Here is a 57671-nt window from a genome sequence, read left to right as displayed (position 1 = left end):
CGAACGGGCCGGCTCCGACAGTGGCGAAGCGGCCGCCGCCCACTGGCGGACCCGGATGCGCGGGCTGCCTCCCGTGCACACCGTGCCGCTGGACCGGTCGCGACCACCCGCCCGCACCTTCCGAGGGGCCGAGGTGCGCACCGCCCTGCCGGTCGGTGTCACCGCAACGCTGACCGACGCCGCCCGGCACCACGGCACCCGCCCCGTCCTGCTGCTCCTCGCCGCGTGGAGCGCGCTGCTCCACCACCACTCCGGCGCCGACGACCTCGCCGTCGGCCTGCCCGTCGCCGGGCGCGACGACCCCGCGACCCGCGCGATGGTCGGCACCTTCGTCAACATGCGCGTCCTGCGGGCCGACCTCTCCGGCGATCCCGACGGCACCGAGGTCATCCGCCGCACCGCCGCCGCCGTCCGCGCGGGCGAACGGTTCGACATCCCCTTCCAGCGCCTCGTCGCACTCCTCGGAGCGCCCCGGCTGCCCGGCGTGCCGCCCCTCTACCAGCTCGCCTTCAACCACACCCCGGCCGACGGTCTCGGCCCGCCCGTCGTCTCCTGCGAGGAGGACCTCCTCCTCGACATCGCGGGCACCGGCGTCCGGCTCATCTACGACGCCGCCCTCTTCGACCGCTCCACCGCCGACGCCCTGCTCGCCGACTACATGCGGCTGCTCGCCCCCCTCCTCGACGCGCCCGGCCCCCGCCTCTCCGCGCTGCTCCCCGGCACCGCTCCCCGGCGCGCCCACCCTCCCGCCCCCGCCCCGCCGCCCGCACGGACGGCACCGCGCGACGCGACCGAAGAGCGGGTGGCGGCCGTCTGGCGGACCGTCCTGGGCACCGACGCCGTCGACGTCCACGAGGACTTCTTCGCCGCGGGCGGCCACTCGCTCCAGGCCCTGCGCCTGCTCGCCCGCCTCGCCCCGGGGCGGGAGGACGGCCCCACGCTGCGGACCTTCTTCGCCGACCCGACGGTGGCCGGACTCGCCACCGCCCTGAAAAGCACTCTTGACGGGAGGACGCCATGGCGGTGACCGGCCGGATCGACGGCACACCGAGCGACGTGTGGCACGAGGAGGTGCTCGCTCCGCAATTCGCTTACGAGGCCGAACACCTGCTGCCCCACTACGTGGCCATCGAACGGGCCCTCCTGCGCGAGTATCTGCGGATGGGGCTGGTCGACGCGGCGGGCGCCGCGGCCCTCGACGCCCGCCTCGGCTCGCTCGACGTCGAGGCTATACGCGCCGATCCGCAGCGGAACATGTCCGACATCTCTTTCGCGCTCGAACACCACGTGCAGTCCGGTCCCACGCCGCCGTTCGCCGCCTGGCACGTCGACCGCAGCCGCAACGACGCCCAGGTATGCGCCCAACTCATGTCCGCGCGCACCCACTTCACCGCGATCGCCGCGGACCTCGTCGACCTCGGCCGGGCCGTCACCGCGCTCGCCGCCCGCCACACCGACACCCCCATGCCCGGCTACACCCACGGCCAGGCCGCACAGATCATCACCCCCGGCTACCACCTCGCCGCCCTCGCCGCCGAGACCAACGCCGCCCTGCGGCGCATGCTCCACACGTACGACGAGACGGACGCCTGCCCGCTGGGTTCCGGCGCCATGGCGGGCCAGGAACTGCCCTGGGACCGGGTGCGGCTCGCCGCCGACCTCGGCTTCGCCCGCCCCCAGCCGCACGCGCTCGTCGGTGTCGCCTCCCGCACCTGGACCACCACGATGGGCGCGGACCTCGCCGGTTACGCCGCCGTCCTGAGCCGCTTCACCACCGACTTCATGACCTGGGGCGGCAGCGGCTTCGGCTTCCTCGACCTGCCCGACGAGCTCGCGGGCATCTCCGCGGCCATGCCGCAGAAGCGCAACTTCCCCGTACTGGAACGCATCCGAGGACGCTGCGCCCATGTCGTCGGCCGGGCCTCCGACCTCGTCGCCGGACAGCGCAACACCCCGTACAGCAACACCGTCGAGGTGTCCAAGGAGACCGGCGCCCACCTCTACACCCAAGTACGGGCCATGCGCTCCCTGCTGCGTCTGACCCATGCCGTCGTCACCGGCATCACCTACCGCACCGACCGGATGCGCGCCGCCTGCGCCGAGGACCACCTCGGCGGCTTCACTCTCGCCAATCGCCTCACCCTGGACTGCGGGATCCCGTGGCGCACCGCCCAGATCGTCGCCGGGCGCTACATCAAGCGCGCCGTCGAACGTGGCCTGGACGCCGCCGCTCCGGACGCGGACCTGCTGCGGGCCTGTGCCGCCGAATCCGGTCACGAGGCCGAGCCCGCCGCGGAACTGCTCGCCGAGTCCGTCGACATCGACGCCGGACTGCACGCCAAGCACTCGGCGGGCTCCGCCCACCCCGATCAGGTGGCACGACTCCTCAAGGACGAGGAGAGCGAACTCGACCGGCTCGATGCCGAATGGTCGCGCAGGACCGCACACAGGACGGCCGCGGCCCGGCACCTCGACGAGCCGGTCGCTTCGCAGGACCCCGTATGAGCGGGTTGCCGGCGCCCGCACGCAGGGTCGCCGTGGACATCGCCGAGGGCACGGGCGCGGCTCACGGCACCTTCGGGGAACTGCTCCAGGGCGTCCTGCCCGACGGCACCGCCTTCCTCGTCACCCTTCCCATCAGCCTGGGCAGCCGCGCGCGGTTCCGCTACGACCCCCACGGGCCGCTGCACGTCTATCCCGCGCACAAGACCAAGTCGCTGACGCTGGCGAGAACCATGCTCGACACCCACGGCGACGGGGGCGGGGGAACGCTCGTGCTCGACAGCGACCTGCTCGTCGGCAAGGGCCTCGCCAGCTCCTCCGCCGACCTCGTCGCCACGGCCCGCGGCGTCGGCGCCGTACTCGGCCTCGACACCTCACCGGCCGCCGTGGAGGACTGGCTGCGCCCAGTCGAGCCGACCGACGGGGTCATGTATCCCGGCGTCGTCGTCTTCGAGCACCGCGCCGTGCGGCTCCGCGCCGAACTGGGCGCGCTGTCGCCCCTGACCGTCGTCGCCGTCGACGAGGGCGGGCATCTCGACACGGTCGCCCACAACCGGCGTCCCCGGCACGTGCCGCCCGACTTGCGGCGCGAGTACGCGCGCCTCGTCGACGACCTCGCCGACGCCGTCCGTGCCGCCGACCTGAGCGCCCTCGGCGCGGTCACGACACGGAGCGCGGTCCTCAACCAGCGCTGGCTGCCCAAGCGCAACCTCGACGCGATGACCGGTATCGCCCAGCGCGTCGGCGCTCTCGGAGTGGTGTGCACGCACAGCGGCACCATGCTCGGGCTCCTGCTCGACACCACCGCTGACGGGCACCAGGAGAGGCTCAAAGCGGCGCGCGCCGCCTGCTCGGCGCTCCCCGGGACCCTCTCCGTCTACCGCTCGGCCGCGACGGACCGGTAGACGGAGAGGGCCGCGGGCTCATACCGCGGCGGACTCCTGGCTCTTCGCCCAGTGCATGCCGTCCTGCGCGACCGTCAGCCCGCCCTCGACGACCGGGACGTCGTCGTCCGCCTCGCCGAAGGCCGCCTGCATCTGGATGCGGTGCCCCTCCCAGTGGATGTCGCGGGACTGCCGGCTCAGATCCTTCTTGCGCTGGTCGCGGTAGGTCTCCGAGGTCAGCGCCGTGTCGCCCGAGGCACCGCCGCCGACCAGGCCGACGAACGCCCCGGCGCCGGGGGAGGAGTCATGGGTGACGCGCCGGGCGTCGTCGAAGTACTGCTGTTCGTCCCGGGTCACGTCGTAGAAGCTGACGAGGAAGTCGTGGAAGGTCTGGTACTCCCTGCGGTACCGGGTCGCGTACTCCGCGAAGCACTCCTCTTCCGCCAGGTCCCCGCGGAGCACGCTGTTGAGGGAGCGCGCGGCCAGCAGCGCGCTGAACGTGGCCATGTGCACGCCGGAGGAGAACAGCGGATCGATGAAGCCCACCGCGTCGCCCACCAGCGTCAGGCCCGGGGACCAGAAGTTGTCGCTGAGGTAGGAGTAGTCCTTGCGGACCCGGACCTCGCCGTAGGGGCCACTGGTCACCCGCTTCGCCCCTGACAGATAGTCCCCGACGAGCGGGCAGTCGGCGATCAGCGCGGCCAGGGCCTCGTCGCGGTCGCCCCGTATCCGGTCCGCGCACTCCTTGCGCACCACCGCGCCGACCGAGGTGAGGGTGTCGGACAGCGGGATGTACCAGAACCAGCCCGCGTCGAAGGCGACGCAAGTGATGTTCCCGCTGTTCGGCGCGGCAGGCCGCTTGCCGCCCTCGAAGTAGCCGTAGAGCGCGATGTTCCGGAAGAAGTCCGAGTAGCGGCGGCGCCCGCCGACGCGCCCGTACAGGCGGCTCTGGTTGCCGGAGGCGTCGACGACGAACCGGGAACGCACCTCTCGCGCGGTGCCGTTCTCGTCCCTGAAGCTCACCCCGCACACCCGGCCGTCGTCCTCCAGGACATCACGGACCGCGCAGCGCTCACGGACCACAACGCCCTTGCGCCGGGCGTTGTCCAGCAGGAGCTGGTCGAACTTCATGCGCTCGACCTGGTAGGCGAACGAGGTGGGGCCCGCGAACTTCTCGGAGAGCGCGAAGTCGAAGCTCCACGGTTCGGTGTTGGAGCCCCAGCGGAAGGTGCCGCCCCGCTTCTTGACGAACCCCGCTGCGTGCAGTTCCTGGTCCACGCCGAGGAGGGCACATATCCCGTGCACCGTGGAGGGCAGCAGGGACTCGCCGATCTGGTGGCGGGGGAAGCTCTCCTTCTCCAGCAGCAGGGCGCGATGGCCCTGCATGGCCACGAACGTCGCGGCCGACGACCCGGCGGGGCCGCCTCCGACGACGATGACGTCGAACGACTCCGCGGATGCCGCATCGCCGGGACTGGTCATGGGGACCCTTTCGACCGAGGGGAGGCCGGCCGACGGGTACGGCCGCGGCGACCAGACGCGGCCGTCCAAGCCTGATCCTCGCAAGCCGTGACGGGCGCGGCATCGGCGTCAGCCACCGTTACGCGCGGTGGCACCCCGCACACCACCACGCGCGGTGGCATCCCGCGCATCACGCGCGGTGGCATCCCGCATTCAGACCATCGGCGCGAAGAAATACGTAGTGCGGACCACGAAGAGCAGGTCGTCGTCGAAGCGGAAGAAGTCGGCGAACCGCAGGTCCACCTCGCTGCCGTCCTTGAGCGTCCCGCGGAACCGGCCCTCCACGGCGGCCTCGCTCGCGCCGACCACGAGCGCGACCACCGTGTGGCTCCCGGAGTCGATGACGCGCCGGCCCCGGTAAAAAGCGTCGAGGCCGTCCCGTCCGACGATGGGGTCGTAGCCGGGACGCTCGTACACCGCGCTGTCGGCGAAGAGGCCGACGACTCCCTGGACATCGCCGTCGTCCACCAACGTGTAGTAGCGGCGGACTCGTTCGGTGATCTGGTCCACCTCGAAAGCGGTCATGCCGTGTCCTTCCGGTCATGGTGGCGCTCGGCGCTCCGCGCCAGGGGGAGCCGGCCGACGCCGGCGAAGGGGGAAGCGGGGCCCGGCCCGCGGGGTGCGCGAGCGGAGCCGGCAGTCAACAGGCGAACGGCCCGGCTGCGTGAGTGCCGCAAGACTAGACATACTCCGGCCCGTTCCGGCAGCCCTGCGAGCGAAGAAGACCGCACCGCGGGCCCACGACAAAATCCGCTTCCGCCCACCGCGCCGTAACGGTGGGTCCCACCGAGGACCGGCCCCGGACCCGCCGTGAGAATGAGGGCCTGACGGTGGAAGGACCACCGTGCCACGACACCAAAAAGGACGGTGGGACAGGTGAACCCGTTCGACGACCCGGACGCCACCTTCCAGGTCCTCGTCAACGACGAGGGCCAGCACTCGCTGTGGCCCGCGTTCGCGGACGTCCCGGACGGCTGGACCGTCGCACACGACAAGGACAGCCGCGAGGCGTGCCTGGCCTACATCGAGAAGAACTGGACCGACCTGCGGCCCAAGAGCCTGATCGAGGCCATGGACGGCTGAGCCCGGGCCCCTCTCTCCCGGCCATCGCCAGAAGATGCCCCGGCCCACCGGCGTCCGGCCCGCACTCCCACCGAGGCACCTTCCCCGAGGAGCGCGCATGCGACACGACACCCTCGTCGACGCCATCGGCAACACCCCGGCCGTCCGGCTGAGGGTGGACGCCGCAGACGGAGTCGAGGTCTACGCCAAACTCGAACTGCTCAACCCCTACGCCATGAAGGACCGCGTCGCCCGCCGCGTCATCCTGGAGGCCCGCCGCACCGGCGCCCTGCGCGAGGGCGCCCCCATCGTGGAGAGTTCCTCCGGCACCATGGCCCTCGGTGTTGCCCTGGTCGGTACCTATCTCGGGCACCCCGTCCACATCGTCACCGACCCTCGCATCGACCCCGTCACCCTGGCCAAGCTCCGGGCGATGGGGTGCAGCGTGCACGTCGTGGAGGCGATGACGGCCCAGGGCTGGCAGAGCGCCCGCCTCGAACGCCTCGCCGCCCTGATGCGCGACCTGCCGGGTGCCTGGTGGCCGCGGCAGTACAGCAACCCGGACAACCCGGCCGCCTACCGCACCCTCGCCGACGAACTCCGGGACGACCTCGGCACCGTGGACGTCCTGGTCGGCTCCGTCGGCAGTGGCGGCTCGCTCTGCGGTACGTCCGCCGCACTTCTGGAACACTTGCCCGACCTGAAGGTGGTCGGCGTCGACTGCGTCGGCAGCGTGCTGTTCGGCCAGCCCGACCTCGCCACCCGCAAACAGAGCGGACTCGGCAACAGCCTCTACCCCGACAACATCGACTACCGGCTCATCGACGAGGTCCACTGGCTCTCCGACGACGAGGCGTTCGACGCCACCCAGAGCCTCGCGAGTGAACAGAAGATCTTCGCCGGCAACACGTCCGGCTCCGTCTACCGGGTCCTCACCCACCTCGCGGCCCACGCCCGGCCCGGAACCCGGCTCGTCGGCATCATGCCGGACCGCGGGGACCGCTACGCCGAGACCGTCTACCGCCACGAGGCGACCGGCCCCCTCGCCACCTCCCCCTCGGAGGTGGCCTTCGGCACGACCGTGCACCACTGGTCCTACGCGGCGATCCCGCGCGAGAACCGCCCCGTACTCGTCTTCGTCGAGTCCAACACCACCGGCACCGGCATGCTGGCCCTGCGCACGGCGACCCGCCTCGGCCTCGCCCCGGTCCTCCTGACCAAGGACCCCGCCCGCTACGCGGGACTGGAGGACACCGGCTGCCCCACGGTCCTCTGCGACACCGAGGACGAGGCGGCCCTGCGCGCCGCCGTCGAGGAGGCCGCCGCGGGACGCACCCTCGCGGGCGCCACCACCACAAGCGACTTCTACCTCGCCCAGGCGGCGGCGTTGGCCCGGTCGTTCGAGCGCCCCGGACATGCCGCCGAGACCGCCGCACTCTGCCGCGACAAGGCCCTGAGCCGCGCCGCCCTCGACGACGCGGGCGTGCCGCAGCCCGCCTACGCCGTCGCCGAATCGGCCGCAGCCGTGGCCGACGCCCTCGCCCGCGTCGGACTGCCCTGCGTGGTCAAACCGGCCGACGGTTCCGGCTCGCAGGACGTGCGCTGGTGCTCCGACGAGGCGAGCGCCCTCGCCCACGCCGCGCACATCCTCGCCGCCACCGAGAACGTCCGGGGCCAGCAACGGGCGGGCAAGGTGCTCGTCGAGGAGTTCGCGCAGGGGCCCGAGTACAGCGTGGAGATGTTCTGCGCCGAGGGCGAGGCAGCGTGCGTGGGAGTGACCCAGCGGACCACCACCGCACTGCCGTACTTCGTCGAGACCGGGCACCTGTTCCCCGCCGTCCTGTCCCCGGTGGCCGAGGCGGAGCTCGCGGAGTGCGCGCGGCAGGCACTGAAGGCGATCGGCTTCGCGCTCGGCCCCGCTCACGTCGAGCTCCGGTTGACACCGGACGGCCCCGTCGTCATCGAGGTCAACGGACGTCTGGCCGGGGGCATGATCCCCGAACTCGTCCGCGCCGCGACCGGCATCGACCTCCTCGACCAGCAACTCCGCGCCGCTACAGGCCGCCCCCTCGTACGGACCGCGGAGGGTGCCCGCCACGCAGGCATACGGTTCCTGACGGCGACGCGGACCGGACGGCTGACCGGCGTCACCGGTACCGCCGAGGCCGCCAGCGTGCCCGGCGTCGAATCCGTCGTCGTCACCGGAGCCCCCGGCCGGGCGGTCCGCCCGCCCCAGGACGCCTACGACCGACTGGGCCATGTGCTCGCCGTCGGAGCGACCCCGCAGGAGGTCGAGACCGCCCTGGACAGGGCGACGGCGCTGATCAGGGTGGAAACCACCCCGCTGCCGTGACGATCGCGCACCGTCGAGGGACCGGTCGGCGGCGCGGCCTGCGAAGACCGCACCGACCCTCTGGCCACGGGCCGCCGGACCCGGGGACGCGCCGCGCCTTCGCACAGACCACCGTGCCGCCGCTCACCTTCGTACGAGCGGCGGCACGGTGGTCGGGGTATCAGTCCCTCCCCCGGACGCCGTGAGGCTGCCCTGCGGACGACCTCGGGGAGGGCCGGTGATCTCTAAGCGCCCCTCAACTGGGGCGTGACAGACCCGCCACCGACGGACGGCCCTCGCAGCACCTGCCGGGGATCGAGCAGCCGCCGCAGCGCCACCGTCGCTGTCGGCACGGACGCCTCGGAGACGTCCGTCCGCCGCTGTGCGGCCCACGCCGCGATGTGGGCCCGGGACCGCAACCCCAGCGTGGTGCGGATGTGCCGGATGTGCGTCTCCACCGTGCGCACGGACACGTGGATGCGCGCCGCGATCTGGCGGTTGGTCAGCCCCTCCACGACGAGCGCGGCCACGTCCCGCTCCCGCCTGCTCAGGGGATGGGAAGCCGCCTCGTCCTGCGGTTCGGCCGAGTCCTTTCCGAGCGCCAGGCACAGCGCCTGCCGCCACGGCATCGCCCGGCCGGCCTTCAGCCAGGACTCGGCCCGGCCCACCGGCACCGCCCGCAGCGCGGTCTCACGCGCCTGCCCGACTTGCCACCGCCACCAGCCGCTCTCCGGGCACGCCCCCTCGCGTACGCGCTCCGCCACGCCCAGGAGCCGCAGGGCCCGCTCGAACCGGTGTCCGCGGATGGCGACGATCGTCAGTCCCTCCAGCGCTCGGGCCGCGTCACGATGGTGATGCGCGCGGCAGCGCAGCGCCTCGGTGAAGTGCTCCTCCGCCCGCTTCAGGTCGCCCTTCTCCAGGGCCAGTGACCCGGCGGTGGACAAGAGGGCGCTCAGTAACTGCGGGGCCACCCCGTCGCGCAGCACGGTGAAGGCCAGTCCGAGTTCGCGTTCGGCGGTGGACGGGTCGCCGTCCTCCAGGCGGTGCCGGGCGAGAGCGCCCCGGCTCAACGCCACGAGGGTGTCGTGCCGGGACCGCAACCCGATCACCAGGGACTCCTCCAGGTCGTCGACCGACGCCCGGCGCTGGTCCAGAGCCTGGCGCAGAGTCCCTCGCACGAACAGCAACCGCCCCAGCAAGGACGAGGGGCCACGCCGTCGTTCCTCCCGCACGGCCGCGTCGAGCCGCCGCGCCGCCGCGTCGGGCTCGGAGCCCTGAGCGGCAAGGGCCGTCGCCTCCAGCGCCACGCTGCGGTACGCGGAGTCCGGCGTAGCCACCTCCAGGGCATGCTCCACGAGCCCGGCCACCTCGGCGTTCCGTCCCCGTGCCCCCTCCACCGCGGCCAGCGCACCGGTCAGCAGCAGTTGGCGCTCGTCGGAGCCCTCGCCGAGGCGTCGTACGGCGTGCAGCAGATTGACGCGCTCCCCGGCCAGCCGCTCCAGCGTGGCGAACGGCACCACGGCCTCGCTCCGCAGAGGAAGGGACATCGTTGTCAGCCAGCTCGTCAGCCGCTCGTACGTCGCTGCCTCCTCACCCTCGGCGACAAGCAGTTCCCGCCCGAAACACTGGAGGGACTCCAGCATGTGGAATCGGGGCTCCCCCCCGCTCGTGCCCGTATGCGGGACGATGACGGACTTCGCCTCAAGGGCGATGAAAAGTTCCGGCAGCGCGGCCGCTGTCCCCGGCAGGTCAGCGGTGACCGCCGTGGCCGCCTCAAGGCCGAAACCGCCCGGCAGGATCGACAGCCTGCGCAGCAGAACCTGTTCCGCGGGCCGCAGCAGTGTGTACCCCCACTCCAGCGCGGCGCGCAGACTCTGATGACGTTCCTCGGCGAGTCGCCAGCCGTTCGTCAGGAGCGCCAGCCGGTCGTGCAGCCTGGAGCGGAGTTCGGCCGGAGGGAAGACCCGGACCAGCCGGGCGGCCATCTCGATGGGCAGCGGCAGCCCGTCGAGTCGCGCGCAGATCTCGGCCACGTCGTCGGCGTTCTCCCGGCTGAGCCGAAAGTCCGGGGCGACCGCGCGGGCGCGGTCCATGAAGAGGGAGACCGCGTCCGAACGCAGATTGTCGGTGAACGAGGTGACGGCTTCGGGTGCGCCGAGCGCCAGACCGTGCACCGAGAACACCGCCTCGCCGGGAAGTCGCAGCGGCTCCCTGCTCGTGGCCAGGACACTCAGCCTCGGTCGCCCGGGAAGCAACTCCGTCAGTACGGTTCCGCAGGCGTACAGCACGTGGTCGCAGTCGTCCAGGACGAGCAGCCGGTCCGGTGCCGAGGCTGCCGCGGTTCCCCCGTCCGGTTCGTCGCCGAGGGCGTTGAGTATCCGTCGGCGCGCCTCGTCGGCGTCGGTGACCGCTCCCAGCCTCACCACGGAGACCTCGCTCCGGCGGCGGCGTGCCTCCTGGCCGGCGACCTCCAGGGCCAGCCGCGACTTACCCACCCCGGCGGGCCCGGTCAGCGTCAGCAGCCGCACCTCGTGCAACAGCCGGATCAGCTCCACCAGTTCGTCGGTGCGGCCGACGAAGCTGCTGAGCTGGGTCAGGAGTTCGCCGTTCAGCCCGGTGTCCATGGCACCTGACCTCTGCCGCAGCCGGTAGGAGCGTTGACGGCAGGCGTTGGAGCAGTAGCGGGCGCGGGCCTGCGAGGTACGGGTCTGCTTGGTGGGCGGCAGGGGGGTTTCGCAGGTGTCGCACGTGACAGTCGTGGGGGTGGACATGGCACACGCCTTTCATGAGGGTCGGCGGCCGCAGGGGGGTGCGGTGCTTCGCAGGACGGAGCCGCCTCTGGTCAGACAGGGCGCAACTCGCTTTTGAAGCACGGATGGTGTGCGGCAGGGCGCCGGGACGGCACGGGGGAGGGGGGAGGGCACCTGCCCGGGGATCAGGGGAGGGCGTCCAGTGCGCGGGCGTACGGTTCGGGCGCGACCGGTCGGTCGCGAAGGTGAACGGACGGTCGTGAAGGTGGATGGACGGAGTGCCGTCCGAGACGGCTGCGATCCGTGGGTTGGCGCGTGCGGCCGGGTCAGGTCACCCTGATCGAGCCGGAGCTGCGCGCGCTGCGGTGAGGATGCGAGGCATATGTGGGGCGGGTGATCACCAGCGGATACCGTTCTTCTCCACTGCACACCGCCGGGGGGAATGGGAACGAACGCCAATGCGTGGGGTAGTCGCTTCGCTCCGATTGGTTACCTTCGAAGCCTAGGAATGGTGCGCGCTGGGGTCAAGCAATGCTGTGCTTATGCCCAAAATCCTGGGGATGGACGGCCGAGGTGGCGGCGTCCGTTTGCCCTTCTGCGCTGCCCGGTTCGTGCCCGTTCTGAAATCCGTTCACGCGCTGCTCGGGGCGTTGGGGCGCCGACGAGGATGCCGAGAGAGCCCGTTTCCCCGTACCGAGCGAGCCGGAATGTCTCCGTTTCTCTGTCAAACGCGGAATGATTCTAGGGTTTTTCCCAAATGTGACCGGTCGGCTGTTGTCCTCAGATGAGTGAGATGCCGGACTGGGCTGTCCGGCGTTCGACGCCCGCTGGGCGCCTAGGAGTCCCGAAGTCCCGGACACGTGAGGGCCGTTGGCGTCACGCCCCAGTGCGATGCGCGGTAGCGCGGACTCGGCGTGGACGCGTGCGGAGCCCCTCACCCCTTACCGCTGCCTGACCTCGCTGGTGGGGGCCCGCTGGCCCGACTCGGGGCCGAGACTCGTCGGTGATCTCGCACCCCTGGACGACCCCTGGTCGCCGCAAGCGGCTTCTGACCGGACTGGCTACGGCGACGGACTCACCCCTTCTCGTCCACGGCGTAGACCATCCAATGACGCAACACGTCCGGGATGTTGCCCGCGCGCTCGGTCACGACCGTGAAACCTCGGGCGCCGAGCATGCTGACGATGGTTTCCAGTCGACCGTCGAGGTCCTGTACTTCGATCACGCACTGCCGGATCCGTCGCCAGTCCGAGTCGTCGAGGCCTTCCAGGACCTCCAGTTCCGAACCCTCGACGTCGATCTTGAGCAGGTCGATGGGCCCCTCGGGCTCCCACTCGCGCAGCACGTCGGACAAGCGGAGCACGTCCGCCTCCACCTCGACGGCGCCCAGGACACGTTCCACCGCTTCCGGGCCGAACTGCTCCTCGACCAACCTCTTGTTGAGCTCCTTCTCCTCCGGATGCCGTGTGGAGTTTCCGGGCAAGGCCGGGAAGTAGGTGAACGAAACCCGCTCCTCTCGGCGCCGGCCCAGTGCTGCCCTCACCACGCTCACATCAGCCGATCCGCACCCGCTGAGGTTCCGCAGGAGCGCCTGGTGGATGTCGGGGATGGGCTCGAGCGCCAGGACGCGCGCATCCGGGCATTCCTCGACGACGAAGAGCGAGAACATGCCCACGTTCGCCCCGACATCCACGACGCGCGCGGATCCGGGAAGGTGAATGCCGTGCTGGAGGTAGTCGCGTTCAACGAACACCTCGTTGTAGATGAAGTGCATCTCGGAGAAGAGCGCACCTTCCGCGTAGGGCGCGAAGACTTGAACCCCTTCGGCGACCTGGACGGGGCGAATGTCGGCCATTGCTGCTCCCTGGGTCGTGGTTCACGGCGTCCGTAGCACCTACCCCACTTCGTGCGTCAAATCGCCTTTGGTGTAACCCTTGTTGTCGGCACACCTCGTCGCCAGTACCGTCCGGAGCATGAGCCACGTCGCCATGGTCAGCATCGCCCACCACGGGCATGTGAATCCGAGCCTGGGAATCGTGCGGGAGCTGGTCCACCGAGGCCATCGAGTGAGCTACGCCATTCCCGACGAGGGGGACTTCGTCGAGAGAGTGCGCTCCACCGGCGCCGAGCCGCGCATCTGGAGGTCGACGCTGCCGGCGGCCGGGGACGACCCCGCGAAGTGGGGCGAAACCCGGCTCGACGTCGCCGAGTTGTTCCTCCGCGACGCCATCCAGGCCCTCCCGCAGCTCGAGACGCTCCATCAGGACGCTCCGGACCTCGTGCTCAGCGACTTCTCCGGCTGGGCGGCACAGGTCCTGGCGCACCGCAGGTCCATCCCCTACGTACAGCTCTGCCCGCAGCTGGTGCCGTGGGAGGGGTACGAGGACGAGGTCGGCGCGGCGCTGGCCCGGGAACTGAAGTCCTCCGAGCGCGGACGCGACTACTACGCGCGGTGGCGTTCCTGGCTCGACGCGAACGGTCTCGAAGGCGTCGACCCCGACACCTTCATGAGCCGCCCACCGCGCGCGCTCGTCCTGATCCATCCCGCTCTCCAGCCGCACGCCGACCGTGTGGACACCCGCCGTTACAGCTTCGTCGGGCCCTGCCAGGGCGACCGGGCGGAGCACGACACCTGGAGGCGCCCCGACGAAGCGGTGGGCAGGCGCATCGCGTTGGTCTCACTCGGCTCCAACTTCACGAAACGACCCGCCTTCTACCGGGCCTGCGCCAGGGCCTTCGCCGCTCTGCCCGACTGGTACCTCGTGCTGCAGGTGGGGAGGCAGGTGACCGCGGAGGACCTCGGTCCCCTGCCGGCCAACGTCGAAGTCAGCCACTGGGTCCCGCAACTCGGGGTGTTGCGGGAGGCCCATGTCTTCGTCACCCACGCCGGTGCCGGCGGTGCTCAGGAGGGGCTGGCCACCGGCACCCCGATGCTCTGCGTACCGCAGGCCGGCGACCAGTTCGACAATGCCGCCATGCTGGTCGACCTCGGCGTCGCCGAACGTCTCGACACGGACGACGCTAGCCCCACGGCGCTGCGCACCGCCGTCCAGCGCCTCGCCGACGACCCGTCCGTCGCCGCCCGCTGCGCCGACCAGCAGAAGCGGGCAGCGACGGACGGGTCCCAGCGGGCGGCGGATCTTGTGGAAGCCGAACTGGCGCGCCCCTCGTAAGGATCGAGGCGCGCGGGATCGGCGAACGGGGGAGAGGGGGAGAGCTGTGGCCGGGACCGCGTGGGCGTCTTCGCCGCCCGCGTGCTGCGCGTAGGGTCCCCGTTCCAGTCGCGCGGCGGACGGGTTCTCTCAGGCCCGGCGGGTGAGTGCCGTTCCGGGATCCTGGGTCCCGCCGGTCTCGTGTGCCCTGGCGGGCTCGCCCGCCTCGGTGCCGGCGTCGGCCGGTACGGTCCGGTCCTGGCTCCCCTGCCCGGGGAGCGCGGCGACCACCTTTACCTCCAGGAGGAACGCCGGTGCGCAGAGCGCGGACACGCCCACCAGCGTGCTCGCGGGTGCTTGCCCGACACCGGCCCGCAGCGGCCCGAAGATCGCGGGCAGCAGCTCCGGGGCGCAGTCGACGACGTAGATGGTCTCGTCAATGATGTCGTCACGGGTGGCGCCGACTGCGGCGAGCGCGGCGTCGAGGTTGCGGGCGATCTGTGCCGCCTGGGCCCCGTGGTCGCCGAGCCCCACGGGCCGTCCCCGCTCATCCCAGGAGACCTGTCCGGAGAGATGCGCGAGCCGCCTTCCGTCGACGGTGACGACCGGCGAGATCTGGTCGGACGGGTTGTGCACGGACCGCGGACTGACGCGGGTCACCGACATGATCAGCTCCTTGAGGAGGGCGTACCCGCCCAGGCGGTCAGCGCCTGGAGACGTTCGTTGCGGCGCGTGGCGTGGTCGGCGGCACGGGTGGCCCACGCGACGTGGCCGTCGGGGCGTACGAGCACCTCGGTGACCCCGTCGAGGTCGGCGTGCTCGTCGTACTTGTCGACGGATACGGCCGTGACCCTGGACGCCCGGTCCGTGGCGACGGCCTCCCGCAGGGAGGGGGAGGGGTCCTCCGCCAGAGCGAGCAGAACGAAGCGGCCCCGGGCGAGGAGTTCGTACACCCGTGTCGCCGCCGAACCGGCGGCGGTCAGTCCCACATCAGGCATACGCCGCCCCACCAGAGGGTGGGCGCCCAGGTCCGCCGGTGGGTAGTGGGTGCCGAGCGCGGAGACCTGATCGGCGAGCCGGCGGTTGACCTCCGCGATGCCCAGCAGCTGGTCGAGGAGCGACCGCAGGGCCGCGGCCGGGCGCCGGTACCCCGACATCAGCGTCAGCTCCGCCAGCAGCGTCTGGACCTCGGTGTTCTCGGTCACCGACCGGCCGACCGGCCGGCGCTCCGCGTCGTAACTGTCCAGCAGCCCGGGCGGGGCCCAGCCGTGCACCGAGCCGGCCAGTTTCCACCCCAGGTTCATGGCGTCCTGGAGCCCGGTGTTGAGCCCCTGGCCTGCCGCGGGGAAGTGGATGTGGGCGGCGTCGCCCGCCAGCAGGACCCGCCCCGAGCGGTAGCTCTCCGCGAGCCGCGTGGCATTGCCGAAACGCGACAGCCAGTCGGGCTCGGCGACCCCGCAGTCGGAACCGGTGATCCGGATGAGCGAGGTACGGAACTCCTCCAGGGTCACGGGCTCCCGGGACGGGACCCGCATCCGCTCCGGATCCAGGCAGACGAAGCGGGTGAGCCCGCCCTCCAGCGGCGCGATGATCACGCCACGGGCCCGTGCCGCGTCGAGCGCGCCGGGCCGCGGGTCGACGACCGCGAAGTCCCCGAGTATGCCGGTCAGGGTCTCGTCCGTGCCGGGGAAACCGATCCCCGCGGACCGCCGTACGAGGCTGCGCCCGCCGTCGCACCCGACCGCGTACAGGGCACGTACGGTCTCGGTGCCGCCGCCGGGGACGCGGGTCTCCACCTCGACCCCGTCGCCGTGCTGGCTCACGCCGAGGATCTCGTGGCCCCGGCTGATCTCCACCCCCAGCTCGTGTGCCCGCTCTTCGAGGATCGCCTCGGTGCGCGCCTGGGCCAGGAAGAGGGTGTAGCGGTGCCGGGAGTCGAGGGGACGGAAGTCCAGCTGGGTGGGCAACCCCGCGAAGTGCCAGCCCGGCACGGTCCGGCCGAGCGGGAGGAAACGGTCGAGCAGCCCCCGCTGGTCCATCAGTTCCACGCTGCGCGGGTGCAGGCTCAGCGCACGCGAATGGCGCTGCGGTTCGGTGCGGCGCTCCAGGACCCGGGTCCGTACGCCCGCCAGTGCCAGCTCGCAGGCGAGCATCAGCCCGGTCGGCCCGGCGCCTACGACGATCACGTCAGTTTTCATCGGAGATGGCCTCCTCTATTTAGTGAACGCTGTTCACGTGAACGGTGTTCAATATAGTGGGGTCCATGAGCGCACCGTCAAGCCCGGCCAGGGGGCGGCCTGCCCGCCTCAACCAGGCCCGCACTGTCCAAACCGCCCTCGACCTGCTGAACGAGTCCGGGCTCGACGCGCTGACCATGCGCAGGCTCGCCGATGCGATGGGTGTCCAGGCTGGTGCGCTGTACCGCTACTTCGCGACCAAACAGGACCTGCTCACCGCCATGGCCGAGCACATGCTCGGCGGTGTCGCCGACGCCACCGGCCCGGCCGAAGACGGCGACTGGAGCGAGGCAACGGCGCGCCTGGCCCGCGCACTACGCACGGCCCTGCTCGCCCATCGCGACGGCGCCCGCGTCTACGCCGGTACGCACTCGACCGGCCCCAACACCCTGGGCTTCGCCGACGGCCTCATCGGGGTGCTGCGTGCGGCGGGCTTCAGCGATGGTGAAGCGGCGCGGGCGCTCTACGCGGTGTCCCACTTCACCGTCGGCCACACCCTGGAGGAACAAGCCGCCCTCCGGACCGAGGACGGGGGGCCCGCCAACGCGGAGGTCCTGCACGAGGCGGTGGTGGAGGCGGGGAGGTATCCGCACCTCGCCGCCACCCTGCCGGTGCTCACCAGTACGGACTTCACGGCACACTTCGAGTTCGGGCTGCGGCTGCTCCTGGACGGACTGCGTGCCGTCCGCCGGTGAGCCCGGTGGCCGTTCCCCCGGCGGTCTCCGCAGGCGCGTTCGTGCTGGGAGGCGTCCACGGCGGTGACCCGCGCGCCGAGGGCGATGAAGGCGGGCGCACAGGACGTGGGCCTGCCGATGCACGGCCCGCGCCACTCGCCGTCGGTCAGTGTGAATGCCGGCGCCGGGGTGCCCGGCGCTGCGGTGCGCGGCCCCGACCAACGGCGGGAATGACGTGGCGGTAGGCCCGGGCCTCGCAGGTGAAGAACACCACCGAGGGCGAGGGCGAGGGCGAGACTTTCACGTACCAGCGGCCCCGCCCCCTTCCAGTTCCCACGCGGGAGCGTTCCCCGTAGTGAGAGGCGTCGCGGACGTCCGTGACGGGTCCGCGGCGCTCCTCTGCCCAGCGACGCCGCACCGCCGCGGGCGGGGGTTTCGCCTTCCTCATACCGCGTACCTCGCGTTCGGGTGCGCGGCGGGTGCCTGGTGGCTGCGGCGGTCGGCGGGGCTCGGGGACGGGGCCCAGTCTGCTCCTGGAGCGCGTGTGGTCAGCGGTCTTGTGAGAGGCGAAGGAGTTCGGCGAAGGTCCCGCCGGCGTGCACGAGGTCGTCGTACCGGCCCTGTTCGGTGATCCGGCCGTGTTCCATCACGATGATGTGGTCGGCGATCCTGGTGTTCTCCAAGCGGTGGGTGACCACGATGGTGATGCGGTCGGCGGCGATGGCCTTGATCTGCTCGAAGATCTGGTGCTCACCACGCGGGTCCATCTGGGAGGTCGGCTCGTCCAGGACCAGCAGACCCGGGCGGCGGTACAGGGCCCGGGAGCACGCGATGCGCTGCCACTGTCCGCCGGACAGCTCCGAGCCGCCGAAGACCTCACGGGACAGCAGGGTGTCCAGGCCCGCGGGGAGGTCGTCGACGGCTTCGCGCAGGCCGACCGCGTCGATCGCCTCCCAGACCGGAGCGTCGTCGTAGGTGCGGGGCTGGCCAAGAGTGACGTTCTCACGGAGCGGCATCGGCCACTGGGCGAAGATCTGCGGTACCAGACCGGTCTGCGCCCACACGCTTGCCGGGTCCACCTCGGCCAGGTCGGCGCCGTTCCAGAGGACCTTGCCCTTGTCGGCCACGTAGATGCCGGTGAGCAGACGGGTGAGCGTGGACTTGCCCGAGCCGTTCGCTCCGACGATCGCGAGGATCTGGCCGCGCTCCAGCGTGAGGGAGACGCCGTCGACTGCGGGCTTGTCCTTGCCCGGGTACTGGTAGACGGCCTCCTCGAGCCGGATCTGCTCGACGCGGTCGCCGGGCCCGCCCGAGCCGCGCCGGGGGGAGCGGGCGGCGGTGTCGTCGAGGAAGGCCTGCATGTCGCTCAGGTAGAGGCTGGTGTGGAAGACCGCGGCGCCGTTGATGACGACCTGGGAGAGTGCGGCGAGCGTGGTCTGTACGGCGATGACGGCCGTGGCCGCGACGGCCAGTTCGATCCGGCCCGAGATGGCCAGCCACGCCAGCGTTCCCCAGGCCGCCATCAAGAACACCCCGCCGGTGAGCGCGGAGAGCAGGGCGATGCGCAGGGTCCGCGGGGCAGCGGCCAGGGTGCGCCGGTCGCACCGGTCGGACAGGGCCCGGTACCAGTAGACGAGGTAGTCGGTCATCGAGTTGGCGCGGACCTCGTCCCCGTACTTCGACGTGGTCGCCCACCAGCGCATCATGCCGCGCACGTTGCGGTCAGCGATATTGGCGTAGTGGATCTCGTAGTCGACCCGAGCTGTCAGGACCGCTCCCGCTCCGGCCGGCAGCACGGCGAGCAGGAGCAGTGGCAGCATCAGCGGGTTCAGCACCGACAGCACTCCGGCGGCGGTGACCATCCGGATCAAGGCGGAAAGGAACCGCTGGGCATCAGTGACCATCACCTGAGTGCGGATCACCCCCATCTCGGCCGCCTCGTGCCGGTCGGAGAACCCCTCCTCCGCGTACGCGGACGCTTCCACCCGGCACACCGCCTCGACCAGTGCGCTGTCCGTCTCCGTGGTCAGCCGCGGAGTGATCCGCCGCTCCGCGTACGTGGCCACCGCCGCCGCGCCACGGCCCAGGGCGGCCGCGAGCGCGACCACCACCAGCGCGGGCACGGCTCCGTGCAGCCGGTCGCCGGCCGACCCGTCGCCGAGAAGGGGCTTCATGGCCCGGGCGGTGGCCGTCAGCAGCACGGCGGCCGACACGCCGGTGACCACTTGGGAGCCCAGCAGCAGTTGCACGGCACGCCGGTCGGTCCGCCATGACAGCCGGGCGATCCGGCTCAGCACGGCGGGGATCTGCCCGCACATTCTCCGGAAGGAGACCTCCGCAAGCGGGTTGACGGAGTACTGCCCGCTGTAGGTGATCTCCGCCGGCGGTGGCGGGGGAGGCGCGGTGGCCTGCTGTTCGTTCGTATCGGCCGAGGTCAACGTGGGTCCCCCTTGACGTTCGTCCAGCGTGGTCATGAGGCTCAACGACGCAACGGGGATATCGAACACATGTGTTTCGGTCGGCCCTGAAAGCCCGGAATAGAGCGGGCGGCGGCGCGTGGAGGGTGCACCGACCCAGCTCCCGCAACAGGAGCGCGAAGGCGGGTGGTTGGCCGAATCGCCGAGGAGGCTATGCGCAGATGCGGGATAGGCGCGCTGGCCCCCCGGCTCGCGCCCGGCTTGGAGAGTGCGAGCCTCCCCGTGCGCCACGACCACCCATCGGGGACTTCCGTTCGACGCGCATCTCTCGAGATCGGCAAGACAACAGTTTCCACCACCGACGTGGAGGGTCTGGATTGGCGGCGGTGAGGGCGGCGGGTCCATGACCGGTGGGCGTGGTTCGGTATCAGAGGGTTCGGGCCGCAGCGGCATTGCGAAGGAGTTCGGCGAAGGTCAGGGCGGCGGGGGTGGGGGAGTGGTCGGCCATGCGGACCAGGAGGATGCGGCGGATGGGGGCCGGTGGCTGGAGGGGCAGGACGTTGACGCCGGGGCGGGTGCCCTCCAGGGCCAGGGTGGGGGCGAGGGCGACGCCGATGCCGGCGGCGACCATGGCCTGGGCTTCCTGGTAGTCGTGGGCCTCGTAGGCGATGTGGGGCTCGAAGCCGACGGCACGGCACCCTCGGACGAGGGCCTCGGCCACCGGGTGATGGTCGGCGCGGGTGATCCAGGGGTCGTCCGCGAAGTCGGCGAGTGAGGCGGCGTCACGGCCGGCGAGGGGATGGTGGTCGCTGACGAGAAGGGCCGGCGGGTCGTCGAGGAGCGGGGTGACGACGGTGTCCTCCCGGTCGATTCGGCTCCAGTCGTAGTCCCACATCAGCGACATTTCGATCTCCCGGTTCTCCAGCATGGTCCAGAGTCCGGCGATACGGGCGCTGCGTACGGTCAGCCGTACGTCGGGGTGGGCGTCCCGGAAGGCGATCACGGCCTGCGGGAGGAGCGAGGCGCCAACGGTGGGGAAGGTGCCGATGCGCAGTGTGCCCGCGCGCAGTCCCGCGTAGTCGGCGAGTTCGTTTTCCGCGGCCCGCAGTTCGCGTTCGATCCGGTGTCCTCGTTCGGCCAGCGCCCGTCCGGCGTCGGTGAGGGTGACGCCCCGGGCGTGCCGTTCCAGGAGGGGCTGTCCTGCATCCGTTTCCAGGCGGCTGATCTGCTGCGACACCGCTGACGGTGTGTAGTTGAGGGCGCGGGCTGTCGCGGTCACCGAGCCGTGCCGGGCGACCTCCGTGAACAGCAGGATGCGCCGCGCGTCGAGCATGCCACCACCTCCAGCGTTCACTTGATCTTAAGGGCCATGCAGATTTCCGAGATTGTACTTCACGCTGCTGTAACCCACCGTGGAGGACACCACGCACGGCGAGACCGCCGGTGGGCTTCCCTTCCCTGTCTGTGAGGAGTCGGTTGTGCTGCGTCTGCAGGGCGAGATGATCCGCGGAGGAACCAGCAAGTGCTGGATCTTCGACCACCGGGACGTGGCCGCCACCGGCGTGGATGTCGACGCCCTCCTGCTCGCCGCCTTCAACGCCGCCGACCCCCGCCAGATCGACGGCGTGGGCGGCGCCTCCTCCACCACCTCCAAGGCCGCCGTCGTCCAGGCGTCGAGCCGACCCGGGGTGGACGTCGAGTACGCCTTCGCCCAGGTCGGCATCGGCGACGAGCGCGTGGAGTGGGCCAGCAACTGTGGCAACTGCGCCACCGCCGTGGCCCTCTACGCCGTCCACCACGACCTCGTGCCGATCACCTCGGAGACCACCACCGTCCGCATGCTCAACGTCAACACCGGGGCCCGCCTCACCGGCGCCATCCCCACCCCCGCGGGCGTGGCCCCGGAGGAGGGCACGGCCGTGGTGCCGGGTACCTCGGCGCCGGGTGTGCCGGTCCTGCTGGGGTTTCAGGACCCTGCGGGCTCGACGACCGGCCGCGCGCTGCCGACCGGCCGGGCGCTGGACGAGCTGACCGGTCCGGACGGTCACGTCGAGGCGTCCCTGGTGGATGCGGGCGCGCCGGCCGCGCTGTTCGAGGCCAAAGCGTTCGGCCTTGACGGCACGGAATCTCTCACCGCGTTCGCCGCCGCAGTGCCCGTGCTGACCTTGCTGCGCCGCCAGGCAGCACTGGCCATGGGCCTGGCCCATGAGGGCGATCCGGTCAGCCACGCGGTGCCGAAGGTGGGCATCGTCGCCCGGCCTGCTCCCTATCGCACCACACAGGGCACCCTCGTCAACCAGGACGAGTATGACCTGGCCGTACGCATGGTCTCCATGCACGCGCCGCACCCGGCGATCGGCCTGACCTCCGCCGTGGCCCTGGCCACGGCCGCCGCCACCCCCGGCACCCTCGCCCACCGCGTGGCCCGGCAGACCGCCGACGGCACGTTGCGCCTGGGCACTCCCGCCGGCGTGATCACCACCCGAGCCGTCCCCGCCGCGGGTGGCGCGTCCCCCACGGTGCTCCTGCACCGCGCCGCCCGGCGTATCGCCCGAGCCGAACTCCTCGTTCCCGTCCTGGAAGGACGCCCCGCATGAGCCGCAACGACGCCGCCCCGGGTACCGTCACCGCACCACCTGGCCGCATCCGCCGTATGCTGTCCCACCTCTACATCCAGTGCCTGATCGGCGTTCTCCTCGGCGCCGCAGTGGGCTGGCTGTGGCCCTCCGTGGGCGCTGACCTGAAGCCGCTCGGCGATGGCTTCATCGCGTTGGTGAAGATGTTCATCGCGCCGGTCATCTTCTGTACGGTCGTCCACGGCATCGCCTCCATGGGCGACGCCCGGGCGGTCGGCCGCGTGGGCCTGAAAGCTCTGGTCTACTTCGAGGTGCTGACCACGGTCGCCATGGTGATCGGCCTGGTCGTCGTCAACGTCGTCAAGCCGGGCAGCGGGCTGCACGTCGATGTCTCGACCCTGTCCGCCAAGGGCCTGCCGCCGGAGGCGACCGGGGCCCACGAAGGCTTCGCCGAGTTCGTCCTCGCCATCATCCCGGCCACCCTGGTCGGCGCCCTGACCGGCAACGAGATCCTGCCGGTACTGCTGGTGTCGGTGCTGTTCGGCTTCGGGCTGCACGCCAGTGGAGAGGCCGGCCTGGGCATCGCCCGGGGCATCGAGAAGTTCTCCACGGTGCTGTTCACGCTCATCCGGTGGATCATGCGGCTTGCCCCGATCGGCGCGTTCGGGTCGATGGCCTTCACCATCGGCAACTACGGCCTGGGCACTCTGCGCCATCTCGCCCTGCTGGTCGGCTCGTTCTGGCTGACCGCGCTGCTCTTCGTCCTGGTGGTCCTCGGGGGCGTGATGCGTCTGAACGGCCTGCGGCTGCTGCCCTTTCTGCGCTACATCAAGGAAGAGCTGCTGATCGTCCTCGGCACGTCCTCCACCGAATCGGTCCTGCCGCGCATGATGGCCAAGCTCCAGCACGCGGGCGCCTCGAAACCGGTTGTCGGCATCACGCTGCCCGCCGGGTACTCCTTCAACCTCGACGGCACCGCCATCTACCTGACCATGAGTTCGGTCTTCCTCGCCCAGGCCCTCGGCATCGACCTCAGCCTCACCCAGCAGCTGACCATGCTCGCCGTCATGCTGCTCACCTCGAAGGGCGCCGCGGGCGTCACCGGCTCCGGCTTCATCGCCCTGGCCGCCACGCTCAGCGCCGTACCGCACGTCCCGGTCGCCGCCCTCGCGCTGATCTTCGGCATCGACCGGTTCATGTCCGAAGCCCGCGCCCTCACCAGCCTGGTCGGCAACGGCGTCGCCACCCTGGCCGTCGCCCGGTGGGAGGGTGAGCTGGACGAGGATCGGGCCAGGGCCGTCCTGCGCGGAGAGATCTCCTACGCTCCCACCCCCGCTCCCTCCGCGGTGACAGCCGAGCCCGATCCGAAGGAGACACCCGCACCGACCCACGCCCCCGTCCCCGCAGCAAACTGAGAGCGCGTGGGTGGGGCCGGCCCGGAGCAGATCTTCCGGGCCGGCCCCACCCACGTCTCCACAGGACGTCGTACTCGACGCCCGGGCTGATCAGGAACGTCTGACCCTCCGCTACGCCCGGTGGGGCTCGGGCGCAGTGGCACCTGCGGTGCCGACCAGCTCACGGCGCTCCCACCAGGGATTACGGGGCAGCCCTCAGGCGGGAGCCGAATCCCCCCTGCCGGACAGCCGCAGCAGCACTTTGCTGCTCCCGGCGGCCGGGTCGGCGGCGACCGACAGGGCCTCGGCCGCCCGGTCCAGTGGGAAGCGGTGGGTGATCAGCGGTGTGACGTCCACGCCGTCGCGCAGGGCGAGCAGCGCGTCGTCGATCTCCTCCACGAAGCGGTACGACCCCGTCCAGGTGATCTCGCGGGTGACCAGGTCGCCGAGGACGGCGGTGACCGCGCTGCCGGGCAGGTTGCCGACCTGGACGAGGGTGCCGCCGCGGGCGGTGGCCCGCAGTACCGCACCGAGCGCCGCCGGGGCGCCCGACGCCTCGAAGACCACCTCTACGTCCTCCGGCAGCGTCTCGCCGCGCGCGAGGTCGCGGGTCTCGTCGGCTCCCATCGCCCGGGCGACGGCGAGCGCGTCCGCCGACAGGTCGGCGGCGATCACGGTGCCCGCGCCGCGGTGTTTGGCGGCGGCCACCACCAGGGAGCCGATCGGTCCGGCACCGTTGACCAGGACGGTCCGGCCGTGCAGGGAAGGGGCTCGGCCGACGGCGTGCAGGGCCACGGCCAGCGGCTCCGCCAGCGCGCCCCGCTCGGTGTCCACCCCGTCCGGCAGCGGCCGTACCTGGTCGGCGTCGACCGTGCGGTATTCGCTGAACCCGCCGTCGGTGTGGGGGGTGAAGGCTGCCGAGCCGAAGTAGCGGACGTGGGGGTAGAGGTTGGTGCGGCCCGCGATCCGTTGGGGCAGCACGCCGTCGCCGACCGGCCGGGCCGGGTGGACGGTCGCCGGCTGGCCTTCGGCGAGCCCGGTGACGCCGGGGCCGAGCGCGGCGATGTGGCCCGCCACCTCGTGTCCGAGGACCAGCGGATGGCTCAGCGCGGCCGTACCGGACGCGCCGTGCCTCCAGTAGGCGATGTCGGATCCGCAGATGCCGCCCCACTCCAGGGCCAGCAGGACCTCGCCGGGTCCGGGTACCGGCAGCGGCCGTTCGTCCACGCGGACGTCGCCGGGGCCGTGCACCACCAGGGCACGCATGGTGCGCTTGCCGGCGGCTGTGGCTCCGTGTTCCTCGGCGGCGGTGGTCATACGGCGTCCTCCAGGCGGACCAGGTCGCGTCCGCGGGTTTCGGGCGCCAGGTACGCGCCGACGAACGTGATCAGTGAGTAGACGATGAGCATGGCGGCGATGGGCCACCAGCTCCCGGTGACGGCCGTGAGGGTGGCGGCGAGGACGGGGCCTATCGCGGTGGCGAGGATGCCGCCGATCTCCTTGGCGAGGGCGAGCTGGGTGAACCGGGTGCGGGCGCCGAAGAGTTCGGCCATCGTCACGCTCTCCAGCGAGAACAGCCCGAGCACGCCGACGTTGAGGCCGAGCACCATGCCGATCATCACGCCCGGCGTGGTGCCGGAGGTGATCAGCAGCATCACCGGGAAGGCGAGGACCATGGTCAGCGCCGAGACGACCAGGTAGAGCACGCGGCGGCCGACGCGGTCGCCGAGCAGGCCGATGAACGGCACGGTGGCGAATCCCACGAGCGAGCCGTACACGATCGCGTCCGTGGGTACGGACCGGTCGACCGCGAGATTGGTGGCGATGTAGCCGACGAGGAAGGTCTGGATCAGTCCGGAGTTGCCGGCCTGGCCGAAGCGGAGCGCCAGGGCGAGGAAGAACGCCTTGCCCTTGCGCTGCCGCACGCCGGCTGCCAGTACGCTGCCCTGCTGCTCAGCGGAGTCGGTGATGACCGACTCCACCTCCTCGCGGTCCAGCGCCACACCGTCCACGACGTCGGCGCGTTCCTCGAAGACGGGGCTCTCCTTCAGGCCGCGACGCAGCCAGACGGCGAACAGCATCATGGCGAAGCTGAGCAGGAACGGCAGCCGCCAGCCCCAGGACAGGAGTTGGTCCTCGCTGAGCACGGCGAGCAGGACGGCCCACAAGCCGGAGGCGGCGAGGGTTCCGGAGTTGGTGCCGAGCGACACCAGCGAAGAGATCAGGCCCCGGCGCTTGGCGGGCGCGTACTCGGCGAGGAGCACCGTCGCGCCGGCGATCTCGGCGCCCGCGCCGAACCCCTGGGCCAGCCGCAGCGCGACCAGCAGGATCGGTGCCATGATGCCGATCGTGCCGTAGGTGGGCAGGACGCCGATCAGGGTGGTCGAGGCGCCCATCAGGAGCACGGTGATGTAGAGGACCTTCTTGCGGCCGAGCCTGTCGCCCATGCGCCCGAAGTACACCGCGCCGCCGAGCCGGGCGACATAGCCGACGCCGTAGGTGGCCATCGCGGCGATCAGCCCGATCGCGGGGCTCACGTCGGGGAAGAAGAGCTTGTTGAAGACGATGGCGGCGGCCAGCGAGTAGAGCTGGAAGTCCATGAATTCCATGGCCGTGCCCAGCCAGCCCGAGACGGCGGCTCTGGCCAGATCGCCCGTGGTGCGCTTCGCGGGACGCGTTTGCTCCGCGGCGACGGCGCTGTCCTTCATCGTGAACTCCGTTGTTCGGGGACGGAACGGGTGGGTGCAGGGGGGTGCATGGGGGCGGGAAGGTGGAGTGTTGCGGGAGGGGTCAGATCTCGACGCGGCCCGCGCGCAGGGCGGGCAACCGGTCGGCGACGGCCGCGGTGAGAGCCGTGTCGTCGGCGAGATCCGCGGCGCCGACGGTGCGCAGCAGCGCGCTCACCGTCCCGGCCGCGGGGTCGCCCGCGTTCCAGCAGGAGGCGAGGGCCTCGGTCGCGGGGTCCGACCGGTCATGGACACCGGGCCGGGTGCCGTGCGCCCAAGCGGCGAGGGCGAGGGCCAGGACCGGCGTGTGCGTGCCGCTCGCGCGCAGCTCGCGCAGGGCGGGCAGCCAGCGCTCGGTGATCTTCAGGGAAGCGTCGGAGTCGATCTGCCGCAGCGTGTGGTGCATCGTGGGGTTGCGGAAGCGGACGACGAGTTCACCGGCGTACGCCGCGGGGTCGGGTCCTCCGGCCGGCAGGGTGGGCGCGACCTCGGCGCACAGTGCGCGGACGAGCCGTTCGCCCCAATCCGTCGCCATGGCGTCGGCGACGGTGGCGTGTCCAGTGGCGAGGCCCAGGTGGGCCAGGGCCGAGTGGGAGCCGTTGAGCAGCCGCAACTTGGTGAGCTGGTACGGGCCGACGTCCGGCACGAAGAGGGCGCCGTCATGCTCCCAGGGCGGCCGGGCCGCGGCGAAGGAATCCTCCAGGACCCAACTGCGGTAGGGCTCACTGGCGACGGTCAGGCTGTCGTCGAGGCCCAGCGCGGTGCGGGCGGCCGACCGGTCGTCGTCGCTGGTCGCGGGCACGATCCGGTCGACGACGGTCGAGGGGAAGGTCACCGCCTCGTCCATCCGTGCCAGCACGGTCTCCCGGTCCGGCCAGGTCGAGGCGTCGACGAAGTCGCGCACGACGCGGGCCAGTACGGTGCCGTTGCCCGCCATGTTGTCGCAGGAGACGACGGCGACGGGGGCCGCGCCCGACCGCATCCGGAGGGCCAGACCCGAAGCGAGGCGTCCCACCACGGTGGTGAGCGGCGCGCCGGGCGGGGCGGCCAGGTCCGCGGCGACGGGCGCCGCCGCCGTGTCCAGACCGCCCGTCGCGACAGACCGGTGGTAACCCTTCTCGGTCACCGTGAGGGTCACCACGCTCACCTCGGGATCGGCGAGCAGCGCGTCGACGGCCGCGGCGTCAGCGCCCATCGCCAGGGCGCCGACCACGGACCCGACGACCTGGCAGGCGTGGCCGTCGGGGCGGCGCTCGACGACCGAGTACAGACAGTCCTGTTCCCGCAGGGCGCGCACGGTGGCGGTCGAGCGGGGCGCGACGGCCGTGATGCCCCAGGGCTCGCCCGAGACGGCGGCGGCGTTCTGCGTGTAGAGGGCCTGATGGGCCCGGTGGAAGGCGCCGAGCCCGAAGTGCACGACGCGTGGGCGCAGTCCGGCCGGGTCGACGGCGGGCAGGAGGCCGGGCGCCAGTCGCGACAGCGCGCGGCGGTCCAGGCGGGGAAGGGCGGGTGCGGTGCTCACCAGTCGTGCACCGAACCGTCGAGACGGCGCGCCACAGGGAGATAGCGGCGTTGGTAAGGGAAGCGCTCGGCGGCCCTGTCGTCGTACTCCACGCCGAGGCCGGGCTCGTCGGAGGGGTTGAGGTACCCGTCGGCGAAGGTGACGCCGGAGCGGAACACCTCGAAGGTCTCCTCCGCGTGGCCCATGTACTCCTGGATGCCGAAATTCGGCACGGTGACGTCGAGGTGCACGGCGGCGGCCATGCTGACGGGTGAGAGATCGGTGGCGCCGTGCGAGCCGGTGCGGATGTGGTACAGCGCCGCCAGGTCGAAGATCCGCCGCAGGTGGGTGATGCCGCCCGCGTGTGCGACGGTGGTGCGTACGTAGTCGATGAGCTGCCCGGTGATGAGGTGCTGCACGTCCCAGATGGAGTTCATCACCTCGCCGACCGCGATCGGTGTGGTGGTGTGTTCGCGGATGAGCCGGAACGCCTCCTGGTTCTCCGCAGGGGTCGGGTCCTCCATCCAGAACAGCCGGCAGTCCTCGACGCTCCGCCCGAAGCGGGCGGCCTCCATCGGCGTCAGCCGGTGGTGCACGTCGTGCAGCAGGTGGAAGCCGAACCCGAACCGCTCCCGGACCGCCTCCAGGTATCCCGGCGCGAAGCCGAGGTAGGCGTCGGTGTCCCAGGGTTGCTCCTCGGGCAGGTCGGTCGCGGCCGGCTCGTAGATCTTGCCCTTGCGCACCCCGTAGGTGCCACCGACGTCGGGAACCGCGGCCTGTGCCCGCACCGCCCGGTAGCCCAGTTCCAGGTGGCGTTCGACATCGTCGAGGAGGGAGGGCACGTCGGTGCCGCTCGCGTGCGAGTAGACCAGCACGCCGTCGCGGGATCGGCCGCCGAGGAGCTGGTACACGGGCAGGCCCGCGACTTTGCCCTTGATGTCCCACAGCGCGGTGTCCACGGCCGAGACCGCGGTCATCGTCACCGGGCCGCGGCGCCAGTAGGCGCCCTTGTAGAGGTACTGCCACATGTCCTCGATGCGGGCGGGGTCGCGGCCGATGAGCAGAGGGGCCACGTGGTCCCGGAGGTAACTGGCGACGGCCAGCTCCCTCCCGTTGAGCGTGGCGTCCCCGAGTCCGGTGACTCCGTCGCTGGTGGTGATGCGCAGCGTGACGAACGTGCGACCGGGAGAGGAGACGAGCACCTCGGCCCGCGCGATCTTGCTCACTTACGGCTCCATCCTGTCGTGCAGTACTTGTATACAAGCATCTGTCGCACAGAGGAGCAAGACCCTTCGTCCGGTACGTAGGATGTGCGCATGGCTCAATCGAACGGGCGGCGGACCAGTCGGCGCGACATCTACCTCAAGCTGCGCCAGATGGTCCTGACCCTGGAACTCGCCCCGGGCGCCGCCCTGTCGGAGAACGAACTGGCCGCCTCACTGGGCGTCAGCCGCACCCCCGTGCGGGAGAGCCTGATCCTCCTCGCCCAGGAGGGATTGGTGCAGGTCTTCCCGAAGATCGGGTCGTTCGTCTCGCGCGTCGACGCTGCCCAGGTCGCCGACGCGCAGTTCCTGCGCGAAGCGGTGGAACTCGCCTCCCTGGAGGACCTTCCCGAACAGCTCGACACCGAGACGGTCGAGGAGCTGCGGAACAACCTGGAGTGCCAGCGGCGCACCGGTCTCGACCGCGAGGAGTTCTTCGTCCTGGACGAGGCCTTCCACCACGATCTGATGCGGCTGAGCGGTCACGGCAACGCCTGGGCCACCGTCGCCGCCGCCAAGGGCCACCTCGACCGGGCCCGTCGGCTCGGCCTGCACGGCCATGAGTCCCCCACCGTCTTCGCCGACCAGCATCACGAGATCTTCGCCGCGATCACCGCGGGCGACATCCCCGGGGCCCGCAGTCGCATGCGCGATCACCTTCGCGCCGTCTTCGACGACATCGAGCGCATCCGCAGCCGCTCCCCGGAGCTCTTCGCCTCCGGCCCTGCGACAGTGCCCGTACGGCGCAGCGTGGTCGTGTGGGAGTGAGGCCCAGCCGGCCGACCTTCACCGCGTCGCATGGAGACGCACCCTCATGACGGCTCCGGCCGTACCCGCGGACCCTCGGCAGCGGCCGTTGCCTTGTCGAGGGAGGCGGCGAAGAAGCTCATCGCCATCAAGCTCCGTCATGGAACGCCGCTGGTCGCCTGCGGAGCGGCCGTGAGCGCGTCCCACTCCGGGGCGGGCGGAACGCTGGTTCGTCTTCCGGGGGGTTCCCCTGTGTGTCAGGGGGCGGGTGGGGTGGTGCGGAGCGAGAGGAGTCGTGTGACGGCGGCGGCGGTGGCGGCCAGGTGTGCCGCGAGGCCGGTGGGGTCGAGCTGGTCGGCTCGGTGGCGGGGGACGGTGGCGGTGATGGAGCCGGCGATTCCGTGGTCGGTGAAGTAGGGGACGGCGATGCCGTAGGCGTCGGGGATGCGTTCGCGGTCGCCGGTGGCCCAGCCCCGGGCGCGGATGCCGAGCAGGTCGGTGGCGATGCGCGGGCGGTCGAGGGGGGTGTGGTCGGTGTAGGGGACGAGTTCGAGGTCGTCGAGGGTGCGGTCGGGCAGGAAGGCGAGGATGGCCTTGCCCGCGGCGCCGGCGGTGAGGGGGACGTCGGCGTCGGTGGAGAGGCTGTAGTGGATGGGCTTGCTGCCGGGGACGACGGTGGTCATCCGGGCGGTGCCGGTGGTCTGGTCGTATTCGGTCAGCGCGATGGTTTCGCCGGTCTCCTGGGCCAGGGCGTGCAGGGCCGGGGCCACGAGGGCGCCGGTGGACTCCAGGGGGCCGAGGATGGCCGCCCATCGCATGAGGAGGGGGCCGGCGAGGGCGTGTTCCTCGCGGAGGACGGCCAGGCCGCTGGTCAGGGCGGTGTCGAGGAGCCGGGCGGTGGTGGCGGGGTTGCCGTGCAGGACGCGCGCGAGGGCGCGGCCGCCGGTGGGCAGGGGAGCGGCCGTGCACAGGGCGGTGATCAGGTTTTCGACGCGTGCCGCGGCGGAGCCGCCGCTGTCGTCGGCTGCGGGGGACGGCGGGGTGTGTCCCTGGGGGAGGGGCGGGTGCTCGCGGGGCGTCAGGCGGCTCGCCCGGTCGGCGGCTTCGCGGACAAGGGGGGCGAGGCGGGCGATGTCCTCCGGGTCGGTCTCGTGGCGCAGGCGGGTGGCGGACAGGGCGCCTGTGAGGCCGGCTGCGTGCAGCGGGGCGGCGACACCGGCGGCGAGGGCGATGTGCTGACCGACGCTGACGGTGACGCCCTGGGCGCGGCCCTGTTCGAGGAGGTCCTTGAGCTCGGCGGGGTCGGTCACGGTCTCATCGGTGTGGGCGGTGAGGTCGAGCCGGGCGAGGACGTCCGGGGGGAGTTCGGCGAGGATGGCGCGGCCCGCGGCGCCGGCGTGGAGGGGGAGCGGGCGGCCGGGGTCGAGACGGTACCGGACGGGACCGTCCGGTACGGCGGTGAGAGCGACGAAGGCGTCGGCGCGGGCGGGGTCGTAGAGGGACAGCAGGATGGTGGCGTCGCAAGCCGCCGCCAGGTCCTGTGCGAGGGGCCGGGCCTGGCCGAGGAGCGGATGGCTGCGGTGGAGGCGGTCCACCAGGACGCGCAGGCGGGGGCCTGAGGTGTAGGTGGCGTGCGCGGTCTGCGTCGCGAGGTCGCGTTCGGTGAGTGCCTGGAGCACGCGATGGACGGTGCTGCGGCTCAGGCCGGTGTCCTCGGCGAGTTCGCGCACGCCCCAGGGCTGGTCGGTGGGCCGGCGGACGAGCGCGTCGAGGGTGGCGAGGATGCGGTCGTTGACGGCCGGACCGGCGCTCATGACCGGCACCGTTTGCGGCCGGTGCCGCGTTCCGGGGTCCGCGAGGCCCGTTGCAGCCGCTCCACTTCGACGCCCCCTGTCGTGTTCCGCCTGATCGGCCAACTCTACGCGGCACCGGCCGCCAGGATCGCCGGTGCGCCGCCGTCGGCGGGTGCGTGTGAACGCCGTGTTGCCCTGGTGTTTCGCGTCATCCCGGTTGAAGGGTTGACACCAGGCGGATCCCGACCAGACACTCACCGAACAGTTTACAGGACGCCGTCCCAGTTTTTGCACAGCGAGGTGCGAGATGTCAGTCCCCACGGACACTGCAGAGGTGACCCCCGTCGCCGACGAACGGCGCCGCAAGGCGAAGAAGGCCACCGCCGTGGCCGCCTTCGGCACCTTCATCGAGTACTACGACTTCAGCGTCTACGGCTACGTCGCCGCGACGCTCGCGATCGTCTTCTTCCCCAGTGACAACCCGACCGTCGGCCTCCTCAACACGTTTCTGGTCTTCGGCTCGGCCTTCGCCGTCCGCCCCCTCGGAGCCCTCTTCTTCGGCCGCCTCGGCGACCGCGTCGGCCGCCGCGTCAGCCTCATCGCCAGCATCGGCCTCATGAGCCTGGCCGCCGCCCTCACCGGCCTGCTCCCCGGCTACGCCTCCATCGGCGTCGCCGCCCCGTTCCTGCTCATCGTCCTGCGCATGCTCCAGGGCTTCTCCAGTGGCGGCGAGATCGGCGGCGCCGCCAGCTACATCCGCGAGTGGGCCCCGAAGGAACGCCGCTCGCTGTACATCTCCTTCATCCCCGGCGTCGCCGTGTTCGGCAAGGCCTGCGCCGCGGGCATGGCAGCCCTCGCCGCGACCTTCGTCCCCGAAGGCGCCATGGAGTCCTGGGGCTGGCGCATCCCGTTCCTCCTCGCCGTCCCCCTCGGCCTGCTCTGCCTCTACCTGCGCCTGAAGATCGAGGACACCCCCGAGTTCCGCAGCGCCGAGCCCGCCGACCGCTCCGACCGCAAGCCGCTCAAGGAGCTCATGGCCGACTACCGCGGCCCGCTCGGCAAGGTCATGGCCATCTCCACCGTCCAGAACGTCGGCACGTACGTCGGCACCGTGTTCGTCGCCTCCTACCTGAGCACCGTGCTGCACTTCAGCGAAGGCGAAGCCGCCACCATCGTCCTGCTCGCCGTCCTGGCCGCCGCCGTCTTCATCCCCCTGTGCGGCCAGCTCGGCACCCGACTCGGCGGCAAGCACGTCCTGGTCGTCTCCTACACCGCCTACATCGCGATCACCATCCCGTCCTTCTGGCTCATGGGACGCGGATCGGTCGGCCTGGCCATCGCCGGCCTGCTCCTCGGCATGATCCCCTACGCCCTCTGCCAAGCCGGCACCTACGCCGTCATGCCCGAGTTCTTCCCCGTCCAGGTCCGCAACACCGGTGTCGCCTTCGGCCACAGCGTCGGCGCCGTCATCGGCGGCGGCGCGGGCCCCTACCTCTCCACCTGGCTCATCGACACCACCGGCAGCACCCTCGTGCCCGCCTACATTCTCGTCTTCTTCGGCCTGTTCGGACTCGCGGTCGCCTTCGGCCTCATGCGTCCCAGCACCTCCGACGACCACCTCTACGCCTGATCCCCGACGGCCGCCCCGCGCACGAACGGACCCCACACGTGACGTCTCTCTACGTCTCGGACGCCATCCACCCCCACGTCCTCGCCCAGCTCCGCGAACTCGGCGACGTCCACCTCGGCTACGGCCCCCACGCCACCCCCTACACCGCCGTCCAGCACCAGGTCGACGCCGTCATGCTGCGCGCCGAGCAGTTCACCGCCGACAAGATCCAGGCCTCTCCACAGCTGAAGATCATCGCCCGGCACGGCGTGGGCACCGACAACGTCGACCTCGCCGCCGCCACCCGCGCCGGCGTCTGGGTCACCGTCACCCCCGGCAGCAACGCCCGCTCCGTCGCCGAACACGTCTTCGCCCTCGCCCTCGCCCTGGCCCGCCGCATCCCCGCCGCGGCCGCCGGCACCGCGGCCGGTCAGTGGGGCGCGATCAAGCCCCACCTGACCGGCTTCGAGCTCCACGGCCGCACCCTGGGCCTGTTCGGCTTCGGCCGCATCGCCTCGCTGACCGCCGGCATCGCCCGCGCCTTCGGCATGACCGTCCTCGTCAGCGACCCCTACGTCGCCCCCGAGTTCGTCCGCCAGCACGGCGCCGAACTCGTCCCCTTCGACGACCTCATCGCCCGCGCGGACATCCTCAGCCTCCACGCGCCCCTCACCACCGCCACCAAGCGGATCATCGACGCCGCCGCCATCGCCCGCATGCGCCCCGGCACCGTCCTCATCAACACCGCCCGCGGCGCCCTCGTCGACGAGACGGCCGTTCTCCTCGCCCTGGAATCCGGGCACCTCGGCGGCGCGGCCCTCGACGTCATCGAGGGCGAGTCGACCGACATGCAGGACCCCCTGCCGCACAGCCGTGAGATCGCCGCCCGCAACGGCCACCTCGACAACCTCATCGTGACTCCGCACGTCGCCGGACAGACCACCCAGTCCCTGCTCGCCGCCGGCACCCAGGCCCTGCAGTGCATCCGCCAGGTCCTCGGCGGCACCACGCCGCAGCACGCCGTCAACCACCCCGCCGCAACGGCCTGACCCCGCCCGGCCTCTCCCCACTCCTCTCCCACCGCAAGGACTCTCCGTTGTTCATCAACGCCTCCACCGACAACATCGAGATCGCCCCCGAGTGGCCGCGCGCCGACCTCGACGACGTGAAGAAGCTCGCCCGGTACCCGGTCGCCCTGATCGGCGATGTCCAGGCCCGCATGGGGATCATGGCCTCGCCCATCCGCCCCGTCACCCCCGCACCCCGCCTCGCCGGCACCGTCCTGCCCATCCACGCCCGCGAAGGCGACAACCTCGCCATCCACCGCGCCCTCGACGACGCCCGCCCCGGCGACGTCCTCGTCATCAACGCCAACGCCGAGACCAACCGCGCCGTCTTCGGCGACATCCTCGGCGAGATGTGCCTCGCCAAGGGCGTCACCGGCATCGTCGTCGACGGCGCCGTCCGCGACATCGACGAACTCGCCGGCCAGGGCCTGGCCGTCTACGCCCGCGGCGTCTCGCCCGCCGGCCCCTGGAAGAACGGCCCCGGACGCATCGGCTACCCCGTCGCCTGCGGCAACATCGTCTGCAACCCCGGCGACGCCATCATCGGCGACAACGACGGCATCGCCGTCATCCCCGCCCACGCCCTGGCCGCCACCATCGAACGCACCGCGGCCCAGGAACGCACCGAGCAGAAGATGCGCGACGCCATCCACGCCACCACCTGACACCGGCGCCGCGGCGGCCCGGCACCTCCCGCCTCCGGCACCCCAGGGGGCGTCAGCCGCCGCACAGGGCCGACGGTCACCACTCCACACCACGCGCTCCACCTCTACCGCACCGAGCACGGGATCACGGGTTCGCGGATGTCCCGCGCTCGCACCGGAGCGGACTCGGCGGCGCTCGGCGAACCAGGCAGCACCGGGCGGAGCACGGCCGAACGCGGTGCCGGAGGGACCACCCGCTCGTCCCTCCGGCACCGCGCGTCCGGCGTGTCGTCAGCGCCAGGTCTGGTTGCGGTTGTAGGTGCAGGCCATCATGCGCAGGCCGTACTCGCTGTCGTCGAGGCAGAGACCGGTGGCCTGGTTCTCGAAGCTCACCTGGTCGCCCCGCGCGTGCACCCACCAGCTCTGCTGCTTGGACGAGTCGCAGGCCCGGGTCTCCGGCTTGGCCCCGGCGCCGACACCGCCGTACATGCAGCGGCCGGTGAAGACGTTCCGGAACTGGCGGGTGCCGTCCTCCTGCCAGACCCGCACGCTCCAGTTCTGGTAGTCGCTGTTGTTGCACTGGAAGCCCCGGAAGCCGTACTCGCTGTCGTCGAGGCAGCCACCGGTCGCCATGTTGCCGTAGTGCTCGACCGCCGCCGAGACGGTGCCCGCCGGGACGGCCCGGCTCCCGTCACGTGCCGGAGCGTCGGCGCCGGCGACACCGGCCACGGCCGTGCTCAGACAGGCAGCGGAGGCGAAGACGACGATCGCCCGGCGCAGCCGCCGTCCGGATGTCGGGTCCTGCACGTTCATGATGTTCCCTTTCCTGTCGTGCGCTCGACGCCCGTACCTCGCGGTTTACGGGTACTCGCAGTACACGGGGCTGGTGTCGGTCTCGACGGGCACGTTGGGCACCGGTCCGTCGTTGGACCCGCCGCTGACGTACACGGCGCTCACCCAGCCCAGCCTGTGACCGGGCGTGATGATCTCGACCCAGTAGTGGTTGTAGTAGGGGCCGTCGGAGACGCGCTCACTCCAACGCTGGCAGAACGCCTGCACGGTGACGTTGGTGAGCCGCTCCTGAGTGGCCAGGTCGCAGCTGGTGCTCTGACACTCCCGTACGCGGACCTGACTGGCCCAGATGTGGACGGGCCTCGTCGTGACGTCGGCCTGCGCGGGGGCCGACATCAGACCCAGCACGGCCGTCAGGCCGAGCAGGGTGGCGCACAGCGCCCGCCAGGAGAACCGGCGGGTCATGGACTTCGAGGACACAGCGGGTGCCCCTCTCGGTGTCGGTGGAGGATGGTGACTGACGCGTCGTGCGGGAGACGGCGCCCACGGGCCCTTCGTATGAGCGTCCACGCCGCCGTTCTCCGGTGTCAGTGGCAGTCGGAATCGGTGGACAGGCCGGGCACTGGCTGGTCGTTGTCGCCGCCGCGCACGTACACCGCGCTGATCCAGCCGATCGGACCGCCGGCGTTCACCTGCACCCACCAGTTGTTGCGGTAGGGGCCGTCCACCACCTCGCTGCTCTGCCGCTGGCAGTACGCCGTCACCCACCGCTTGCCGATCTGCGCGTACTTGATCGGCGGGCAGTCCGCGGAGACCCCCGCGCACGCCCGTACGTTCACACCGGTCGCCCACACGTACAACTGGGCGTCCGTCGTGGTCGCCTGTGCCGGTGTGGGGAGCAGCAGGGGGAGTGCTACGGCCGCTGCGACGGCACCGGCCGGGGCCGCGTGCCGCAGCGAACGCGCCGCGGTGCGCAGGATGTTCGTCATGGTCGTCTCCTCGCTCGGTGACTTGTCGTCATGGGGCGGACGGGGCGCGCTCTCGTCCCGTATGAGCGCCGCCGCGCGTACGCGCTCGGAGGTGTACCTGCCCGGCGTCGGCGCGGTGGCCGGGCGCGTCCGGGGACACGCCACGCGAACCAGCCAGTACTCGTCGGCGCCGGAATCGAGAGGGAAGCGTTTCTGCCCGTGCTTCGCCCGGGTCCCTCACTGGCGCACGGGTCGAAACCGGCCAATTGCCCGGAATCTACGACCTCCTCGCCCCGGCCTGCCGATATCGTTGTCCGGACATGTCCGCGGACCCATGCTTGCCGGGGGACGATGATCGAAGTGCGCCTGCTGGGGCCCGTCGAGGTGTGGGAGGACGGGGCCCGGAATCTGCCGCTGGGCGGATCGAGACCCGTGGCACTGCTGTCCGCGCTCGTCGTGCATCTGGGTGAAGTCCTGTCCACCGCACGGTGGTGGACCTCGTCTGGGAGGAGCGCCCCCCAGCGACCGCGGCCGCGCTGGTCGCCTCGCACGTCGCCGCCGCCCGCCGTGCCCTGGCACCAGCCGGTGCCGCCTCCGTGATCCGCACCCGTGCCCCCGGCTACGTCGCCGACCTCACCCCCGACCAGGTCGACGCCCGCCGGTTCGAGCGACTGCTGTCGGCCGGCCGCCATGCCGCGGACGCGGGACGCGGGGCGGAGGCTTCCGACCTGCTCACCGAGGCCCTCGCCCTGTGGCGCGGCCAGGATGCCCTGGAAGGCGTCGCCCAGTCCTTCGCCCGGATCGAGGCGGCCCGGCTGAAGGAACTGCGGCTCGTCGCACAGGAGCAACTCTTCGCACTGCGGCTGAAGACGGGGCACGACGGCGAGGTCGTCGCGCCGCTGCTCGCCCATGTCGCCGCCCACCCGTTGCGGGAGCGGCCGCGCGCCCAGCTGATGACCGCCCTGCTCCGGATCGGCCGGGCCCCCGACGCGCTGCGGGTCTACCAGGAGGGCCGCGACATACTCCGCGCCGATCTCGGCCTCGATCCGGGGCCTGAACTGCGCGCCGTGCACCAGGCCGTACTGCGCAACGACCCCGCGCTCGCCGCCGGACACCCCGGGGCGGCGGAAGCGCCCACGCCCGCGGGGTCCGGCGGTGCGCACCGCACATCAGATGGTGCGTCCAGCCGTACGCCGGGCCGGGTGCCAGGTCAGGTGCCCCGCCGGGTGCCGGGCCGCCTGCCCACCGGCCGCCCCCTGGCTCCCCTGTCCACCGGCCTGGACTCCCCGGCGGCCCCCACCCCCTCGACGGATCCGGCAGCCCCGCCGGGCCCCGCGGAATCCGACGCGTCCACGGCAGATGACCGGACGACGACCCGCCCCCGCCCGCCCTCCCATCTCCCGCCGGACGTCGCCGACTTCGTCGGCCGCACCCATCAGGTCGCCTGGGTCACGGACCTCCTGGACCAGGCCCGTGACCCCGGCAGGACCGCCCCGCCCGTGGCGGTCATCTCCGGCCGCCCCGGGATGGGCAAGACCGCGCTCGCCGTCCACGCCGCCCACCGCGCGGCACACCTCTTCCCCGACGGCCGCCTCTTCCTCGATCTGCGCGCCTCCGACACCACCCCGCTGACCACCGCCGACGCCCTGGCCAGGCTGCTGCGGGCGCTCGGTGCCGACCCCGAGACCGTCTCCGCAACCGACGACCTGCTAGGTCTCTACCGCACCCAACTCGCGGGCCGCCGCATTCTGTTGATCCTGGACAACGCCCCCAACGAGGCCGGACTGCGCCCCCTGGTGCCACCCGGACCCGGATCGGCCGTGCTGATCACCAGCAGGCGCCGCCTGACCGCGCTGGAGGGTGCGGTCCGCCTCGACCTGTCCGTGCCCGACCCCGCCGAGGCACGGCACCTGCTGACCACGGTCGCGGGGCGCACAAGCACACGCCCCGCTCCTGACGACCTCGCCGAGATCGTCACCCTGTGCGGTCAGCTCCCGCTCGCCCTGCGGATCGCGGGCGCCCGGCTCGCCGCGCGGCCGCACTGGAGTCCTGGCCGGCTCGCCGAACGGCTCCTCGACGAGCGCCGCCGCCTCAACGAACTCAGCGTCGGCGACCTGGAGGTGCGCACCAGCCTCGAACTGGGCTACGCGGAGCTGGACCCGCCCGAACGCCGGGCGCTGCGCCGCCTCGCCCTGATGGACCTGCCCGACTTCGCCGCCTGGATCGCCGCGCCGCTCCTCGACATCGGCACCGAGGAGGCCGAGGAAGCCGTCGAACGGCTCGTCGATTGCCACCTCATCGAAGTGCTCGGCATCGACGGCACCGGCGAGAACCGGTACCGCATCCACGACCTCGTCAGGGAGCACGCCCGCGAGCGCTGCCTCGCCGAGGAGAGCGCCGCCGAACGCGACGACGCGGTGAAGCGCTTGGTCGCCTGCTGGCTGACGCTCTCCGACCGCGCGGCCGCCCAGGGACCCGGCGGTGCTTCCTGGCTGCTGCCGCAGCCCGACCCCGAGTGCCGCCTCGGTCCCGAGGTCCAGGACCGGCTGTTGTCCCGGCCCGCCGCCTGGTTCGCCGCCGAACAGAACTGCCTGGTCTCGGCCGTCCACCACTGCGCCGCGCGGGGTATGACCCGGGCCGCGCGCGCACTGGCGGGCGCCCTGATAGCGAGTTCCGCCGCCCTGTACAACCAGTTCGACGTCTGCGCGCAGACCCACACCGTCGCCCTGGACGCGGTGCGCCGCGAGGGGGACGGGGAGGGCGAGGCGTGGCTCATGGTCGGGCTCGGCCAGCTCCGTTACGAACAGGACAGGTTCGAGGAGGCGTACGCCTGCCTGGAGCGGGCGCGGCGCCTCTTCGACGAGCAAATGCAGACGACCTGCGAAGCGGATGAGGAGGGTGACGCGGGTGACACGCGGGGACCGGAGGCCGACGCCGTGCGCGACGCGCTGCGGGGCAGCGCCACCGCCCTCGTCGGCATCGGCACCATCCGCCGCGAACAGGCCCGGTTCGGCGAAGCGTCCGAAGCGCTCGACGCCGCTCTGGAGCGGTTCGCCACGCTCGGCGACGACGCGGGCCTGGCCCGCACCCTGTACGGCATCGGCTACGTCCACCGCGAGCACGGGCGCGGCGACCAGGCCACGGAGGCGCTGAACCGGTCCCTCCAACTGTTCCGGCGGGTCGGTGACCGGCAGGGCGAGGCGCTCACCCTGCGCTCGATCGCCTTGTGCGACCGGGCGCGCGGCGCGCTGTCCGAGGCCACCGGCGTGCTCGCGGAGGCGCTGCGCATCTTCACCTCTCTCGGTGACTCGTTCGGCCTCATGTACACCGAACAGGCTTTGGCCAAAGTGGAGGTGCGGCGAGGTCTGCTGGACCGGGCGGCCGAGCGGCTGGGCCGCTGCCTGGAAGTGGCCCGGGAGCGACAGGACCGCTTCGGCCAGGCGCTGGTGCTGCGCACCCGGGGGGAGTGGCACCTCGCCGCAGGAGACCCGGATGGTGCGGAAGCCCCGCTGCGGGAGGCGCTCGCCCTCTGGGAAGGGCTCGCCCTGCCGCTCTGGCGCGCCCGCACGCTGCGCGACCTGGCCGAGGTGCACGCGGCGCTCGGCGACCACCCGGCCGCCGAGGAGGCCCGCCGCCAGGCGCACGCGGCCTTCCGCGCACTCGGCAGCAGGGAAGCGTGGGAGGAACGCGGCTGAACAGCGCCGAGCCGGTCCGCCCTGGTCAGCGACGGTCCCACCGCGCCCACCGGGTCCACCGTGCCGCTTGCAGAGCGTCTGCAGAGGTTTTGCAGAGGCGCCCGGGACCATCGCTGGGTGACCGACATCATCACTCTCTCCGACCCGCGCGTGGCCGCCGTCCCGCTGGACGACTGCGACGAGCCGCTCGTCGACATCCGGGACGTACCGGAGCTGCTGCTCGACGGCCGGCAGGCCGACGACCTCGGCGCCTACGCCCGGACCCGGTCCGGTGTCCTCGACAGGCTTCTGCGGGCACAGCGCGCGCTCCCCTCGGGGACGCGGTTCCTCGTGGTCGAGGGGTACCGGCCGCCAGAACTCCAACGCTTCTACTTCGAGGGGTACTCGGCGGACCTGCGGGCCGCGCAGCCCGAGGCGTCCCCGGCCCGGATCCGGGAGCTGGCCAGCGCCTACATCTCGCCGCCCGAGGTCGCCCCGCACGTCAGCGGCGGCGCGATCGACCTGACCCTGTGCACCGAGGAGGGCACAGAACTGGCCCTGGGCACCGAGGTGAACGCGACCCCGGAGGAGAGCGCCAACGCGTGCCGCACGGACGCGCCGAACATAGACGCCACCGCCCGTGCCCACCGCGAGGTCATGCGGCGCGCGCTGACGTCCGCCGGATTCGTCAACTACCCCACGGAGTGGTGGCACTGGTCCTACGGGGACCGGTACTGGGCGCTGCTGTCCGGGCAGCGGGCCGCCCGCTACGGCCCCGTGGAACTGCCGGACGGGACACAGCACCCCGCCGCACCGGCCTGAGCCGACCGACCTCACCCGACCGACCCGACCCGACCGACCCGACCGCCCCCCGAGCCGACCCGACCGACCTCACCCGACCGACCCGACCTGACCGACCCGACCGACCCGACCTGACCGACCCGAGCCGACCCGACCAGTCGGCCCGCACCAGTCGGCCCGCACAGAGGGGCGGCCCACGACCGTCCCGCCCGTACCGAGTCCGTCCGCACGACCGGCCGGAGCAGCAGGCCCCGGCCGGACACAGCAGCAGCCCGTACCCACCTGACCAGTGGAACCGCGGGCCCATGGGGGAACATCCGATGAGCTTCACCGAGCCCTGCGACACCGTCCTCGACCGTCCGCTCGACGGCATGAACTCGGCCGAGTTCGACGCCGTCTTCACCGAGGTCATGCCCCGGCTGCGCCGACGGCTGCTGACCCTGACCGGAAATCCGCACGACGCCGACGACCTGCTCCAGGAGACCTACATGCGGCTCTCGCGCCGGGCCAGGGGGCGCACCCTGGCCTCCCAGCAGCATCCGTACGCCTACGCCTCGGCGACCGCGCTCAACCTGCTGCGGGACTCCTGGCAGCGGCCGTCCCGCCGGGAGACGACCACCGACCGGCTGCCCGAGCCCGGCTGGGACGGGGGAGTCGAGCGCTGCGAGGCGCGGTGCGCGGCGCTGGCCCTGCTCGCCCTGCTGTCGCCGAAGGAGGCCGCCGCGGTGATCCTGGTTGACCTGGAGGGGCTGAGCCACGACGCGGCGGGAGAGCGGCTGGGGGCGCACCGGGGGACCGTGCAGCGCAACCGGATGCGCGGCCTCGCCAAGATGCGGGCCGCGCTGGCCGACTCCCCATCCTGCTGACACGACGTCCGGAAACCGAGGGGGCGGGGCACCCGGCCCCGCCCCCTCGGCCCGTCCGCCGTCTCAGCACTTCGCGTCGGTCGGCAGCCCCGCGTACTCGTTCCCCTTCAGATAGACCGCGCTGGCCCATCCCTCGGTGAAGCCGATCCACACGTCATTGGTGTACCCGTGGTCCCGGACGGTCTCGCCGTGCGTCCAGCACAGGGCGTCCGTACGGGTCTCCCCGGCCCGGATCTGGTCGAAGGCGCGGGACGAAGTGTTGGGCTTGCTGCGGATGTTGACGGTCTCGTACGCCGTGACACTGTAAGGGCCGTACGAGCGGGCGCTCTTCGCGGCGGTGACCGGCGTACGGGCCCCGTCGCCCGCCGCGCTCGTGCCGGGGCAGTCGGGTACGTCGGGCAGCCGGTTGTCCGGGTAGGCGACGTAGTAACTGGCGATCCACCCCGTCGTAGTGCCGTTGATCATCAGCCAGTACGGGTTTCCGCCCACGGTCTGGCCGCGGCCCTGGCAGTAGACGTAGAACTCCTGGCTCGGCTGGAGGCGGGTGCGCACGTCGGGGCAGTTGGCGACGGACGGGTGGCGGCCGCAGGTGTTGGGGTCGGCCTCGCTGACCCGGACGTTCACGTCGGTGGCCCAGGTGTGGTAATACCGGCCGGCCTGGACGGCGGGGGCCGCCGTCTGGGCTCCGGCGCTCGGTGCGGTGGACAGCAGGACGGCCGCGGTGGTGACGGCGAGGGCGGCGGGTGCGGCGAGGGCACGGCGGAAGGACGGGCGAGGCACGGTGGTCTCCTGACGTGGAGGGCGGGACATGGAGGAGGTCAGACGCAGCTGTCGGGGCCCGGAACACCGGGGATGGGCTGGTTGTTGTCGCCACCGCGCACATACACGGCGCTGATCCAGCCGACCTGGCCGTGCGCGGCGACCTCGACCCAGTAGGTGTTCTCGTAGGGTCCGTCGACGACCCGGTCGCCGATGGCCTGGCAGTAGACGGTGGCGTACTCGCGGCCCAGCCGGACACCGGTGGGGCGGCAGGCGGTGGACAGCCGCGGGCACGGGCGGAGGTTCACCCCGGTCGCCCAGACGTACACCTCGTTGCCGGAAGGTGCGGCGGGGGCGGCCGGTGCGGTGGGCGTCGCGGCGGCGGGACCGGCGAGCAGGGTGCCGGCCAGCGCGACCGCGACGGGAGCGCAGGCGGCCAGCCGCCGGCGCAGGACGAAACGGGATCGGGCCGGGACGCCCGGCGGCGGTCCGGAAAAGGTCATGGGGTGTCCCTCGGTCGGCGGGCAGGGGGCCGCCCGCCGGAGGGGCGCGGTCGGCCGGCGCCGCGCTCGGCGGCTCATCGGGGGGGACGGCGACCGGGCAGAGCGGGTATGAGCGCCCCCGCCCGGCATGGAGTGTGATGTACATCACTTTGGCTGAGGCATATCGGCACGCGCCCGGCGCGGTCCTCGCAACGACAGAACGTCAACGGAGGATGTGCACCGTGAACCCCACCATCAGGACGCGCCAGGTCGCCGCCCGCTCGCTGGCGGCCGTCGCCGCCCTCGCCCTCTCCGCCGCCCTGCCCGCGACGGCGCACGCGGTGTCGGCCGCCCCCGCGTCCGCGCAGGCCGCCTGCGACGTGCTCGCCCCGGGCGCCTCGGCCACCGCCGAGGCCGCAGTCCGCGCCGCGTGCACCCAGATCGGCGTCTGGTACAGCTGGGGCGGTGGCCACGGCCCCACCCCGGGCGCGACCTACGGCTACTACGACGGCTCCGACCCCGACAGCCTCCACGACAACGAGCGCAAGGGCTTCGACTGCTCCGGCCTGGCCCGCTACGCCTACGCCCGCGCGACCGGCGGCGACCCGCTCAACGGCACCGCCAACGACCAGTTCCACACCTCGCACGCGACGGCCAGGTTCTCCGCGGCACAGGGCACGGCACCCCTCCTCCCCGGCGACCTGATGTTCTGGGGCAGCGGCCACATCCACCACGTCGCCATCTACCTCGGCGCCGGACAGATGGTGGAGGCGTACGAGTCGGGCACCCACATCCGGGTGGCGCCGGTGCGCACCGGCGGCGACTACGCGGGCGCCGTCCGCATGAACGGCTCCGGCTCGGTGCCGCCCCCGCCGGCCAACGGCGGTACTACTTTCGAGACCTGGGGCACCCAGGTGCGCACCCACTCGACGCCCAGCGTCAAGGCGTCCGTCGTGGACACCTTCCCCGGCCCCACCCAGGTGTCGGTGATGTGCCAGCAGCACGCCGAGAAGGTGACCGCCGACGGCTACACCAACGACATCTGGTCCAAGCTGTCGAACGGCTCCTGGCTGACGAACATCTACATCAAGGGCCCGGCATCCCTGCCCGGCATCCCGGACTGCGGCGGCACCTCCACCCCGCCGCCCAGCGGAGGCAGCAAGCCCTTCCAGACCTGGGGCACCGGAGTGCGCACCCACTCCGAGGCCAACGTGAACGCCGCCGTCGTGGACTACTTCCCGCAGCCCACCACCGTCAACGTGACCTGCCAGGCCCACGCCCAGACGGTGACCGCCGACGGCTACACCAACGACGCCTGGTCCCGGCTCACCGATGGCTCGTGGATGACCAACATCTACATCAAGGGCCCGGAGTGGCTGCCCGGAGTGCCCACCTGCTGAGCCCGGCCACATCCGGCGGGACCGGGACGCCCCGCGCACACCGGCCCCGCCGCGATGTCGTTCCGTACGGCCGGCGAGTGCCCGCCCGCTCCGCTTGGACCACAGCGAGCTGCCGCGTCGGCGAAACCGCGCGGCGGTGCGGGCGGGCGGTCCGGCCGGGCGGCGGACGGAGTCTTGGCGAATCGGTTGCTGGCGCCGTTCCCTTGCGCGTATTCAACCCCCCGACAGCTTCAGCCCAGCCTCTCAGAATCCCCGTGCCGCAGCTCCTTCAGGGGATGCCGAGGGGTCACGAGGGACTGCCCGGTTCGAGCGTCAGCAAGACCGGCCCGTTCACATCGGCATACGGTGGCGGAACGTATGGCGTGGGCTGAGTGCCGCGAAGATCGAGCGAGACGATCGGCCCGTCGGCCGGTCCAAGGGCGAGGTGGTGGCCCGCCGTGTCCAACAACAGGAGCCGGAAGGCGAGTTGGTGCGCCGTGAATTCCGCCAAGGTCTGGATGAATCCGGCATTCGTCGTGTCGCTGTCGACCGGTCGTGTGAGCAGCAGACGGAATTGCTGCGTTCGCGTCAGGCCGGCGTCCCGCACGGACAGCTGATCACCTTGCAGTACCGCCTGAAGGTATTGGTCCGACGTCAGCTCCACGTGTAATGACTTGAGTGTGGGCACGGGGATTTTTTCGTGTGCCGCCAAGAGAGGTCCCGTACCGGGGACCGCGGCTCCATCGTCGGACACGCTTTTCGTCAGCGTGGTGTCCAGCCAGGTGACGAGCGCTTCGGGCGTGGTGGCTCCGGGGCCCGCGGCCAGCAGCTCGGGAGCCTGCCGGTTCAGCGCGGTGACGAGCAGCTGAGTGAAGGTCGCCGCGTCCATCCGCAGAGCGGCCCGGTCGAATTCTCCGTCCGCCGGTTCCACGTCGACCGGTTCCGCCGTGCGACTCTCGCTCGGCTCCGGCTCCGGCTCCGGCTCCCGCTCTGGCTCCAGAGCCGGGGCCGGGTCTGCGCCCACGTTCGATGCGGGGGGCGTCTCCGGCTCGGTGTCGGCGGAGCTGTCCGTCGCGGTCGGCCCGGCGGCGCCGACGGGGAGCGGGGGAACGCCCAGCCCATGCCGTAGCCGGTTCGCCAGGTCGATGCCGGAGACCGCGTCCTGCCCGTGTACGGCGAGGTGTTCCGCGAGCTGCCGTACCGCGTCGCGGAACGCCGCACCCGCGTACCGCGAGTCCACGAGGACGGGGTGGAGGGGCAGGGGCAGGACGAGCGACACAGCCCGCCACCACACCTCGTCCGGGTCGGTGTCCGCCGGCACTCCGGAGGCCCTGGCCGTGGCGAGTGCGAAGTCGTCGTGGGCGGAGCGCCAGGTACGGCGTGAGGCATGTGCCGCGATGGAGTCGAGTGTGTCGTTCCAGGGGCCGGGCCGGACCATCAGCAGTCGTACGTGGTCGGCGGGGCCGAGCCTGCTGTCCCGTACGGGGAGGGAACCGTTGAGGGCGGCCTGGAGCGCGGGCCCCTCCCGCAACGCGACCTCGGCGGCGTTCAGTTGGGCTGTGGTGATGGTGTCGTCGGGTGCGAGGCGCGGCGGGTCGTCGGGCAGGTCGTCGGCTGAGACCAAGGCGGCGGTGAGCCCTCGTTCGGCGTCCGTACGGTCAACACGCGGGACGATCGCCGCCACCGCGGCGTCGGCGGCACGGGCGTCGAGAGCGCGCAGCCGGTCCAGGGCGTTGTCGAGCCGCCGCTGCGCCTGCGCGGCCTCTTTCCGTGCGTCGTGGAGCCGCAGGACGTCCTCGTCGCTCCCCTCGCCCGCCTTCACGCGCTGATGGAGAAGGGCAACGGTCCGCGCCGCCCGGCCGAAGGCGGTGAGCGACTCCTCGTGATCGGCGCGTGCGTCGGCGATCGCGTTGTCCGCGGTGGACTCGGCCGTGGGACCGGTCGGGGCGGCGGTGGAGGTGCCGACCGGGGCGGGCGGAGTGGCGACAACCGTCTCGGCAGGCCGTTCTCGGGTCTGATCCTGGCCTTGGATCTGCCTCTTGGTCCCGTTGTGGTCCTGGGCCTCTGTGTTGGAGGTCGGCGCCGGGGCCGGGGGCGCTGGTGGGGTGGCCTTGGTCTTGACCGGGTTGGCCACGACCGTGGCCCCGAGCCGTTCGGCGAAGAGTTTCGCCACGTTCTCCAGCCAGGCGGTCGCCCGCTCGGGGTCCACGTCCGGCCGGACCTTGTCGCTCATGTAGCGGCCGGACTTGTCGTTCACCGTCCACGCGTCAAGTTCCTTGTCCCACCGGAACTCGCCCGACACCCGGGCCTTACCCGCTGCCGTACGGCCGCTCGTTTCGCTGAACTCGGCGGCGACACCCGTATGCCCGAGCCCGTCCAGGCTGTCGCGCAGCGCCTCCGCGGTCAGCCCCGGATCCTTCTCCCGCATACCGGCCAGGAGCCGGTCGAACTGCTCCTGCTCGATCAGCGCGGACGGCTGCTCACTGCCCAGGACCACCCGTCCGTCCCCTGTGACCGTGTACAGCCACACACCGTCCTGGCTCCGGGTCAGGACCTCCGCGCTGAACTCGTCCAGCGGCACCCACAACGGATTGAGCCGGACGTCCCCGGCGTCGTCCCGCTCCTCGTCCTTGACCCGCTTCGGGGCGACCGTCGCCCCGAAATCCCGTTCCCGGTCGATGGGAGTGGCATCGCTGCCGTCGTAGTGGTTGTTGCCCGAGTAGTAGACCTCGGTCCGTCTGGGGGCCGTCTCCGGCCCCACGGTGGTGAGCAGCCGGGTGCCCGGACCGTCACCGCCGACCAGGACGTCCACCCGCAGGTCGAGGGCCTGCGCCAGCAGAGGTACCAGGACCTCGCCCTCCGGGGAGTTCCAGCGGCTGGACCAGTCGGCCACGGTCCGGCGCAGCGACGCGTACTCGCCGCCGTCGAGAGGCGCGTCGCTGACCGGGTAGGACCGCTCGAGCAGGGTGCGCAGCCCGGTGGTCCCGAGGGAGGTCACCGGCGGCAGCAGACCGCGATCGTCGAGGTAGGTGAACAGGTCCCGGCTCTCGGCCGTACTGGCGACGGTCCGGATGTCCGCGTCGCTGATCCCGTCCTCGCGGTGCGCGGTACGGGCGTTGACGTAGGCCATCCGCAGCGTGGCGTCGCCGAGGGCGTCGAGCGTGACGGCCGTGACACCGTGATGGGCGAGCTGAGCGAGAAGCTGTTCGCGGTCGAGTGCGTCGAACCGGCGTGCCAGGTTCCCCGCCCGGTGTCCCCGGAACTGCGACCGGGTCATGCGGTCCAGCCCCGTACCGCTCTCCTCCGCCCGCCGGAGGTGGTCCAGTACGTGTGCGCGCATGGCCTCGGCCACGACGGGGGACTGGTCGGTGGGCAGGGGATGCCCGGTGCGCCGCCGCAGGTCGTCGTGCACGGCCTCCGGCGAGGAGAGCCACGCGTACGCGGCGGGGTGACTCTCGGAGAGACCCGGCAGACGGTCACGGATGTGCAGCGGAGCACTCGCCATGAACGAGGACAGGACGCATTCCCCGTCCAACGGTACCGACACTCGCCGCCCACGCCCCGGCCCGGCCCCGGACACCTCCGCGTCGGTACCAGCACCGGTGCCGGTGCCCTCACCCGTCTCCTTGCCGATGTCCTTGCCGCCCCCGGGCGTGTCTTCGGGCCGCGCGTCCGTGGCCGGCGTATCCGTCACCGGCACGTCCGTGACCGGCGGCTGCGGGGCGTCCTGGGGGTCAGTGCCCGGCCCCTCGGGCGGCGTCGCGCTGTCCGGAACCGCCGTGTTCTGCTCCGTGTCCGTGTCCGTGACCGGGAGCGCGAGCTGGAAGTGCTTGTCCGTCAGGCTCAGCACGACATGCGGGGGCGCGGGGCCCGGCTCGACATCGAGGTCCGACTCCAGCGTCCCGGCGTTCCGGCCGGAGTCGACGGGCGGCGCGAAGTCCTGGAAGCTCCCGTCCGCCCGGACGACGGTGATCCGCACGCCGAACGCCCGGGAGGCCAGCCCCGGCAACAGGTCCGTAGCCGAGTTGTTCCAGCCCGCTTCCCCTCCCGCCCCACCCGCGCGCCCGAGCTGGGCAGCCGCCAGCCGGGTCCGGGCGTCATCGCTCAGGTCCACGGCGTGCGGGATCACACCCAGCGCGTCGAACTCCCTTCGCGCGGCTGTGTTCTCACCGAGCACCAGCCCCGCTCCGGCCACCTCGGCCGGAGTGAAGGTGTCCGTTCCGTCCACCGTCACGAAGCCGCTCAGACCGCTCTCGCCCGTCTCGCTCAGCCGTGCCGCCAACACCTCCCGCAGCCGTGCCACCGCCGCGTCCCGCGCCCCGGACAGGTCGATGCCGGCCGCCGTGAGCAGATCGCCCCGCCCGGCCCGCTCCAGCCCGTCCAGTAGCACGTGGAAGAACGCGTCGCCGTCCCTGGGCACGTCGTGGAGCGCGTATTCCACCGGCCCGGTGCGTGCGAAGGCCCTCAGGCCCGAGTCCCCGGCCGCGCTCTCCTCGACGACCGGGGCGATCAGGCGGGCGTCCGCTCCCTCGCCGGACCGCCTGTAGCGGGGCGGGACCGCCTTCTCGGTCTTCTTGACCGGCTCGTACGTCACCGCCGGGGGCTCGGCGCGGCCGTCGAGTGTCTTGCGGCCCTCCTCCGTGGCCATCAGCTGGTGCCAGCGGGTGAGCTGGTCGGTGGCGTGGCGCAGCCGGTGGTACTCGGCCGCCAGACCGTTCGCCGCGTCCAGCAGCGGCACCAGCTCCCCGCGCAGCTTCTCGCCCGCCTTCTCGAAGGCCCTGTTCGCGTCCGCCACCCGCTGTTTCGCACTGTCGACCGCACGCAGGGCCCCGGTCAGCCCCTCGACCGCCGCCGCCTCCCGCGCCCTGGCGTCGATCACAAGCGGATCGGCCGACGGATCGGCCGAGCGGCCGGCGGAGGGATCAACGGAAGCGGCGATGGACGCATCGACGGAAGGATCAAGGCGGGGAACAGTGGAGGGACCGCCCGTCGAGGTCACCTCGGCCGGGACCGCCGCCGGGACCGGCTTCGCGGCCGGCGCTGTCGCCGGCGCCATGGCCGCCTCGACCTCGGCCCGCGCGGCATCGAGGGTCCGGCGCGCGGTCTGTACCCCCTCATTCGCCCGGTTCAACTCGACCAGGGCGGCGGTCCGCTCCTCCCGGAGTGCCGAGCCCTCACGGCGCTTCTTCCAGTACGCCTGGTCCGCCGCCACCCAGTCCGCGCTGACCTTCTTGACCGCGTCCCACGCCTTGCCGACGCGCGCGGGGAAACTGGTGTCGCTGATCAGCATCAGTTCGCGGGCGATGTCCTCCCGTATCCAGGCGACGACGTACGCCTCGGACGTCATCGCCTGCGGCCCCGGCCGCGCGAGGCCGAACGTACCGCCGACCTTGTGCGCCGCCTTCGAGTCGACCAGCCCGCGGTGCACGGCTCCGGTGCTGAGCCAGGTGGCGGGCACCGCGAACAGGAACGACCGCCCGGTGTTCGGCTTGAGGTTGCGGGACGTCAGATGGTCATCACCGACCGGGATCCCGTCGCCGTCCAGGTCGTTGGGCCCCGGTCCGGAGATGCCCACCTGGTTGAGGCCCGCCTGGTCGGGGGAGTTGTACAGGAACCCGCCGCCGAGCGAAGAGGACTGGGAGTGCTCGTCCGCCGATGAGGTGCTCACGTTCTCGCCGTGCCGTCTGAGCACCTCGAGCTTGTTGCCGTCACCGACGGTCAGCAGCACCGCGCGGCTGAAGTCGGGCGTGGAACGAAGGGTCAGTTCGCCGACATCGGTGGTGAAAGTCAGGTGCTTCTCGGCCAGCCCCGCCACCTGGTAGCCGTCCGTCTCCACGGTGCGGGGGAAGAACGCGGTGAGCGCCATGTAGCCGGTGCCGTCCTCCAGTGCCTGCGCCGCGCCGCTGCCCACCCGTGTCAGCCCGGTCCGCTTGGCCCGGCGCAGAAGTTCCGTCAGGACGTCGGGGTCGGGTCCGTCCTCGGCCCCCAGTGCCTCGATCGAGAAGCCGGCGTCGTAGGCGCGTGTCAGGAGGAGGTCGTTCGCTGCCCGGATGTTCTCGATTCCGACGATCGCCTTGGGGTGGATGCCGTTCTCGGGGAACGTGAACGGCCGCTCGACACCGTCGCCGTACCGGACCAGGACCGTCCTGTCGGTCGCCGGGAGGGGCGCCGGCCGAGGGGCCCTGGCCAGAGCGGGGTCGGCTGCCGGATCCGCCGCCGGCAACGGGAGCAGCGCGGCCGCGGACCCGGACTCGGGCGCGGGCATCACCGGTTCCATGAGGCTCAGCGGCACGTGCTCGTGCAACTCGCCCACGTCGTGCTCCTCGACGATCCGCTGCCTGCCCCGGAAGCGGTCGAACGCCGTGGCCGTTTCCTCTCCCGGCTTCGCCCGCCGCCCCGCCGGGCCGGACGCGTCCGGAGTGTCGTCCGCCTCCAGCGTGATGCGCATCCGGTAGGGGGTGACCACCGCCGCGTACGGTTCGGTGGACGCTGCCCGGTAGATGGTGATCGACGTGGTCGTGTGGCCCGACGCGACCGTCTTCTTGTGGGAGCCGCCCTCGCTGTAGGTGGGCCCGGCTCCCACCACGTCCGGATTGCCGGTGTACACCATCTGACTGGTGAGGAAACCGACGTCCGCCCCGGACGAGGAGTCCGAGCCCTCCTGGACGGTTTCCACGGCCCGGCGGTTCTCCTCCAGCTCGACACTGTGATCGAGACCTTCGAAGCGGGGCGTACCGGGGATCAGTTCGACCCGCGCCCGCACCCACCGGCCGCCGATCCACACCCCGCCCCAGCCCCAGGCGCCGACCGAGACCGGCGTCGCGGGAGCGGTGGTCGTCATCTCGCCCTTCAGGGCCCGGGTGGCCCGGCCCGACACCAACTGCCGGACCCGCTCCCGGCTCGCCTCGTCCAGACCCAGCTTGCGGATCCGCTCCTCGAACGCGGTCAACGCCCGCGTGGGATCCAGCGCGTTCACCGCGTACGTGCCGAACGAGGTACCGCGCATCCACGGCTGTGGCGCCCACGGCTGGCGCGCGTACCGGGGGACCTCGCCCAGCCCGTCGTCGAGCAACCCCAGCCGGTGCGCGTTCTTCTCGGGCAGATGTCCCAGCAGGCCGCCCGGTGTTGTCACGGAGAGCCCGGCCGTTCCGGCGACCAGCCGAGGGACGAGTGAGCTCGCCGCCGCCGTGGTTCCGATCCGGCCCATCCCGAGCCGGCTCGTCACCATCGCGAACCAGTGGTCCACGTCCCCGGCCACCAGCACCTGGTGGGTGAACCCCTTGCGGTTCATGTCGGCGACGACGGTCCGGACGACGCTGCGGCTCCGTCCGTGCGAGAGGGAGACCGGGTTGGCGACGAGTCCGTAGGTGCCCATGACACCGTGCCCGGGGTGCCGGGGAGCGGCGTACACCAACTGGCCGCCGAAGACGAAAGCAGTGCTGTTGCTCGCCTTGCCGCCCGCCTGTCTGGTCGCGCCGAGCGTCATCTCGGTGTCCATCGACATCGACGGGGTGAGGGCGCGCAGGCCGGCCACGGTGGTCGCGTAGCGGAAGGTGCCCCACAACTCGCCGGCGGGACCCTTGCCCAGCAGCCCGCTGCTCGCCAGCCCCAGAGGGCCCGAACTCTGGTCGAAGCTCGCCGTCAGGTACTGGGGGGTGAAGGTGCGGACGACCGCGTCACGAGTGGGCGCTCCCTCCTTCATGAGCTGCCAGGCGCCGCCCGACGCCTCCTTGAGGACCCGGTCGACGCCGGCGAGCAGTGTGGGCGAGAGCACCATGCTCACGATCACGAACGGGTGCTTGCGCAGCTCCCCGAACAGTGCGGACCCGCGGTCGGCCAGCCGGCCGCCGCCCGCGCCGTCGGCCCCGGCGGGCAGCATCAGGTCGCCCTTGGCCAGCGCGAGGGCGCGTTCCGGTGCCATGGGGACGGGAGCCGGTTCGACGGCCGTGTACGGATTGAGCGCCCCGTCCGCGTGCGGGTCGGCGGCGGGAGCGTGCTGGCTGGGAACGCTGATCAGTACCTTTCCGGCCACCGGGCCGCCGCCCTGCTGGAAGCCCCTCGCCGACCGGCCGAAGAGCACATTGACCGGCTCGTCGAGCACCAGCAGTCCCGGCAGCCCGAGGCCCAGACCACGGACGAGCCCACGGGGCCGCCAGTAGCCGCCCAGGACCGCCGTGAGCGCGATGTCGAAGCGGTACAGGTCCATGGGCTTCGTGGTCACCGACATGGGCTCGTTCCCGACGGTCGCGCCGAACGCACTCTCCACCTCCCGCTGCCACCCCTTGCGCGCCCCCAACGTCAGCCCGAGCGTGTTCTCCCGCATGCCGGCGCTGTCGACGTTGTTGTCACGGCCCGACAGCGTGCCTTCGAAACCGATCTCCGTGCCGCGCTTCGCGCTCACCTGACCGTCCAGCCGGTCGATGCCCTGGGCGCTGAAACGCATCCCCTCGTCGATGTCCCTGCCCTCGTAGCTCCGCCCGGTCAGCTCGCCGTGCACCCAGACGTAGTAGTACGTCTGCCCGACCGCGTCCGGGTCGACGAGACGGATACGGAGACCGGTCGTGGTCAGCGCCTCCAGGCTCGCCGTGACGTTCTGCTGGGACAGCACACCGAGGATCTGCAGGGTGTTCTGGAGCGCCGTCCGGTACCTCGCGGGGTCGGACCACTGCGGGGGCACCGGCCGGCCGCGAGCCGCCTTGAGCAAAGCGCCCGGGTCGCGTTCGAGCAGGTCGTTGAAGCGGGCGCGCCAGCCCTTGGGCGGGTTCGGCGGCAGAAGTTGGTCCAGCGGTGCCACCAGGCCCTGGCGGCGCGCGGCGACGGCGGTCACCACACGGTCGGCGAACGCGTCCAGCAGCGTACGGCCGACCGCGTCCGCCGCCGTCGGCGGGGCGTCGGTGCGCCGCCCGTCGGGGAAGGTGAACTCCTTCACCCGATGCATGCCCAGGGTGCGCGGCCGGTCCACGGTCAGGTACGCGGGGACGCGCGGCGGCCCGCCGTGGCGCAGGGCGAGCCGCGTGCCGTCGTCCCAGCCGGCCAGTCGCCGCGCCTCGGCGCTGGTCATCCGGTCCAGGCTCCAGGTGAGGAACTGCCGTGGCGGGCCGCCGTCCCCGCTCCGTCGTACGTACACCGATTTCACGACTACGTAGAGGGCGGTTCGGGGTCCCTTCACATGGCCCGCCGACTTGGTGGTCCCGGCGCCGCCGAGGCCGGTCGAACGAGTCGTCGCGTAGGTGTACTGGCCGGTCGGGCCGGCCTGCAACCGCAGGTCGAACGCTTCGCCCAGGGGATCGGCGAAGTTGAAGGCGGGTCCGCCGGCGGCCTGCACCGTCAGGCTCTTCCCCTCCACGCGGTTCCGCTCGCTGCGAATGGTGGAGGTGTTGATGTCCCGCATCTCGGCCTTGTCCGTCTCGCCGAACAGGATCGCCGCGCGCGGGATCACCTCCTCCACCACGAAGACGCCGAGCGGTGACTTCCGCTTGTCGTCGGCGAACAGCGGCGGGGTGGTGATCCGGCCGCGCGCCATCGTGCCGCCGTGCCGCTGGAAGCTGTCGCCCGAGAAGAATGTGTCCAGTTCGTGGTAGGCGGAGCTGCCCGGCAAGGCACCGATCCGCGCGGCGGCCCAGTCCCGGATCGCCGCGACGGGGCCGAATCCCTCGATACGGACGAAGCGGTACTGCGCCTCACGGTCCAGCGTCATCGACCGCGGGATCCGGCCCGGCGTCGGCAGCTTCGTCACACTGTCGGGGAGGCGCACCAGCAGCCCGTGGCGAACGGCAAGGCCGAAGAGCGCCTGCCTGCCGGCGGCGCTGCTCGTGTCCTTGGCGGTGTCCGCGTCCTGGACGGGGCTGGTGCTGACGACCGCTCCGGTCTCGGTGGTGTTCCCGGTGGCCGTGTCGGTTCCGGTCCCGAGGCCGGTGACGATGTGTCCGGCGGCGTCAGTGACCCGTACCTCGTAGTACACGCTGTCCAGATACGCCCGGGAGCCGTCGAGGGTACGGGTCTCCATCTGGTTCATGCGCTGGTCCGTCAGCGTGTAGCCGACCTTGTTGATGAAACCGAACCGGACGGCGAGGCGCCCGAATCCACCGAACATGGTGGTGCCGGCGGGGCCGATCGGGCCGCCCGCCCCCCACTGGGCGTTCGCCTGCATGTTCTTCACCAGGCCGAACGTGGCGGCGGCCCGGTGCATGCTGTCGATTTTCGCGGGATGGCCGAAAGCGTCCTTGAAGGAACTCCACCTCCCGTAGTGGCGGGTGGTGATACGGAGAACCCGGACGTTTCCGTCCGCGTCGACGTACGGGAACGGGCGCCCGCCGTCGGTGAAGGTCTTGGGCTTGTCCCGGAGCGTCCGACGGATGTCGGTCAGTAGTTGGGCGGCCCCCTTGCCGGGCTTCGCGGCGGGGATGCGCCCCAACTCGTTCTCGATCACTGCCACGACCTGATCGATGCCGCGCAGGTGGACGTTGCTCTGGCCGAACGTAGCGGGGGTCGCCAGGAGTTGAGCGCGCTCGGCGTCGGTCAGGCTGTGCGGCAGGAGCGCCTGGAGGTCGTCGAGGTATGCCGGAATGCTGTGGCCGTCCTCGAACTGAGCCGGGCTGCGGCGTTCTCGGGACGGGGGCGCCATGTCACGGTCCACCTCCGGTGGATGGCTCTCGGCGAGCAGGTCCGTGATCCACCTCTTGGCGGTGCCGGGGGCCTTGGGCGGCGGGGTGTTCGTCTCGTTCTGGCCTTTCGGCTCCTGGGAGGGCGCTGACGGATCGGTGGACACGACGGACACGTGCGGAGTCGGAGGCCTCACGTGGTCGTGGTCCGGAGGCCTGATGCCGTCGTGGTCGTTGTCGTGCAGCGGTGCGGGGGCAGGACTTTCGGCCTGGGAGGGCGGGTGGACCGGCGGGCGGTCGGCGGGGGCCAGCATCCGCGGCGCGCGTGCGGGGTCGTCGATGCCGCTGGGAGGCCGGGTGCCCCGTGCGGAGAGCGGGTGGTCCCGGAGGACGGCGCCGGTGTCGATGACACTCTCGACGGTGCGCAGGTAGTGGAGGGGAACGGCGATCCCTGCCGGGTCGGGCAGTCGGCTGTGGTCGGCCATGAGGCCATAGCTGTCGCTCTGCCGCACCAGCCGGCGGAAGAGGGCCTTGGCCGACCGGCCCCGGTCGGGTACGCCCGCGTAGTGGAGCAGTTCGTGCAGGGCGGTCGCGTCGTCGCGTTCCCGCTGCTCGTCGCGGGCCTCGGGCGAGAGGGACGTGTCGTGGGTGTGGAGGCGCAGATGCAGCTGGTCGGAGTCGTCCGGCCGGGGCGTCCGGCTCAGTTCGATGGCCTCGGGGTGGTCGGATGCGGGAGTGAGCGTGAGGTCGAGGTGAAGCTGATCGCCCGACTCGGGAAGCAGCAGTCCGTTGTTGAGGTGCGTGGTGAGGAGGCCGTTGATCCGTTCCTGGTACGCGGCGAGGCCGGCGGGGTCGAACCCCTCGCCGAACCGGACCGGCAGGTGCAGGGACACGTTTCGCACCCAGCGGCCGTCGTCGGCCTGGATCCGCTGGACCCACATCCGGACGAGGGTGTCCCTGCCGTCGAGCAGTCCGGGCCCCGGCGGGTTCTGGCCGGGGTCCAGGGCCGGGTCGAACCGTTCGGTCCGCACCGGTACGGCCGGTGCGTCGTGGCGGCCGGCCCGCCACTGCTCGGGCCGTACCGGATCGGCGACGGGCATGGCGGGCTCCGGTGTCCGGGCGGTAGGCGCGTCCCCATCGGGGTCGGCATCGGTATCAGGGGTTGTTATGACATCGCCTGTTATGGCGTCACCTGTCGGCGCGTCACTGTCGAGGACGGTCATGTCCGTGTCGCCGGTCAGGTCGGCGTGAGGCGGCCGTGGGGGCGCGGGCGGCGCCGCGGTCTCGTCCAGTCGCGGGGCGTCGGAGGACGTGCGCAGTCCCGGTGGCGGGGCCGGGGCGGTGTCGGGCCCGGTCGTGTCCGTGGTCGTGCGCGTCCCGAGGTCGGTGACGGTGTCGTCCGTGACACCCGGGGGCGGCGGGGTGAGCGACCGATTCGTACCGTCGGTCAGCTCTTGCTGACGGTCCTCGTCCTGGTCCGCCCGCTGGTCCGGTAGGTCGCCCGGATCGCTCAGGTCGATCAGGTCGCCCGGGTCGTTCAAACCGGTCCGCGGGGACTGCTGCGACTGGTTCCCCGTGCCGGACGTGCCCTGCTGCGCGCCGGGCGGGGTGCTCTGTGTTCCGGGTGCGGGCGTCGTGGCGTTCGGGCCGGTCGAGGTGCTGACGGGGGCCGGCGGTGCGACGGCGCCGGGTTCGGCCCCGGACACCGGCGGGGCGTCGCTGACCTGCTGGTGCGGGCTGTCCTCCAGGCCGGGCTGTCCGTTCGTGTTCCGGCCGGATGTGCCGCGTCCTGGCAGGTCCTCCTGACCGGTGGACTCGTTCTGGACCTCGCGTGTCCCGTCCTGGCCGCTCGACGCGTCGTCGTCGAGGCCGGTCTCCAGGCCCCTGTCGCTGAGCCCGTTCGTGCTGCTCGGGTCCGGGGCGGTGGAGGTCGAACCCTTCGGCGCCTGGATTCCCTGCGGGAGGTCGCTGGGCGACCTCGACGGGTCCGAGGTCGCACCACGTGTCGGATCCGGCGTCAGGTCCGGCGACTCAACCGGCGCCAGGTCCGGCGTGACGTCGGGCGCCAGGTCCGGCGTGACATCGGGCGTGAAGTCGGTGTTCGAACTGGACGAGGGCCCGGGGTTGCGCGCGGACGTCGTTCCCGATGTCAGCGGGTTGGTGTCCGGCAGGGACGAGGCCGGGGAGGTGGAGGGCGAGAGCGATGGCGAGTCCGGCGACGACGTGGGCGGCGGCAGATACGGGACCGGCGACCCGCTCGTGCTGTTGAAGTTGCCCGTGCTGTCGAGGTTGTTCGTGTTGTTGAAGTTGTTCGTGCCGCCCGTGGTGCCCGTGCCGCCCGGTGTCCGTGTACTGAGGTCAGGTGGCGCGGACAGCGCGTCGGTGCCGCCTTGGGGCAGCGTGTTCAGGGTGCCCGGGGAGGAGTACACCGGCGGCGGCGTGTACGGGGGCGGCGCAGGGGCATCGATGCCGCTGCCGAGCCCGTCCGGCAGATCGGAC

At 72.0% G+C, this 57671-nt stretch carries 36 protein-coding genes (1 of these 36 running past the window's edge); 17 read left to right on the top strand and 19 right to left on the bottom strand.

Features of this window, described 5'->3' with window-relative positions:
• The 3 genes in view from IF99_RS30810 to IF99_RS0114805 are tightly spaced (each overlapping or abutting the next) and all read left to right on the top strand, a layout consistent with a single transcriptional unit that may run on beyond the window.
• Positions 1–1027 carry the 3' portion of a condensation domain-containing protein gene (locus IF99_RS30810; RefSeq protein WP_030996942.1) on the top strand. 605 nt of this gene lie to the left of the window's left edge, so 1027 of the gene's 1632 nt are visible here — the last part of the coding sequence; its start codon lies beyond the left edge, outside the window; its stop codon occupies positions 1025–1027.
• Positions 1018–2505, top strand: coding sequence for a lyase family protein (locus IF99_RS0114810; RefSeq protein ID WP_037826972.1), 1488 nt, complete (start codon positions 1018–1020; stop codon positions 2503–2505). The genes IF99_RS30810 and IF99_RS0114810 overlap by 10 nt, the downstream gene beginning before the upstream one ends.
• The gene (locus IF99_RS0114805; protein WP_051703505.1) at positions 2502–3407 is read left to right on the top strand and encodes a hypothetical protein; all 906 of its coding nucleotides are present in this window, start codon (positions 2502–2504) and stop codon (positions 3405–3407) included. The genes IF99_RS0114810 and IF99_RS0114805 overlap by 4 nt, the downstream gene beginning before the upstream one ends.
• Positions 3408–3425: 18 nt before the next feature.
• Here the strand turns inward: IF99_RS0114805 and IF99_RS0114800 are convergent, their stop codons facing one another.
• Together IF99_RS0114800 and IF99_RS0114795 are read right to left on the bottom strand one after the other, a co-directional pair.
• On the bottom strand, positions 3426–4868 hold the full coding sequence (locus IF99_RS0114800) for a tryptophan 7-halogenase (protein WP_030996939.1): 1443 nt from the start codon (positions 4866–4868) through the stop codon (positions 3426–3428).
• Positions 4869–5060: 192 nt separating this feature from the next.
• Positions 5061–5432 carry a nuclear transport factor 2 family protein gene (locus IF99_RS0114795; protein WP_030996938.1) on the bottom strand — a complete coding sequence of 124 codons (372 nt, stop codon included), beginning with the start codon at positions 5430–5432 and terminating at the stop codon, positions 5061–5063.
• 351 nt (positions 5433–5783) lie between these two features.
• Here IF99_RS0114795 and IF99_RS0114790 point away from each other — a divergent pair, with 351 nt between their 5' ends.
• Both IF99_RS0114790 and IF99_RS0114785 read left to right on the top strand, forming a co-directional pair.
• Positions 5784–5990 carry an MbtH family protein gene (locus IF99_RS0114790; RefSeq protein ID WP_030996937.1) on the top strand — a complete coding sequence of 69 codons (207 nt, stop codon included), beginning with the start codon at positions 5784–5786 and terminating at the stop codon, positions 5988–5990.
• A gap of 97 nt (positions 5991–6087) precedes the next feature.
• Positions 6088–8322 (top strand): pyridoxal-phosphate dependent enzyme, encoded by a 2235-nt coding sequence (locus IF99_RS0114785; RefSeq protein ID WP_037826969.1) that lies wholly within the window; start codon positions 6088–6090, stop codon positions 8320–8322.
• Between the two features lie 224 nt (positions 8323–8546).
• Here the strand turns inward: IF99_RS0114785 and IF99_RS0114780 are convergent, their stop codons facing one another.
• A complete protein-coding gene (locus IF99_RS0114780; RefSeq protein WP_158716598.1) occupies positions 8547–11072 on the bottom strand; it encodes an ATP-binding protein in 2526 nt (841 codons plus the stop codon).
• 1054 nt (positions 11073–12126) lie between these two features.
• Positions 12127–12906: an FkbM family methyltransferase gene (locus tag IF99_RS0114775; RefSeq protein WP_030996934.1), complete on the bottom strand. Its 780-nt coding sequence runs from the start codon at positions 12904–12906 to the stop codon at positions 12127–12129.
• 118 nt (positions 12907–13024) lie between these two features.
• Between IF99_RS0114775 and IF99_RS0114770 the strand changes: the two genes are divergently transcribed.
• The gene (locus IF99_RS0114770) at positions 13025–14224 is read left to right on the top strand and encodes a macrolide family glycosyltransferase (RefSeq protein WP_234340707.1); all 1200 of its coding nucleotides are present in this window, start codon (positions 13025–13027) and stop codon (positions 14222–14224) included.
• A gap of 129 nt (positions 14225–14353) precedes the next feature.
• On the opposite strand, the gene IF99_RS0114765 is transcribed toward IF99_RS0114770, so the two are convergent.
• Both IF99_RS0114765 and IF99_RS0114760 read right to left on the bottom strand, forming a co-directional pair.
• On the bottom strand, positions 14354–14869 hold the full coding sequence (locus IF99_RS0114765; RefSeq protein ID WP_078655098.1) for a RidA family protein: 516 nt from the start codon (positions 14867–14869) through the stop codon (positions 14354–14356).
• Positions 14870–14871: 2 nt separating this feature from the next.
• Complete coding sequence (locus IF99_RS0114760; protein WP_030996931.1) at positions 14872–16401, bottom strand: monooxygenase; 1530 nt, start codon at positions 16399–16401, stop codon at positions 14872–14874.
• Positions 16402–16466: 65 nt separating this feature from the next.
• Between IF99_RS0114760 and IF99_RS0114755 the strand changes: the two genes are divergently transcribed.
• A complete protein-coding gene (locus IF99_RS0114755) occupies positions 16467–17135 on the top strand; it encodes a TetR/AcrR family transcriptional regulator (RefSeq protein WP_030996930.1) in 669 nt (222 codons plus the stop codon).
• Positions 17136–17662: 527 nt separating this feature from the next.
• Here IF99_RS0114755 and IF99_RS0114750 read toward each other — a convergent pair.
• The gene (locus tag IF99_RS0114750; protein WP_030996929.1) at positions 17663–19552 is read right to left on the bottom strand and encodes an ATP-binding cassette domain-containing protein; all 1890 of its coding nucleotides are present in this window, start codon (positions 19550–19552) and stop codon (positions 17663–17665) included.
• 406 nt (positions 19553–19958) lie between these two features.
• Positions 19959–20864, bottom strand: a complete 906-nt coding sequence (locus IF99_RS0114745; RefSeq protein ID WP_030996928.1) for a LysR family transcriptional regulator — start codon at positions 20862–20864, stop codon at positions 19959–19961.
• Between the two features lie 145 nt (positions 20865–21009).
• Between IF99_RS0114745 and IF99_RS0114740 the strand changes: the two genes are divergently transcribed.
• Entirely contained in the window at positions 21010–22128 is a 1119-nt protein-coding gene (locus tag IF99_RS0114740; RefSeq protein WP_030996927.1) for a PrpF domain-containing protein, read from the top strand.
• The gene (locus IF99_RS0114735) at positions 22125–23522 is read left to right on the top strand and encodes a dicarboxylate/amino acid:cation symporter (protein ID WP_030996926.1); all 1398 of its coding nucleotides are present in this window, start codon (positions 22125–22127) and stop codon (positions 23520–23522) included. The genes IF99_RS0114740 and IF99_RS0114735 overlap by 4 nt, the downstream gene beginning before the upstream one ends.
• Positions 23523–23717: 195 nt before the next feature.
• Here the strand turns inward: IF99_RS0114735 and IF99_RS0114730 are convergent, their stop codons facing one another.
• The 4 genes from IF99_RS0114730 to manD all read right to left on the bottom strand — a co-directional run bounded on the left by IF99_RS0114730 (position 23718) and on the right by manD (position 28954).
• Positions 23718–24818 (bottom strand): L-idonate 5-dehydrogenase, encoded by a 1101-nt coding sequence (locus IF99_RS0114730; RefSeq protein WP_234340706.1) that lies wholly within the window; start codon positions 24816–24818, stop codon positions 23718–23720.
• Entirely contained in the window at positions 24815–26209 is a 1395-nt protein-coding gene (locus tag IF99_RS0114725; RefSeq protein WP_030996924.1) for an MFS transporter, read from the bottom strand. The genes IF99_RS0114730 and IF99_RS0114725 overlap by 4 nt, the downstream gene beginning before the upstream one ends.
• A gap of 82 nt (positions 26210–26291) precedes the next feature.
• Positions 26292–27749 (bottom strand): mannitol dehydrogenase family protein, encoded by a 1458-nt coding sequence (locus IF99_RS0114720; protein ID WP_078655097.1) that lies wholly within the window; start codon positions 27747–27749, stop codon positions 26292–26294.
• Entirely contained in the window at positions 27746–28954 is a 1209-nt protein-coding gene (gene manD / locus IF99_RS0114715; protein WP_030996923.1) for a D-mannonate dehydratase ManD, read from the bottom strand. The genes IF99_RS0114720 and manD overlap by 4 nt, the downstream gene beginning before the upstream one ends.
• Positions 28955–29044: 90 nt before the next feature.
• On the opposite strand from manD, the gene IF99_RS0114710 reads away from it, so the two are divergent.
• Entirely contained in the window at positions 29045–29758 is a 714-nt protein-coding gene (locus tag IF99_RS0114710) for a GntR family transcriptional regulator (protein ID WP_030996922.1), read from the top strand.
• Positions 29759–29994: 236 nt separating this feature from the next.
• Here the strand turns inward: IF99_RS0114710 and IF99_RS33965 are convergent, their stop codons facing one another.
• Positions 29995–31551, bottom strand: a complete 1557-nt coding sequence (locus IF99_RS33965) for an IclR family transcriptional regulator domain-containing protein (protein WP_030996921.1) — start codon at positions 31549–31551, stop codon at positions 29995–29997.
• A gap of 286 nt (positions 31552–31837) precedes the next feature.
• Here IF99_RS33965 and IF99_RS0114700 point away from each other — a divergent pair, with 286 nt between their 5' ends.
• The 3 genes from IF99_RS0114700 to IF99_RS0114690 are packed head-to-tail and all read left to right on the top strand — an operon-like array spanning position 31838 to position 34871.
• On the top strand, positions 31838–33160 hold the full coding sequence (locus IF99_RS0114700) for an MFS transporter (protein WP_030996920.1): 1323 nt from the start codon (positions 31838–31840) through the stop codon (positions 33158–33160).
• A 38-nt stretch (positions 33161–33198) separates the two neighbouring features.
• Entirely contained in the window at positions 33199–34188 is a 990-nt protein-coding gene (locus tag IF99_RS0114695; protein WP_030996919.1) for a hydroxyacid dehydrogenase, read from the top strand.
• Between the two features lie 47 nt (positions 34189–34235).
• Positions 34236–34871, top strand: coding sequence for an RraA family protein (locus IF99_RS0114690; RefSeq protein WP_030996918.1), 636 nt, complete (start codon positions 34236–34238; stop codon positions 34869–34871).
• A 270-nt stretch (positions 34872–35141) separates the two neighbouring features.
• Here the strand turns inward: IF99_RS0114690 and IF99_RS31630 are convergent, their stop codons facing one another.
• The 3 genes from IF99_RS31630 to IF99_RS0114675 all read right to left on the bottom strand — a co-directional run bounded on the left by IF99_RS31630 (position 35142) and on the right by IF99_RS0114675 (position 36631).
• Positions 35142–35663, bottom strand: coding sequence for an RICIN domain-containing protein (locus tag IF99_RS31630; RefSeq protein ID WP_051703504.1), 522 nt, complete (start codon positions 35661–35663; stop codon positions 35142–35144).
• Positions 35664–35708: 45 nt separating this feature from the next.
• Positions 35709–36122 (bottom strand): hypothetical protein, encoded by a 414-nt coding sequence (locus IF99_RS0114680; protein WP_030996916.1) that lies wholly within the window; start codon positions 36120–36122, stop codon positions 35709–35711.
• Between the two features lie 107 nt (positions 36123–36229).
• Positions 36230–36631: a hypothetical protein gene (locus IF99_RS0114675; protein ID WP_030996915.1), complete on the bottom strand. Its 402-nt coding sequence runs from the start codon at positions 36629–36631 to the stop codon at positions 36230–36232.
• A 470-nt stretch (positions 36632–37101) separates the two neighbouring features.
• On the opposite strand from IF99_RS0114675, the gene IF99_RS30805 reads away from it, so the two are divergent.
• From IF99_RS30805 to IF99_RS0114660, 3 genes are all read left to right on the top strand, one after another.
• Positions 37102–40305 carry an AfsR/SARP family transcriptional regulator gene (locus IF99_RS30805; protein ID WP_037826964.1) on the top strand — a complete coding sequence of 1068 codons (3204 nt, stop codon included), beginning with the start codon at positions 37102–37104 and terminating at the stop codon, positions 40303–40305.
• 117 nt (positions 40306–40422) lie between these two features.
• Positions 40423–41106: a M15 family metallopeptidase gene (locus tag IF99_RS0114665; protein WP_030996913.1), complete on the top strand. Its 684-nt coding sequence runs from the start codon at positions 40423–40425 to the stop codon at positions 41104–41106.
• Positions 41107–41405: 299 nt separating this feature from the next.
• Positions 41406–41951, top strand: coding sequence for an RNA polymerase sigma factor (locus IF99_RS0114660; protein WP_030996912.1), 546 nt, complete (start codon positions 41406–41408; stop codon positions 41949–41951).
• A gap of 63 nt (positions 41952–42014) precedes the next feature.
• On the opposite strand, the gene IF99_RS31625 is transcribed toward IF99_RS0114660, so the two are convergent.
• On the bottom strand, positions 42015–42731 hold the full coding sequence (locus IF99_RS31625; RefSeq protein ID WP_051703503.1) for an SH3 domain-containing protein: 717 nt from the start codon (positions 42729–42731) through the stop codon (positions 42015–42017).
• 38 nt (positions 42732–42769) lie between these two features.
• Positions 42770–43213: a hypothetical protein gene (locus IF99_RS0114645; RefSeq protein WP_030996911.1), complete on the bottom strand. Its 444-nt coding sequence runs from the start codon at positions 43211–43213 to the stop codon at positions 42770–42772.
• A 212-nt stretch (positions 43214–43425) separates the two neighbouring features.
• Between IF99_RS0114645 and IF99_RS0114640 the strand changes: the two genes are divergently transcribed.
• On the top strand, positions 43426–44592 hold the full coding sequence (locus IF99_RS0114640; RefSeq protein WP_030996910.1) for a C40 family peptidase: 1167 nt from the start codon (positions 43426–43428) through the stop codon (positions 44590–44592).
• A 286-nt stretch (positions 44593–44878) separates the two neighbouring features.
• Here IF99_RS0114640 and IF99_RS0114635 read toward each other — a convergent pair whose 3' ends face one another.
• Positions 44879–57601 (bottom strand): hypothetical protein, encoded by a 12723-nt coding sequence (locus IF99_RS0114635; RefSeq protein ID WP_234340705.1) that lies wholly within the window; start codon positions 57599–57601, stop codon positions 44879–44881.
• Between the last annotated feature and the right edge of the window lie 70 nt (positions 57602–57671).

Origin of the sequence: Streptomyces sp. NRRL F-5630 (assembly GCF_000719475.1) — a bacterium.
GTDB lineage: Bacteria > Actinomycetota > Actinomycetes > Streptomycetales > Streptomycetaceae > Streptomyces.
This window is presented reverse-complemented; position numbering and strand designations above follow the sequence as displayed.

What these genes read in the sequence shown, in the direction of transcription:
- IF99_RS0114810 (WP_037826972.1), top strand. Translation starts at nt 1,018, where the DNA reads ATGGCGGTGACCGGCCGGATCGACGGCACACCGAGCGACGTGTGGCAC.
- IF99_RS0114805 (WP_051703505.1), top strand. Translation starts at nt 2,502, where the DNA reads ATGAGCGGGTTGCCGGCGCCCGCACGCAGGGTCGCCGTGGACATCGCC.
- IF99_RS0114800 (WP_030996939.1), bottom strand. Translation starts at nt 4,868, where the DNA reads ATGACCAGTCCCGGCGATGCGGCATCCGCGGAGTCGTTCGACGTCATC.
- IF99_RS0114795 (WP_030996938.1), bottom strand. Translation starts at nt 5,432, where the DNA reads ATGACCGCTTTCGAGGTGGACCAGATCACCGAACGAGTCCGCCGCTAC.
- IF99_RS0114785 (WP_037826969.1), top strand. Translation starts at nt 6,088, where the DNA reads ATGCGACACGACACCCTCGTCGACGCCATCGGCAACACCCCGGCCGTC.
- IF99_RS0114780 (WP_158716598.1), bottom strand. Translation starts at nt 11,072, where the DNA reads ATGTCCACCCCCACGACTGTCACGTGCGACACCTGCGAAACCCCCCTG.
- IF99_RS0114775 (WP_030996934.1), bottom strand. Translation starts at nt 12,906, where the DNA reads ATGGCCGACATTCGCCCCGTCCAGGTCGCCGAAGGGGTTCAAGTCTTC.
- IF99_RS0114770 (WP_234340707.1), top strand. Translation starts at nt 13,025, where the DNA reads ATGAGCCACGTCGCCATGGTCAGCATCGCCCACCACGGGCATGTGAAT.
- IF99_RS0114765 (WP_078655098.1), bottom strand. Translation starts at nt 14,869, where the DNA reads ATGTCGGTGACCCGCGTCAGTCCGCGGTCCGTGCACAACCCGTCCGAC.
- IF99_RS0114760 (WP_030996931.1), bottom strand. Translation starts at nt 16,401, where the DNA reads ATGAAAACTGACGTGATCGTCGTAGGCGCCGGGCCGACCGGGCTGATG.
- IF99_RS0114755 (WP_030996930.1), top strand. Translation starts at nt 16,467, where the DNA reads ATGAGCGCACCGTCAAGCCCGGCCAGGGGGCGGCCTGCCCGCCTCAAC.
- IF99_RS0114745 (WP_030996928.1), bottom strand. Translation starts at nt 20,864, where the DNA reads ATGCTCGACGCGCGGCGCATCCTGCTGTTCACGGAGGTCGCCCGGCAC.
- IF99_RS0114735 (WP_030996926.1), top strand. Translation starts at nt 22,125, where the DNA reads ATGAGCCGCAACGACGCCGCCCCGGGTACCGTCACCGCACCACCTGGC.
- IF99_RS0114730 (WP_234340706.1), bottom strand. Translation starts at nt 24,818, where the DNA reads ATGACCACCGCCGCCGAGGAACACGGAGCCACAGCCGCCGGCAAGCGC.
- IF99_RS0114725 (WP_030996924.1), bottom strand. Translation starts at nt 26,209, where the DNA reads ATGAAGGACAGCGCCGTCGCCGCGGAGCAAACGCGTCCCGCGAAGCGC.
- IF99_RS0114710 (WP_030996922.1), top strand. Translation starts at nt 29,045, where the DNA reads ATGGCTCAATCGAACGGGCGGCGGACCAGTCGGCGCGACATCTACCTC.
- IF99_RS33965 (WP_030996921.1), bottom strand. Translation starts at nt 31,551, where the DNA reads ATGAGCGCCGGTCCGGCCGTCAACGACCGCATCCTCGCCACCCTCGAC.
- IF99_RS0114700 (WP_030996920.1), top strand. Translation starts at nt 31,838, where the DNA reads ATGTCAGTCCCCACGGACACTGCAGAGGTGACCCCCGTCGCCGACGAA.
- IF99_RS31630 (WP_051703504.1), bottom strand. Translation starts at nt 35,663, where the DNA reads ATGAACGTGCAGGACCCGACATCCGGACGGCGGCTGCGCCGGGCGATC.
- IF99_RS0114675 (WP_030996915.1), bottom strand. Translation starts at nt 36,631, where the DNA reads ATGACGAACATCCTGCGCACCGCGGCGCGTTCGCTGCGGCACGCGGCC.
- IF99_RS0114660 (WP_030996912.1), top strand. Translation starts at nt 41,406, where the DNA reads ATGAGCTTCACCGAGCCCTGCGACACCGTCCTCGACCGTCCGCTCGAC.
- IF99_RS0114645 (WP_030996911.1), bottom strand. Translation starts at nt 43,213, where the DNA reads ATGACCTTTTCCGGACCGCCGCCGGGCGTCCCGGCCCGATCCCGTTTC.
- IF99_RS0114640 (WP_030996910.1), top strand. Translation starts at nt 43,426, where the DNA reads ATGTGCACCGTGAACCCCACCATCAGGACGCGCCAGGTCGCCGCCCGC.